Origin of the sequence: Rhizobium laguerreae (assembly GCF_002008165.1) — a bacterium.
GTDB classification, from domain to species: domain Bacteria; phylum Pseudomonadota; class Alphaproteobacteria; order Rhizobiales; family Rhizobiaceae; genus Rhizobium; species Rhizobium laguerreae.
The window spans coordinates 170,895-226,775 of sequence record NZ_MRDM01000031.1; the positions used below are offsets into that span (position 1 = coordinate 170,895).

Below are 55,881 nucleotides of genomic sequence, written 5' to 3' on the forward strand. Positions count from 1 at the left end.
AATTCACGACGAGATCATGAAAATGCCGATGCAATATGAAACGCTCGTCGGCGACATGGGATCGAGCCTCTCCGGCGGCCAGAAGCAGCGCGTGCTGCTGGCGCGCGCCCTTTATCGAAAGCCGAAAATGCTTTTCCTGGATGAAGGCACGTCTCACATGGACGCCGCCAACGAAGCGCGTGTCAATCATTCCATCCGCTCACTCGGCATTACCCGCATCGTCGTCGCTCACCGGCAGGAAACCATCGCCGCCGCCGACAGGGTTCTTTACATGGACGGCGAAGGCCTGCGACCTCTCGCTCCACCAAAGGAAGTCATCAGCCTGCAACTGGGCGAAAGCCTGAGCACGCGTTGAGAGCGTGACGTCGCGCCTGGTTTCAAATTGCATCAAGCGGCGCTGCCAGCCACGTCGTCCAACTGCTTGAGAGCCTCATCCGGCAGCGCGAGCCCGGCGGCGGCGAGGTTCTCCCTGAGATGGCCGACGGACGAAGTGCCCGGGATCAGCAGGATGTTTTCCGCGCGACGCAGCAGCCAGGCGAGCGCCACCTGCATAGGCGTGGCATTGAAGCGTGCGGCTACATCGGACAGGGTGGAAGACTGCAGCGGGTTGAACCCGCCGAGCGGAAAGAATGGTACATAGGCAATGCCGTCGCGCGCGAGGTCGTCGATCAGGGCATCGTCGGCCCGATGCGCCAGATTGTACTGGTTCTGCACGCAGACGATCTCGGTGATACCACGCCCTTCGGCGATCTGCTTGGATGTGACGTTGCTCAGCCCGACGTGACGCACTAGGCCCTGCCGCTGGAGATCGGCCAGCACCGTCAGGGGCGCTTCGATCGACCCTTCGGCCGGGCCGTGCACGTCGAACATGATCCTGAGATTGACGACATCAAGCACATCGAGACCGAGATTGCGGAGGTTGTCGTGCACTGCCTCCGTCAGCTCTTCGCGCGAGAAGGCCGGAATCCATGATCCATCCGCGCCGCGCCGGGCGCCGATCTTGGTGACGATGACGAGATCGTCGCGATAGGGATGCAGCGCTTGGCGGATGATCTGGTTGGTGACGTGCGGGCCATAGAAGTCGCTGGTGTCGATGTGGTTTACGCCGCTCGCAACCGCCTCTCGCAGCACGGCCAAGGCCGCGCCATGATCCTTGGGCGGGCCAAATACGCCGGGCCCGGCAAGCCGCATGGCGCCATAGCCGAGCCGCTTTACGCTGCGGCCGCCGAGGTTGAACGTGCCGGACTGATCGATAGTGGACATGATCTAACTCCTTTCAAGAGATGACGCCAAGATAGGCTCAAGATAAGCATTGTCGGCGCGTGTGAAAATTGGCTATAATCCGCACAGGCTGTGCGGAGGGGCGAACAGTGAAAGCAGATCTGAGTGATCTCAATGCCTTCGTTGCCGTGGCGCGTGCCGGCGGTTTTCGCGAAGGCGCGCGCGTCAGTGGCAGCAGCGCCTCCTTCCTCAGCGAAGCGGTGCGTCGCCTGGAGGCGCAGCTCGGCGTCAGGCTGCTCAACCGGACGACACGCAGCGTCGTCCCGACCGAAGCGGGCAAAGGCTTGCTGGAGCGGCTCGGCCCTGCTTTGAGCGAGGTGGAGTCTGCCCTCGACGTCGTCAACGGTTTTCGCGACAGGCCGGCCGGTGCGCTACGCCTCAATGTGCCGGTCAGCGCGGCGCGGCTGGTGCTGCCCGCCATCGTTCCGCCGTTCCTTGCCGCCTATCCCGATATTCGGCTGGAAGTGGTCACCGACGAGAGCTTTGTCGACGTGATCGCGGCCGGCTGCGACGCCGGCATCCGCTATGACGAGCGGTTGGAGCAGGATATGATCGCGATACCGATCGGGCCACGCGTCCAGCGCTTTGCCATCGCAGCCTCCCCGGACTACCTCGATCGCCGTGGCCGGCCGCAACATCCGAGCGAGCTGCTCGGCCATGCCTGTCTATTGGGTCGCTTTGCCAGCGGCGCGATGACGGCGCCGTGGGAGTTCGAGCGCGATGGCGAGATAGTGCGAGTGGACCCGACGGGGCCGCTGATCGTGCGGGTCGGCGGGGCGACCGATTTGGCCGTCGATGCAGCGATATCAGGAACAGGGATAGTCTGCCTCTTCGAGGACTGGCTGCGCCCGCATATCGACAGTGGCGCGCTCGAGCCCATCCTCGAACCGTGGTGGCAGCGTTTCTCCGGGCCATTCCTCTACTATCCCGGGCGTCGGCTGGTACCGGCGCCGCTCCGGGCATTCATCGACTTTGTCAAGGCATCGGCTCCGGCATAATTCTTTAACCGGAATCGATCAAGGGATAAAATGGTGTCGTAATTCAAGGTGTTACAGCATCCTTTGCGCGTCTAAAAGATGCGGCGCTGTAAGCGGCCTTAATGGCCGACGATGCGCTAAAGCATGTCTCGCAAAAGTGTGCAGCGGTTTTGCGGCAAAGACATGCGGAAAACAAAGACCTAAAGCGCGGCACGCGAATCTGAAAGATCGCGACGCGCTTTAGAGCTTGACCTCGGCATTGTCGCCCATATCAGGTTTGCTGTTCGAGACTGCTGCGGCCGCCATCTTGATATAGCTGATGATCGTGCCCGGGCTGTCCCAATATTCCGCCGAAGCCGGCGTCATCTTGAGGATACGGATGGAAGGATCGTCGGGATTGTCCCACCAGGCCTTTGCCGGCGTCGCCCATAATTCCCTGATTCTCTCCCGGTCGTTTTGCACCTCGGCCGTCCCCGATACGGAAACATATTTCTGTCCCTTGGTGTCGGCAAAGGCGAGGCACACGTTTGGCCAGCGAGTGATTTCATCGTCCTTGTGACTGCCGACATCCGTCAGAAAATAGATCGCATTCTCGAGCTGCGCGGTATAGGCGGACATCGGGCGGGCTCGCAGATCGTCGCCGCTGCGGGTCGTCAGCATGCAAAACCCGATCTTGTCGATCAATTCCCATACCCGTATCGCATCGTCTTGATTGGCCATCGTCATCTCCGTCTGTGCAAGAGACGAAGTAACCATCAGCCGCGGCCGATGTTCCCAGTCGGCGGGCCTCATGAGCCGATTCCCAAGGCGATCGAGGCACGCAGTCGATCAATGGACGCTTGGGGTTTTCATGACAATTGCGAAATCTTCGGCGACCAGTTCGCTGACGGCGATGAGAACTTCCTCCCGGGAAAAGCCCGATATCAGAGCGCGTTGAATCAGATCCTGCAGATCCGGCTCCACGACATCGCGGCAATCCTCGAGGCGTTCTTCCGAAACGGTGAGGCTATTGAGTTCGTCCATTGTCTGTCCTTTCAGGGGGATGTAACCGCCAAGGCCCGGGAAGGCTGGCGAGGATAAAGCCGTTAACGGGCGGCCACCGCCCGCTTCGGACCGGGCAGCAGGCCTTCACGCTGCATCTGCTTGCGTGCAGCCTTGCGATGTCGGCTGATCGCCTGTGCCTTTTCCCTGACGCGCCGTTCGGACGGCTTCTCATAGGCGCGCCGTTCCTTCATTTCGCGGAACAGCCCTTCGCGCTGCATTTTCTTTTTCAAGACTCTGAGCGCTTGATCGACATTATTGTCTCTGACGAGTACCTGCATTTCGAGTTCTCCTTGTTTGGGATGGTGCGCCGGTCGCCGCTCAGCCGAGCTGCTCGGCGATCAGAGCCTGCAATTCGCGGCGGGTGAGAAGGCAGGGAAACGGCTTCCAGCTCCTGGGAGCATTGCGGACAGCCTCGTCATCCTCACGCGGATTCGCCGCCGCAACCGCGGTGGCTGTATGTGTGTTGTTCAAAAAGAAATCCTTTGCCGGCCTTGGCCGGCGTTATCGATTGTTTGTGGGATTGCCCATCACGCAGCCTTAAGGCGCGCGCCGATGCATAAGCGTCTCAATCAGCAGCCGGCAACGGCTTGGATTTCCGCCTGGATCGGGTACATCAGCAACATAGGGCTCAGCGAGCAGAATTGCAACGGATAGCCCGGATGGTTGGCTCGGGGCATCGCCGATCGCCTTCAGATATACTCGGTGCCATTTTATTCAAGTTAGCCGGGTATAGTTTTTCCCGAATTTTCTTCAATTTTGCGCGAGAGTGACATTATTCCGCCGGAATGGAAGCAACGCGAAGACCGCCATCGAAATTAACCTTCTGTTAAATAGACCATTGACTTGTAGTATTAATAGGTTGTTAAAGGAGCCGCTCGCTGAGGTCGAAATTGACCCGCCAATAAACATTTTAGGAGAGAGCCATGGCTTCGCTGATACATGCAACTGATGATAGTGCAACATTTCAAGAAACTGATGTTATTTCCGGAAACCTGCTTTCCAACGATTCTTCCGACAATGGCCACCTGTTCCTGCGCGCATTCGATGGCGCAAGTGTTGGCGCCAAGAGCGGCAACAGCCAGGTTACTGAAATCCAGGGCGATTACGGCACCTTCTTCGTCAAGCCGGACGGCAGCTACACCTATGTCCTGAGCGACGCTGCCAAGATCGGTTTCGCCAACGGCGAATCGTTCCAAGAGAAGGTTTCCTACAAGATCTCCGACGGCAGCGGTCACACCGACGTCGGCCTGTTCACTTTGAACATCCAGGGCGTAACCAAGCCGATCGCAGTCGACGATACCTTCAGCTTCACCGAAGGCAACGCCATCGGCGGCAACGTTCTGGATAACGACATTGCCGGCGACAACGGCAAGATGTTCCTGCGTCAGTTCCTGACCGAGCAGGTAGACGGCAAGGATGGCGCCGTTACCGACGTTGCCGGCACCTACGGCATGTTCCACGTCAAGGCGGACGGCACATTCACCTATGAACTGACCTCCGATCTGGATGCAGGTCAGACGTACACGGAAGTTCTCCGTTACTACAAGATCTCCGATGGCGAAGGCCACACGGACACTGCCAAGGTGACGCTCAACATCACCGGCACGGATGCTCATCCCGACGGCGTCGGTGTTTGATCCGCAGCGATAGATCAGTGAGACACGACGCCCGCCGCGCAATCGGCGGGCGTCCGCATTTCGCCACTTGATACAAGGCCCGGCGGGAGCCGGTATATAATCCTTTTTAGCTAGTTCTTATAGACGCAGGGGAGGCGTAGTCTCGAAGTTCGGAGGACAGGCCCTTGACCGAACACATCGAACCCAAGCAAATCGAGACAGACGATCTGACGAAAGTCTGGTCCGTAACAGAGTTCTGCGCTCGCCATCGGATAGATGACGAGGAGCAGGCGCTGTTGCTCAAACTTTTCGGCCCGTTCGCGACCGCCTCCGAATTGCTTCACAATGCCAAGCGCGCGCCAAGGTTCAGATGAACCCCTCTTCAACCTCACAAATCCCGGCAAGTCACTTGGTGAACGAGACGGCGCGAGATATCGCCTGATCGGGTGACGCTCGCTATCTTGCCTCTCCTTAGACTTTTAGGCAGTAATCGAAATGGTGCGATCGTTGCATTTGGCGGAACCATCATCGTGAAAACGAGCGGCGCTGATATGGATCATGTCGATATCGTTGATGCTGTCTATCAGGCGGCGGTCCGTTCAGAACTATGGCCGGATACGCTGTGCGCGATCATTGATTACGTCGGTGCTGTCGCCGGAAATATTGTCTATCAGGCGCCTGATGGCCGCGGCAGCTTTCTGATCCCCGGCCGCATGCGTGAAGATTTGAATGCGCTCTATCTTCAGCATTACACGGGCAATCCCTATGCCCGTGCGTTCGAGAAGGTAAAGCCGGGCGAGATTGCAGTCGGCAATAGGTTGATCGATGCAGAGGCCGTAAGGCATTCCGCGTTTTACGCCGATATCTGCGAGCCTCAAAACATCTTCAATCAGCTCTTCCTGCCGCATGCCAGCCTGCACGAGCGGGGAGGTATCGGCGGTGTCGCTCTGTTCCTGTCTCGTCAGCAAGACGAGCACGCCGCGGAGGCGGCAGCACGGTTAGAGCGGCTGAGCCCGCACATGGCGCGGGCGATCGATCTTTCCTTTCAGGTAAACCGGATCGCCCGCGCACCCGAATTGCCGCAACGGCTGATCGATGCAATCGCGGATGCGGCCGTGCTGATCGATAATCGGGGTGCCGTCCTTCTCCTCAATGCGGCAGCCGAAGCACTGCTCAAGCAGGCGGACGGCATTTTCCTCAGCCGATCCGAGAAGCCCTCGCTTGCAGCCCAGATCCCCGAGACATCCACCCGCCTGGCGAATGCCATTCGTCAGGCTTTGCTGATTGCCGATGGCGAAGACACGCCTTTCGAAGGGGCATTATCGATCTCTCGGCCATCTGGTTTGCCGCCTTATCTGGTGATGATCACGCCGCTTGCACCGACAGCGGTTTCCATATGGGATGCGATTGACAGCGGAGCGCGCGTCCTCATTCATATCGTCGATCCGGAAGCGAAGACGCGTCGGCAAGCGCAACAGCTGCAACACATCTTTGGCCTGACGGAAGCCGAAACCCGGATCGCCGCACTGATCGGCAGCGGAATGAATCTGCCCGAGATTGCCCGGGTTCTTGGAATTTCGTCCAACACGGTAAAAACCCACACCGGCCGATGCTTTGGCAAAACGGGGGTACGATCCCAGGCGGCTCTCGCCAGGCTGATTGCCTCGATCCCGATCGCCGGAAACAGGCCGGCGACGCCGTCCCGCACGAATGGAAAGAGCCGTCCGCGGCAATCGTAAATTCTACGTCTTTTGCGAGAGCCGCAAAGAACGCTGTAGCACTCTGAATTATGCAGTAGCCATCTTCACGCGGGAGATATGGTCTGGAGAGACCGCTGCGTGACCTCATAGGTCCGGGCAATTTTCCTGAATTGCTGCTCACTCTCTGCACAAAATCTGCAATCCGGCGCGGCATTCTTCCGCCATGAGCAAGAACGACATCCCCCTCGCACCACACCGTCCGGCTTTGCCGGATCGCCTCCGCAATGACGGATGGTGGCTGACGGAGGCGAGCTGGCCTCGAGGGACCGCCTCCGAGGAGACCCCAGCAACCATGCTCATCGTGATCGAAAAACGGCATCTACGAGAGGAGCACCAATGGACACAACCGACACGCTGACAGAAGCAAAGCCCATCAGGCGTGGCAGTAGCCGGATTGCCACGCTGTCTGCGCTGGTGGCGCTGGCTGATTTTATGATCTTTGGTCAGATGTCCGGGATAAACCTTTTCCTGTTTGCGCTCGCCGTCTGCGTCGGCATTCTACTTTCGGCCGGGAAGATCCGAGCGCCGTCAATGGCTGCTCTCCTGTTTGGTTTCTCGGTTCTGGCGTCGGCACCTCTGCTGGAAGCGCCCTCATTAACCGGCATCGCCCTTTGCTTCAGCGCGCTGATAGCGGTTGCTCTCATCGTCGCCAGGCTTATGCCTCGCAGTCTGACCGGTCTGCCGATGGTGTTTCTCCGTTTCACTCTTGTCATTCCCTTGCGGCTTGCCGACGATATTAGGAAATATCTTAAGACGCCGGCCAGACGTTTCTCCTTCACCGTCGTTTGGCAGGGCGTCGGCCTCTGGATCATGCCGCTCGCTCTCGCCGCAGTCTTCGTGTTCCTCTTCGCGGCTGCAAACCCGCTGATCGAGATCGCGCTGCGCAGCATCCGCTTTGCCGTTCTGTTGCAGTTTCTCGACCTTTGGCGGATCGGCTTCTGGATGATGATCGCTACTGTGGTCTGGGCGATGTTGCGGCCGCGCCTGAAGCGGCGCGCTGCGAGGTCGCAAGCCAGCAGGGCGTTCGTCATCGTGCCGACCAGAAATGCACCGTTCGGCCAGGCCTCCCTGCTGCGGTCGCTGTTCCTCTTCAACGCGCTCTTTGCCGTGCAGACACTTCTCGATCTCGTCTATCTCTGGGGCGGCGCAGACCTGCCCGATCACATGAGTCACGCAGAATATGCTCATCGCGGCGCCTATCCGCTGATTGCGACGGCGCTTCTGGCCGCCGGTTTCGTTCTCCTCGCCATGCGTCGCGGCGGGCCTGGCGATCAAAGTTCGCTGATCCGCGGCCTCGTCCATGCCTGGATAGGCCAGAACGTCCTTCTCTGCCTGTCCTCGATTCTGCGGCTTGGACTTTACGTCGAGGCCTATTCGCTGACGGAGCTGCGCGTCGCCGCCGGCCTCTGGATGGGCATCGTCGCTGTCGGCCTCGTCTTGATCCTGCTGCGCATTCTGCTCGACCGATCCAACGAGTGGCTGATCGCCACGAACCTCGCTTCGCTGATTGCGGTGCTCTATATCAGCGCCTTCATCGACTTCCCTGATGTCATCGCCCGCTTCAATGTCGTCCACAGTCAGGAAATCAGCCAGGAAGGCCCGCCGCTCGACCTTGATTATCTCTCCTCGCTCGGTCCTTCCGTCATTCCGGCGCTCGATCTCTACCTCCTCAAGCTGCCGGATCACCTGATCGAGCAGAGGAGCCAAGCTGCGACAGTTCGGCACTACCTCGCCAGGAATTTTGAGATGCGCCGGCGGGACTGGCGGAACTGGACCTTCCGGGCGGCGCGGTTGGAGAGTTATCTTCTGGCTCCCATTGCAAGACAGAACGAGAACGATAACAACAGGCACGACAAACCAATGCAGGACTAGTGATGGCGCCCCGCATTCTCGTCGTCGATGACGAACCTCATATCCGCGACGTGATTTGCTTCGCCCTTGAGCGCGCCGGCCTGGCATCAACGGCCGCCCGCAACGGCACCGAGGCGATGACGGCCTTCCGCCGCGGCAACATCGATCTCATCATCCTCGATATCGGCATGGCCGACATGGACGGCCTGGAGGTCTGTCGCCATATCCGCAAGACGTCGGCATTGCCGATCCTGTTTCTTTCGGCGCGCGACGAGGAGATCGACAGGGTGCTCGGGCTCGAAATCGGCGGGGACGATTATGTCACCAAGCCGTTCAGTCCGCGCGAACTCGTGGCTAGGGTCAAGGCGATTTTGAAGCGCAGCAGCAATGAAGTGGGGGCTGACAGACGCCACGCCACCCTTGTCGCCGGTGAACTCAGCCTGGATCGGCGTGGCAGGACGGTCATGTTTGGAGAGAGCACCATCGCAATGACAGCGCTCGAATTCGCAATCCTGGATGCATTATTGTCACGCCCCGATATGGTCTTCAGCCGCGAACAGTTGATGGAGGCGGCCTATGGCGCCGGAACCTATGTCGCTGACCGGACGATCGACAGCCATATCCGCAACATCAGGGCCAAGTTCCTGGCGGTCGGCGGTTCCGCGATCATTGCAACCGTTCACGGCATCGGTTTCAAGCTCGCCGCCGACATCGGGAGGAAGGCCTGATGTCGGCACCGAAAGTCAGGACGAAGTGGCGGCCGACGCTGGCGCTGATCGTCTATGTCGTGCTTCTCGCGGTCATGGCGCTGCCGATCCTGATCGTCATCTGGTTTCGTGCCGTGGAGGCGAGTTCGAACCGGATGGCACCAGCGGAGATCGGCGCCCTCGTCGTTGCATTCATCCTGACGCTCGGTGTTGCCTATGTGCTGACGCGCACCATCACCGGGCCTATCGACGCTTTGATCGCCCGGACGGAAGAGATCGCCCGCGGCGGCAAGGGAGCAATCCAGCCGCTGGAAAGCTATGGAACGCGCGAGATCGCCGTCCTGTCGCAAAGCTTCCTCGATCTCGCCGGAAAACTGGTCGATCGCACCGAATATGTTCACTCCTTTGCTGCCCATGTCTCCCACGAACTGAAATCGCCGCTGACGGCCATCCGCGGTGCGGCAGAGCTTTTGCGCGATGACGATGCCGAAAGGCCGATGACGAAGGCGCAGCGGTTGCACTTTCTCGACAACATCGTCGCCGATGCCGTCCGGCTCGATGCATTGTTGCAGCGGCTGAGGGAACTTGCGCAGGCGGAAACGCCCGTGGCCGAGGGCAGAAGCAGCGTCACGGACATCATATCCTCACTGCGCGGGCGATTTCCCGCTCTCAATATTTCCGGCACAGGCGATACGGAAATATCGGTTGCTCTTCCCCAGGAAGCAGCCGGCATCGTCTTTGCCAACCTCGCCGAAAACGCTCTTCAGCACGGCGCCACGCTGTTGGAACTCAGAGTATCGGCCGACGGCCGAACAGCCGTCATTCTTATCCGCGACGACGGCAGCGGTATCTGCGAGGCCAATCGCCAACGCATCTTTCAGCCGTTCTTCTCAACCCGCCGCGAACAGGGCGGTACCGGCATGGGCCTCGGTATCGTCCACGCCATGCTGAGCTCCCATGGCGGCACGATCCGCCTGCTGCAGACAACCGGCGGCACCGAGTTCGAAATCACCATCCCCCTGTAAATCTGATCCGATTGACATCGCGTCGATGCGATGTGCGGCCCGCAATTTGTCTTTGATGCCCCACTCCACGATTATCAGGCCCACAGGATGGCGGGGAGAAACTCGCTACCGACAACCGGCCGAGCCACCCTCCCCCAATCTCGTATTCGCGTCTCACCGTGTCGTATAACCGCCGTCGATAACCAGCACTTCGCCGGTGACATAACTTGCCGCCGCCGAGCAGAGGAACAATGCGGCACCCGCCACCTCTTCCGGCTGCCCGACGCGTCCCATCGGGGTCATGCTGCGCCAGGTCGGGAACCAGTCGGGATTGTCGATGCCGCCGCGCGACAGATCGGTCTCGATGTAGCCGGGGGCGATGGCGTTGACGCGGATATTCTCGGCGGCAACTTCGCTGGCGAGGCTTTTCGTCATCATGTGGACCGCCGCCTTGGAGGTATTATAGGCGACCTGGTTTTGGGGAATGTTGGACACGATGCCCGATATCGAGCCGATATTGAGGATGGCGCCGCCGCCTTGGCGCCGCATCGGTGCTAATGCGGCGCGGCAGGCGCGAAAGACGGCGTCGACATTGACCGTCATGATCTCGCGCCAGATGGTATCGGGAAATTCGCCGCTGTCGCCGTGAATGGCGATGCCGGCATTGTTGACGAGGATGTCGAGCCGCCCCGCCCGCGAAAGAGTCTCAGCGACGAGTTCGTCGGCAGCGCTTTCCTTCGTCAGGTTGACGGCGATGAAATCGCAATCGACGCCGGCCTTGGAGAGCTGGTCTTCCGCGGCCGGATTGCGGGTTCTGCCGGTGATGATGACTTTGGCACCCGCCTCGCCGAGCGCCTCGGCGATGGCAAGCCCGATGCCGCGCGTGCCGCCGGTCACCAGCGCCACCTGTCCGTTCAGGCGAAATCTGTCGAAGATCATGGCCGTTTCCTCTTGAGTGGGTTCGCGAGTGTAGAAGGCGGATGCACTTTCGTCAGATGTCGGCGCTCTGCGGCAGGATGACGAGATCGCGGATGGTGATGTTGCGTGGGCGTGTCAGCATGAAGAGCACGGCTTCGGCCACTTCGTTCGCCTCCATCAGGCCCCCTGCTGCGAGCGCCTCGTCCAGCTTTTCCTGCGGCCAATCGCTGAGAAGGGCCGTGACCACGGGGCCTGGAGCGACGGCGCCGACCCGCAAGCCATGCTTGGCCACCTGCCGCCGCAGCGTATGGACGAATGCCTGGACCGCGTGTTTCGAGGCCGTGTAAATCGGCTCCCAGACGACGGGGATCATGCCGGCGACGGAACTCGTCAGGATGATATCCCCGGTCTTGCGCTCGACCATATGCGGCAAAACGGCATGCACCGAGCGGAAGGCGGCATTGATGTTCAGGTTGAGCATCCGGTCCCAGGCATCCGGGTCGCCGCCCAGCACCTCGCCGCCGATATAGGAGCCGGCATTGGCATGGAAGATGTCCAACTGACCGGCTTTCTCCAGAATCTCAGGCACCATTCGTTCGACGCTTTTCGGATCGGTGAGATCGATGACCAAGGGAATGGCGTTGGCGTCGAGTTTCGAGCAGATTTCCTTCAAGGCGTCTTCATTCCGGTCGACCAGCACGACCCGAGCGCCCGCGGCAAGCATGGTCTTGGCGCATTCAAGGCCGATACCCGACGCCGCTCCGGTGACAGCCGCGACTTTTCCAGACAGATCCTGTCCCATTTTCTTCCTCTGCTTTCTGGTTGCTTTAGGCTCGGCCGTGCGAAATTCGCGATCGGCGTGCCAGCGAGTCGACGATGACGGCGACGGCAAGGACAGCGCCGGTGATCATGTATCGAAGCGACGACGACAGATCGAGAAGCGTCAGCCCGCTGGCGATCGACTGGATGACGATGATGCCGAGAAGGGCTGAATAGGCACTGCCGCGCCCGCCGAACAGGCTCGTGCCGCCGATGACTGCCGCAGCGATGGCATTGAGATTGACATCGCCCGTGCCGGCCTGCTGACTTGCCGTCGCCAGTCGTGCAGCGGAGAGAACGCCGCCGGTGGCAGCAAGCAGAGCACACATGACGAAGGCGCTCATATAGATGCGCGAGACGTTGATGCCCGAGCGGCGCGCTGCTTCGCTGTTGCCGCCGACGGCATGCATGGAGCGTCCCCATTTGGTGCGCGTCAGCGCATAATTCATGGCGGCGGTGAGCCCGACGAAAAGGCCGAACATCCACGGAATGCCGCGCGACTGGTTGAGATAGAATGCGACTGCTTCCAGGGCGAGTGTGATGATGACGGCGCGCAGAAGCAGCCCACGGGCCGATTTTGCAGACAGGCCAGCCGCCCGCCGGCGCGCCGAGGTGCGGTAGCTGGAGAAGAAGAAGGCAATGCCGGCAAGCGCCACCAGCAGATAGGCGACCGGGTCCGGCATGACCATGATCTGGCCGAAACTCACGAGCCAGGAACCATAGGGAAGATTGATCGAACCGGTCGCTCCGAGGATATAGAGCTGCAGGCCGAGAACCGCGAGCAGCCCCGACAGCGTCGACACGAAGCTCGGCATCCCGAAGCGGTTGAAGAGAAACGCGTAGAGTGAGCCGATCAGGGCGCCGATAATCATGGCGGCGAGGATCGCCAGGACCACCGGCCAGCCCTGGTTGACCCAGAAGACGCCGACCAGTGCCGAGGCGAAGCCGCTGACGGAGCCGACGGACAGATCGATCTCACCCACCATCAGGATGCAGACGATACCCAGCGAGATGACGCCGACGGTCGAGCAGTCGAACAGCATGTTGACGAGGTTGCTGCTCGAGAGAAACACCGGATTGAGCGCCTGGAACACCGTCCAGATGATCGCCAGGCCGACAATGACCGGCAGCGAACCGAGATCGCCGGAGCGGATGCGATCCCCAAAGGCGCGGATCGAGCCGGCAAGGCTATCGTCGTGATGCACTCTTTCGTCACGTCGGTCGAGGAGCGCAGGTGCTGCGGGTTCATTCTGGATGGTCTTCATCATGGCCTGCCCTCCTCTGTCTGCTGGCTTTGCGCCTGGCGGCGCATCGCGCGGCGGGAGACGGAATTGTTGGATGCGCCGGTGATGGCACTGACGAGCTGTTCGTTGGATGCGTCGGGCAGCATGGTGCCGTTATTGCGGCCGAGCCGAAGAACGACGATACGGTCGGCAACGGCGCGCACATCCTCCATATTGTGGCTGATCATGATGACGGCGAGGCCGCGTTCCCGCACGCGCTCGATGAGGTCAAGCACTTCGGCCGTCTGGGCAACGCCGAGCGCTGCGGTCGGCTCGTCGAGCATGATCAGTTTCGGCTCGAGCAGCAGCGATCGGGCGATCGCTACCGTCTGGCGCTGTCCGCCGGAGAGCGAGGCGACGGGTTCGCGCACGCTCGGAAGGCGGGCCGAAAGCTCGTTCAAGAGCTTCCAGGCGGCGATCTCCATCGTGACTTCATCGAGCTGATAGGGGCTGAGCTCCTTGCCGAGAAAGATATTGGCGACGACGTCCAGATTTTCGCAAAGCGCCAAATCCTGGAAGACGGTTGCGATGCCGAGGTCGAGAGCGGCGCTTGGGCTCGACAGGTTGACCGGTTTGTCTTCGAAGAAGATCGTGCCCGAGCTTGGCTGGTGCACGCCGGCCAGGATCTTGACCAGCGTCGACTTGCCGGCGCCGTTGTCGCCCACCAGCGCCACGACCTCACCGGCATACACATCGAGTTCGATATCGGTGAGCGCCGACACTGCTCCGAAGTTCTTCGATATTCCACGCAGACTGAGGACAGGCTGACGGGAAGGGTCAGGAGTATGAGAGGTTTCAGACATCGCCTGGCCTTTCGAAAAGCGAAAATCAGAAGCGCGACCGGTGGCCGGCCGCGCTTTCCCTTGGCTGGATTACTTGGTGATGCCGAGTTTCTTGCAGCCGTCGGCATAGCGGCCGGTGCACAGCTCCTCGGCGGTGTTGATCTTCTTGTCGATGATCTCGGCCTTGAGGTTTTCGGCGGTAACGACAGCCGGTACGAAGAGCTGTGCGGGCGTGTCGTAGAGCGTCATTTCGGCCTTGATCGTTTCTCCGGCCAAGAGCTTCACGGCGACGTTGGCAGCGGCAGCGGCGACGATTTCACTCGGCTTGGAAATCGTATTGTACTGATCCCCTGCTATGATCAGCTGCAGCGCAGCGATCGTCGCATCATTGCCGGTGACCGGCGGCACCGGATCGACACCCGCCGCCTTGAAAGCTGCGATGGCGCCGCCGCCGGTGCCGTCATTGGCAGCGACCACGCCGACGATCTGCTTGCCGAAGCGGGTGATCTGCCCGCCTGCCCATTGCTGGGCGTTCGCGGGCTGCCAGTTGGGCGTGTCGAATTCGGCAAGCGTCTTGTATCCGCCGCTCGCCAGACCCTCATGAATGCCGTCCTTGATCAGTCCGGCAGCCGCATCGGTCGGTGAACCGTTGATCTGCAGAATGCCGCCGCCTTCGGTCGGCACCTTCTGTGCCTTCAGATGCTGGACGAGCGATTCCGCGATCGCCTTGCCGATCGCCTTGTTGTCGAAGGAGACGTAGAAATCGGCCTTCCCCTTCGGGATCGGACGGTCATAGGCAATGACCTTGACGCCCTGGCTCTGTGCGAGCTGGACGAGCGATGCGGCGGCCGCCGAATCCACCGGGTCCAGCACGATGACCTTGGCGCCTTGCGTGATCGCCGAATTGAACTGTTGCTGCTGTTTTGCGATATCGGCATCGGCGTTCTGATAGAGAACCTTGCACGACGCGCAAAGCTTCTTCATTTCCGCGACGAAGCCCGGGTGGTCGTGCTCCTCGTAGCGGGTCGAGCCCTGGTCGGGCATGAGGAATGCCACTGTCGCATCCGAAACGGCCGTTTGCGCAAAGGCGGAAGTGCCGCCCAGCAAGGACAGGACAAATACCGCGGCGCCTGCCGCCTGTGTTGAGAATTTCATCATTTCCATCTCCTCCCATTGAAAAAATTGTGTCGTGATCGCAGTGTTTCTGCTGTGGCCGTTCGGCTGAAGGAACGGTCGCGCCTGTCCCGGCGGTTTGACGTTTTTGAGGACAAGCATCTCCGATCACGAGCCGCTCATCGCGTGCCCGCGTTCAAGTCAGTGTCAGTTTTCGTTCCTTCTCCTCCTCGACCTCCCTCGTCCCTTGAACGTGCTCGTTCGGCTCCTCTAGGCCGCCTTTGCCACGTTGATATTGTCACCCAACAACCGTCGGAAACGGGAAGGCGTCATGCCTTTTTCCGCGAGAAACTGCCGGTTGAAGTTAGACAGATTGTTGAAGCCAACCTCGAAGCAGATATCAGTGATCGATGCGTGGTCATCGCTCATCAGGATCTGGCAGGCGAGATTGATGCGCAGGCGTTTCACATATTGCACCAGCGACATGCCCGTATGGCGGCGGAAGCCGCGCGAAAAGGCGCCTGTCGATTGTCCAGCAATCGCCGCGAGATCGGCTTCGTCGAAGGATTTGGTCAGGTGTTCCCTGATATAGGCGAGCGCTTTGTTGATGCCGGCCGACATGTAACCGGAGGGATCAGGCAGATAGCTCGGGCTGGCGAGAAGCTGCGCATCCTGTGCGCGGCTGAGCAGGCCGACGATCATGATGAATAGCTCGATACGGCGCACACCCTGCGCCTGCTGCACCTCGTTCATCAAAGGTGCGACCTGCCGGCTGGTCTCGGCTCCGAAAAGCACGCCGCGGCGGGAGGCTTCGAGAACAGGTTCGAAGGGGCCGAGTTCGGCCAGCACCTTCATCGTGTCGATGATGAAATTCTCGCTGAACTGGATGAGCTGGCATCGAAGCGGGATGCTCGATCCCGTCGGGACATCGCTGATCCAGTTATGTGGAAGATTAGGCCCGGCGAGCACGAGATTACCAGGCTCGAACTCGCCGATGAAGTCGCCGACGAAATACCGTCCTGTTGTCGCCACGACGAGATGAAGTTCGTATTCCGGGTGAAAATGCCAACGAACCGTATGGTAGGGATAGCCATGCGCCTTCGTTGCGAAAGATTCGCCCGGGCGGATCTGAATGACTTCCAAGTCAGGTTCCATTGTTTCCTCCTCCGAGGACGGTTCCAAGCCGCCCGCCAAATTCCCTTTTTGGCTTTATTGTTAAAGGGGAGTGTAGTGGGCTCGTGTCACGCCCGCCACCACGATTCCTGGCTAAAACCGATACTTTTTTGACAATCGGCGCCGCGCAACCGGTGTAAGGACGGCAGTAATCCACTTGCACATCGTCCAAGGGCCGGCCTCAGGCGGCCAAGGCTGCAATGACGTTTCTGACCAGCGCAGAAGAAGACAGCCGGCTCGTGGCGCAGCTCGGGGCGCCGATCGCACCAACACGCACGGACACGCCGCCGCGGGCATTGGCGACCGCAAACATCGACTCGTCGGTCAGATCATCGCCGATGGTAATCGGGGAGCGGTTCTTGAACGGGTCGGACTGGAAAAACCGCTCAAGCGCATCGCCCTTGCTCGATCGTGCCGGACGCAGCTCGAACACCATCTTGCCAAGCTGCAATGCCCAGTTCGGCCCGGCGACCTCCGCATAGTGGTGCATGCGGTCTTCGAGTACCTTTTCATATTCGGGCGCCAGCCGGTAGTGGGCGGCAACAGCCGCGCCCTTGTCCTCGATCAAGACGCCGGGGTAGTGCTCGGCTTCTGCGGTCAGCGCATGCTTCAGCGCCTGAAATTCAGGTGTCGCCTCGATCGTCTGCATTCCAGCGGCATTCCTGATTTCTGCGCCGTGCAGGCCTGCTGTCGGAAATGCAAAGGGCTTGAACAGCGCGTCTGCATAAGCAAGCGACCGTCCGGTGACCAGCGCCAAGGCGCCGCCGAGCTTATTCGACAGGCGATGCAGTTGTCCGGGAAGCGCCTCCGGGACGTCGATCGCATCCGGTGTGGGCGCAAGATTGAGCAGCGTCCCGTCAATATCGAGAAACATTGCCCAGCGGTCCGGCTCCTCCAAGACCATTGAAAGCATTTCCTGGGTAGCGGCATCGTCCTGCACGGCATTCTCCAAACTCTGCAATCATTGAAGCTAGGTCGCCAGTCGGCGAGGGCAAGGTGATTTTTCAGACTCCGGAACATCCAGAGACGCGTCCGCGTTGTATCTCGCCGCCTGTTCGAGCACTCGCGCCGTAGAAGGTACATTAATGGTCAAAAGCAGTCCCGATCCCCGTGATGAGATCAATGCGCCGTTGGCACATGGCGCCATGGTTCTGCCGTTGGTGACCATCGATGATTATAACAATGAACTGCGTGACAAGAATGGTTTCGTTGGCGACAACGCCAATAAGAAGACGTTCCAGCAGAAGCTCGACGATTGGCGAAAACGCATCCGCAAGTTTGGGGACGATCCGATCGGCAAGACCGCGACGACAAAGCTTTCCAAGAAAAAGATCGAGGCCCTCTTGACGGGCGACGACATGGAGGCTGCCGCTCTGGTCATGGGAGCGGTGGAGGACTTTGCCCAGGACTTTGCCGAGGTGATCGGAAAGTTCCTCAAGGACGAGCGCTGGTCCAAGACCGAGCGCATTGTCGTTGGCGGAGGCTTCAGGCGAAGTCGCTTCGGAGAACTGGCGATCGCCAGGACCATGGTTCTTCTCAAGGCGGCCGGCCTCAATATCGAGGTTGTGCCGATCGTCCATCATCCCGACGAGGCGGGGCTGATCGGCTCAGTCCATCTCATGCCGGGGTGGATGTTCAAGGGTTATGAGGCCATCCTTGCCGTCGATATTGGCGGCACGAACGTGCGCGCCGGCGTCGTCGAGTTCGGAAAGGAAAAGACACCGCACTTTGCGGATGCGAGTGTCTGGGAATCGGCGATCTGGCGCCATGCCGATGACGAGCCAAGCCGCAGCGGAACGGTAGAGAGGCTGGCGGCGATGTTGCAGGACCTGATCGACAAGGCCGAAAAGGCCAATCTGAAACTTGCTCCCATTATCGGGATCGCCTGTCCGGGCATCATCAAGGCCGATGGCTCGATCGAACGCGGTGGACAAAACCTGCCGGGCGGAAATTGGGAAAGTGACAGCTTCAACCTTCCCGCCGCACTGATCAAGGCCATTCCCGAGATCGGCGACCACAGCACATTCGTAATGATGCACAACGATGCCGTCGTGCAGGGATTGTCGCAGATCCCTTTTATGAACGACGTGTCGAGATGGGCGGTGCTGACCATCGGCACCGGGTTGGGCAATGCGCATTTTACGAATCGCGAGGGAACGAAGGCGCGATAGTGGAATGCCTGCCTCGCGCAACTCTGCACGCAATGAACGCCGGATCGACCGGGCCGTGGGAGCACTATGGTAAATAGCAGGTAAACAAGAAGGAATTCCGCAGACGGAAGCGAACTTGCCGATAAGTTCCGCTAGGGAAGATAGCCGCTTTGCCGAACAGGAGTGAGATAAGGCTATCGGCAAACGTCTGCGATACCAACGCATGATCCCGATTAGCAGTATCGATCATACCCGCCGCGACCTGATTCGCCTAGCATGCGCTGTTGTGATCTTCGCGGAGGATGACGCCCGCGGGATGTCGGAAACCTATTCGCGCACAACTGCCAGCACCTGATCGGAATGGTGTCATCGGCCTGGCCTGGCGATCGATCGGATCTGCGGACAAACGATCCCCACCTTTCAACGCCCCCTGCTCTCGGTATTCTGCCGATCTAGACCCCGGCCACACCTCCCCTTCCCCGATATCACTCAGCGACAGCGCTCCCTGAAGTGAGGCCCACACCGGAATCTCGGAATTCCGGCGATGCCTCGTGATCGGAGAAAGCGCCGGTTCGCCGGTGCGCCGGCGAAGATTCAGTCTCGCATGACAGATCTCTGCGCGCCGAAGCGATCCGAGACGGCGAGCCTCGCTGCCGAAGGCCGCATTTCCGAGCGGCGCTTGAAGATGGAAGTCTCCCCTCCCCTTTCCAGCGCGGCATCGGAAAAGATGGTGATAACGCCGGTGGGCGGTTCTCGGCAGGTTCAAATTGCGCTTATCTCCACAACTTCACGCAATTGATGCGCAGACGAAAGATGGATCATGAATTTCAAGGGAATAAGCGCTCCGCTCAATGCCGGCCGTCTCGAACAAATGCTGAGCCTTGCTCAGCCACGCCGCGTCGCCGAAACCCAAGACGCAAATGACAAGGCCTCCGGCAGCGAATCCGTCCGCGGACTGGAGGTCGAAAGCCTGTGCCGCTCGCCTGCCTATAAATGAGAAACGGATTGCCTGATCAGGCATGCCCAAGCGGTGGATGTTGTCTTCCAGTGCGTCGGTAATGGCGTTCTGCCGTGTTGAAATATGCTGAGATGCGCTAAGGGTGGCCGTCGATGGAGGCGGACACGGTCGCCATTGTCAGCTGACAATGGCGCTAAGATTCCGGAATTCCACATGATTTTTTCGTCGAATCCGGTTTGTTATCCATTGGCTAACCAAGAAATCGCTTGACGGAATCGGCAGACTCACGATCATTTGCGCAAAATGACCCGATTTATCAGGATTTGCGTGAATGCCGACCAAGGCCGCGATTGTTGAGAAAGCCAAGAGAGCGAGTCGAGTCTCGATCGACGAGACGATCGCGCAGGACTCGACGATGCTCAGCAGCCAATTGCAGGTGCTGTTCGAGCGGTTGTTTTCGCCCGACGCCCGCAAATCGCTAAGGCGGTTCAGCAGCACCGAGACTGCCAAGCTGCTCGGTGTCACCGACAGCTATGTTCGCCACCTCGCCGCGCAGGTGGAAAGCATCAATCCCGAAAAGACGGCGGCGGGTCGACGGGTGTTCTCGCTTGAGGAAATTCATGCGATGCGCCACCATCTCGGGCGCACCAAACCCTCCTATCTGCCGATGCGCCGGCCGGGCGACCATCTCCAGGTGATCGCGGTCACCAATTTTAAAGGTGGCTCCGGCAAGACGACGACATCCATCCACCTGGCGCAGTTCCTGGCTCTTCGCGGCTACCGCGTGCTCGCCGTCGATCTCGATCCGCAGGCGTCGATGTCGGCGATGCTCGGATATCAGCCCGAATTCGACGTCGGCGAAAACGAGACGCTTTACGGTGCCATCAAATATGACGAAACGCGCCGCGACGTAGCCGACATCGTCCGCCAGACCTATTTTCCGGGGCTCGATCTCATTCCCGGCAATCTCGAACTGCACGAGTTCGAGCACGATACTCCAAAGGCGCTCGCCGACACCAACCGCGACGACAAGGACATGTTCTTCATGCGGGTCGGCAATGCGCTGCATTCGCTGGAGCAGAGCTACGACGTCGTCATCATCGATTGCCCGCCGACCCTCGGCTTCCTGACACTGTCTGCTCTTTGTGCCGCGACTTCCGTCCTCATTACCGTCCATCCGCAGATGCTCGACGTCGCGTCGATGAACCAGTTCCTGACGATGACCTCCGATCTTCTGGCCGTGGTCAAGCAGGCAGGCGGCAATCTCGATTATGATTGGATGCGCTATCTGATCACCCGCTATGAGGCCAATGATGGACCGCAGGCGCAGATCGTCGCCTTCCTTCGCAGTTTGTTCGGCGAGCGCGTGCTGACCTCGATGATGGTCAAGTCGACAGCGGTCTCGGATGCGGGTCTGTCCAAGCAGACAATCTACGAGGCGGGACGCGAGACGATGCATCGCCAGACCTATGACCGCGGGGTGGAATCCGTCGACAGCGTCAATGCCGAGGTCGAGCAACTCATTCGCAGTGCATGGAGCAGGACATGAGCCCAAAAGGACGCGACATCCTGAAGAGCATGGTCGGTGCCGTCGAGCCGACACGGCCGGAGGTGCCGAGCGTGCAACAGCCGCATCGGCCATCGGGAGCGGTCAAGGCGATGAACCTGTCGCTTGGACGGTTGGGAGAGGAAGCAGCCGCAGCCAAGGCGCTGCGCGAATCGCTGGCCTCCGGCGACAAGGTGCTGGAGATCGATCCGGCAGCTGTCGAAATGTCCTTCATCCGCGACCGTATCCCGGTCGATAAGGATGCCGAGTTCGAGCGATTGAAGCAGTCCATCCAGGAAAGCGGACAGCAGGTTCCGATTCTGGTGCGGCCGGACCCGGTAAGGGCCGGGCACTACCAGGCCGCCTATGGCCACAGGCGCCTGCGAGCGGCGGCAGAGATCGGGGTTCCCGTTAAGGCCGTCGTGCGAAAGCTCACGGATGAAGAGTTGATCCTCGCACAGGGTCAGGAAAATGGCCCCCGTGTCGACTTGAGTTTTATCGAGCGGGCACTGTTTGCACGCCGCATGGATGAACATGGCTTCAGCCGCGACATGATTGCCAAGGCGCTGGCGACAGACAAGCCGGAAACGTCAAGGCTCCTGCAGGTGGCTCAGACGATCGACCCCGAGCTCATTCTCGCCATCGGGCCGGCCCCCAAGGTCGGCCGTCCACGCTGGTTGGCGTTTGCCGAGAAGTTCAGAGAGACGGGCGGACAGAGGAAGGCGCGGGCCGCAATCAGTGCCGCCGGTTTTGACGCGTTGGAGACCAACAGCCGCTTCGATGTCATCTGGAAGGCACTGGAGGAGAAGAGCGCACCGCAGCGGGCCGAGCAGACGCTCCGGACCCAAGGGGGCGCGCCGCTTGCTTTGGTGGCCCGCTCCGGCAAAAGCTTTCGCATCACCGTCAAATCGGCGGCGTTTTCGGAATTCCTGGCTCAGCGGTTGATAGGCCTCGCCGCCGAGTTCGAAGAGGAAAACGAGGGAAAATGAGGCAGTTAGACCGGTTGTCAGCTGACAATCCGGATAGGAGATAACGCGCAAAAGAAAAAAGCCCCCGAACGTCACCGTCACGGAAGCTTTCCTCGTAGTCTTGAACACCTCCGAGAATCGCACTTCCGAGAATCGCTGTCAAGAGTTTTTGGCGCCGTTTTGGTGAGCGGATTTCTTTTGCCTCGTTGAGGTGAAAGATATGGAAACCGGGAATGTGACGACGCCCTTCGGGCGACGGTCGATGACGCTTGGCATGCTTGCAAACCAAGTCATGGCCGGGGAGATCAGGCCGGATCAGTCGGTCGACAAGTGGAAATTGTTTCGCGCACTATGCGAAGCAAAGCCGCTGCTCGGCATCGGCGATCGGGCGCTTGCCGTGCTCAACGCGCTTTTGAGCTTTTATCCGAAGAACGAACTGGCCCAGGAAAACGGCTTGATCGTCTTCCCGTCGAACATCCAGCTTTCTCTCAGAACGCATGGCATGGCCGAACAGACCGTCCGGCGCCATCTTGCCGCGCTCGTCGAGGCAGGCCTTCTGCTGCGCAAGGATAGTCCCAATGGCAAGCGGTATGTCCGCAGAGACAGGGCAGGGGAGATCGATGAGGCTTTCGGCTTCTCGCTGGCGCCGCTGCTTGCCCGTGCCGAGGAGATCGAACAGCTTGCCGCCGAAGTGATGGCTGAGCGGCTGCATGTCCAGCACCTGCGCGAGCGTATCACTCTGTGCCGCCGCGACGTCGCAAAACTGATCGAAGCGGCCGTTGAAGAACAGATCCCCGGGGATTGGCAAGGCCTCTACGGCGAATTCCGGGACCTGATCGAAGGCTTGCCGCGATCGCCGACCACATCGCAGCTTGAACTGTTGCTGGATGAATTGACGGCCCTGCGCACAGATATTCTTAACCGGCTGGAAATTCGGGTTAAATCGACAAAACAGCGCGGCAATGCCGATTATATCGAGCGTCACATACAGAATTCAAACCCCGAATCTACCATTGAACTTGAACCAAGCTTCGAAACGAAGCCGGGGGCGATGGCGGAGCAAGACAAAGGGCGAGAGGCGGAGACGCTGGAAGAGGGGAGGGGGGAGACAACCCGTCCGGGCCGGCAGGAGGAAAGTCGGCAGTCGGGCGGCCGCAATGATGGTGGCGAACTGAAATCCTTCCCGCTCGGCCTCGTTCTGCAAGCCTGCCCGGAAGTCCTTGCCTATGGACCGGGTGGTGCGATCCGCAACTGGCGCGATCTGATGACCGCAGCGGTTGCGGTTCGATCGATGCTGGGCGTCAGTCCGTCGGCCTACGAGGAGGCCGCCAATGTGATGGGGCCGGAAAATGCCGCGACCGTGATGGCATGCATCCTGGAGCGCGGCGGCCACATCAATTCGGCCGGTGGCTATCTTCGTGGCCTGACGCGGCGAAGCGAAAAGGGAGAATTCGCGATCGGCCCGATGCTGATGGCGCTTCTGCGGGCAAACGCACCGGCCGGCCGGAAGGTTGGATAGTGTTCAACCTCCGTGTGGGCAGCGTATGGCTAAGCGCGGATAAGCCTTCGCTCCAGAAAACTCTGCATGTCGCGCCGTCCGTCTACGACGCAGTAGACGACGACGTCCGTGCCCAGGATCCGATAGATCATGCGCCACGGCTTATGGTGGAGTTCCCGATATTCGGAAATTCCGATCCCCGCCAACTCCTTCGGAATATTTCCTCGGGCGGGGAATTCTTCAAGCTCGGCGCACGCGCTCTCGATGTCCGTCAGGATGCGCTCTGCCGTCTCGGCGCCTTCGCGGCCGGCGATGAAGTGATAGAGATCCTCGATGTCGCGTTCCGCATCCTCAGAGAAAAGAACGCGATATGGCATCAGGATTGGCTGTCTTTCAGACGTTTGCGGATGCGTGCGAAAGATTCCGCAGCTGGGCGCAGTTTGCCCTCCTCGACCTGCCGGTTGGTGAGCGCCAGCACCTTCAGGAGCGCCAGCGTCTCCTGCGTTTCTTCGTATTGGCCGACGTCCTGAAGGATGGCCTTCGCCTCGCCGTGAAGCGTAATGACGACCGGCTGCGGGTTATCCTTCAACGTCCGGATGATCTCCGGCGCATGCGCCTTGAGATAGCTGATCGGCTTCACCTGTTCTGACAGCTTCATGCACTTACTCCCTTTCGACCAGAATATAGACCATCAAATGGTCGATTGAAAGAAGCCTTTCGATGGTGGCGGCGCACATTCCCGGCTTCCGATTTCAAAAGCGTAATCGTTGGGGCTAGCGGGAGAATAACAAACTATATTTATAGACTATAGAGATAATTGTTTTCGCGATTCTGCGCTCCTGCGATCAGCAGGGACCGGTGAGCGACACGAGGCTTGAATGGCGAAATGTCTCGATGACGTTCTGAGCTTCAGGGAGAATGCGTTTGACATATGATGTTATCGTGGTCGGTTCCGGTTTTTCGGCGATAGCGGTTACCTGCAATCTCATCGAGCAGCTTCCCGCTTCGGCGACGGTCGCCGTCGTCGGCGACGATCCTGGCTTCGGCCGCGGGACGGCGTACCGGACGGAGCTCTATCTCCATCGCCTTAATGTTCCTGCCGGCCGCATGAGCCTGCTGCCGCATCAACCCGATGACTTTGTCGACTGGTTGAAAAGCCATGGACGCCAGCTGCAGGCCAGCGATTTCGCCTCGCGCAGCGATTACGGCCTTTATGTCCGCGATACGCTTGCACGGCTCCTTCGAAAGCGCGACGGCCGTTGCCGGGTCGATTTCATCAAAGCCAAGGCGGCGGGATGCGTGGAACGTTACAGCAGCACGCTGGCCTTCCATCTCGGCAACGGCGACGAGATTGCCGGAAGGAACGTGGTGCTCTGCCTCGGCGTCGGGAACGCGACCCTTCCGGTCGATCCGGATGGCGTCCCGGCATCGCTGCGATCGCGGATCATCGAGAACCCGTGGCGGCTTTCCTGGCTGAGGCGCGTGGCGCCGTCCGATGCGGTCTGTATCCTCGGATCCGGCCTGACGATGATCGATCAGGTTCTCGCGCTTCGCGCCCATGGCCACAGCGGCAGGATCGATGTGCTTTCGCGGCGCGGGCTTGCGCCCCTGGGACACGCACCGAAGCCGCCAGTGCCTCTGCCGATCGACGTTCGGGCGCTTCCCGAGACGCTCAGCGGCATATTGAAGACCCTGCGGGCGAAAAGCAGGACGGTTGCCGACTGGCGAGCCGTGATGGACGGCCTGAGGCCTGCAACGCAGGCTCTCTGGCAACGGCTTTCGAGCAGGGAGCGGGCACGGTTCCTCAGGCATGCGCTTCCCTGGTGGAACATCCATCGTCACCGGGTCGCGCCTGACGTGTTCGACAGGTTTGAGGAACTGGTCTTGGACGGAACCGTTCGTTTCCACGCGGGCTTCCTGAAATCGCTCGGGGCCGAAGAGGGCGGGCTCGTTGCCGCCTACAGGGTCAGAGCGGCGCGCGAGATCGCCGAGATCAGGGCGGACTGGCTCGTCAACTGCACGGGAATGGAGCGGGCCGGCATCAGTCATTCACCGCTTTTGAAGGAGATGAGCCGCTTTGAGTTGATCATCCCCGATCCTCTTGGCCTCGGGATCCAGGTGAATGCCGCGTCCGAGGTGATAGCCCCGTCCCGGATCTCGCCTGCCCGACTGTTTGCGGTTGGTGCCCTGACGGCGGGGCAATTCTGGGAGATCACCGCCGTTCCGGATATCCGGGTGCAGGCCAAGGCCGTGGCCGAGGAGATTGTTTCAAGAGGTTAGCTCTCGACGTGCAGGCAGCAGAGCGTCCGTTGCGCGTTTGCAAAGACGCGCGGTGCTGCAGATCCGCACTGTGCTTGTTGAATTGCCGGCCGCCGAGGGCTACAGTATCTGGTACGCCATAATACGATTCTTGCATTCGGCTGCCGCGGCGGAAGTTGAGCGTGCAAAGTCCAACACTGAGGTAGACAATGAGCGGTGCTCTGAAGGACGCAATTCGAGTCGAGCGTCCGGCAAAGACCTTGCGGGAACTGGCGCTCGACAAGGTCCGCGAAGCCATCGTCAACGGATATTTCCGTCCCGGAGATCGCCTTGTCGAGCGTGACCTCTGCGCCCAGCTCGGCGTCAGCCGAACAGTCGTGCGCGAGGTACTGAGGCATCTGGAATCGGAAGGGCTTGTCGCCAATCTGCCGAATAAGGGGCCGATCGTCGCGCAGCTCGACATCGACGAAGCCAAACAGATCTATGAGATCCGCGGCGCGCTGGAAGGCATGGCGGCGCGGCTGTGCGCGGAGCGCCGCAGCCCGGAGATCGTCGCCGCGCTGGAGGAATCGCTGGCCGGGATCCGCAACAGTTACCGTGACAACGATATGGCGGCTGTGCTGACGAACACCTCTTCCTTCTATCACACGCTGTTCACCATGGTTGACAGGAACGTTGCCTGGGGTGTCGTCAATCTCCTGACCGTGCGCATAAACCACCTGCGCTCGATGACGATCAAGACGGAGAGACGCGGCATAGAAGGGCCGCTGCAGATGTCGAAGATCGTCGACGCCATCCGCCGCGGCGACGGCGAGGGGGCTTACCAAGCCGCGATGGATCACGTCGCCGCCGCAAGCGCGATTGCCGAAGCGGTGCTGTCGGCCAAGAAGACTGCCGACTAGGCACGAGCGAAGCCTGCCGCTTCCCCCGCAGGCCCTGGCAATGCGCTCACTTCGGCTGTCGATGTCGCTCCATTCACGATGATGTTCCGCGCAATTCAGCGGGAATCCATACTCCGCGCTTGACACCTAACTTTTTCCGATGTGATGGTATGCCATATTAAGTAATATATAAGGCGGCACCATGAACTGGGACGACCGTGACTTGCGGACTCGGCCTGTCTCCGCGGGGCGCCGTCATGTCGTTTGTCGGCTGTCAACGCGCTGAAGGGAAGAAAGCGCCGCCCGGAGAGTCGAAGGTGCGCGCGCGCCAAATTCAAAATCTCCGCCTCGGCCTGAACTGCGCCTCACAGCAACCAACTTGACATTCATATATTATGGTATACCATAATACGAAATTGAGAAATGAGGTGCTCGATGGCTATTCAAATTCGCAAGACGGGACTGCAGATCGAAACGACGCTGATCGAAGGCGGCAAGGCCGCGGCGGTTCCGCTGAAGCTGTTCACCGCCTTTGCGGTCGTGAAGAATCCTTGGGCAGGTCGCGGCTTTGTCGACGACCTCAAGCCCGAAATTCACGCAGGCGCTCCGGTGCTCGGCGAGTTGCTGACCAGGATGATCATCGATGCGGTCGGGTCCGGCGAGGCTGTCGAAGGATATGGAAAATCCGCTGTCGTCGGCCTGGATGGCGAGATCGAACACGGATCCGCGCTCATCCACACGCTGCGCTTCGGCAATTTTTATCGCCAGGCCGTCGGCGCCAAATCCTATCTCGCCTTCTGCAACACACGCGGTCCGGCCAATGCGCCGATCATGATCCCGCTGATGGACAAGAACGATGAAGGCCGCCGTTCGCACTACTTGACCATCCAGACGTCGATCCCCGACGCGCCTGCCGCCGACGAGATCGTCGTGGCTCTCGGTGCTTCGATAGGCGGGCGCCCGCATCACCGCATCGGCGACCGCTACCAGGATCTGAAAGACCTGGGGCAGGACGTTGCCAATCCAGCGGGCGTTTGAAGGAGCGCTCTGAGATGCTGACAGCCGGATCGACCACACGCACCGCCGCAGCAACGAACGCCACCGGTGCCTTGCCCCGAAAGGCGACGGCAAGCGGAACGGCCTATCATGAGGCCGGCAGCGGTGAGCCGTTGGTTCTCATTCACGGCGTCGGCATGCGGCTCGAGGCCTGGGCTCCGCAGATCGCATTCCTGTCCGCGGGCCATCGCGTTATCGCTGTCGATATGCCGGGACATGGGGAAAGCGCAAAGCTGCCGGCGGGCAGTCGGCTTGAGGAGTTCGTCGCCTGGTTCGGACGCTTTCTCGATGAGATGGCAATCGACACGGCAAATGTTGCCGGGCACTCGATGGGCGCACTGGTTTCAGGAGGGGCGGCCGCGACCTTTGGCGAGCGTATCAGCCGTGTCGCTTACCTCAACGGTGTCTACAGGCGTGACCCTGGAGCAAAGGCCGCCGTGCTTTCGCGCGCCGCGGCCATTCCGGTATCGGGCGTCGACAAGGAAGGTCCTTTGGCTCGCTGGTTCGGCGAGGACGCCGAAAGCGTCACGGCGCGTGAATTGACGCGAAAATGGCTGAACCTCGTTGATCCCCAGGGATATGCCGTCGCTTACGCGGCCTTTGCGGGCGGAGACGAGACCTATGCTGACGGCTGGAAAGACGTGGCTGGCCCGGCCCTTTTTCTGACGGGGTCCGATGATCCGAACTCGACGCCCTTGATGGCGGCGCAAATGGCAGAGCTTGCGCCGCGGGGCTACGTCCGCATCGTCGAAGGTCATCGTCATATGGTGAACCTGACCGCGCCTGATATCGTCAATTCGCTGCTCGCTGAGTGGCTGTCGTTCGGGGAGGATGAACGATGACAATCCAGACTGTCGACCCAAGAGCACTGCGAGATGCATTCGGGGCCTTTCCGACCGGCGTGACTGTCGTCACCGCCTGCGACGGGGAAGGACATCCGATCGGCTTCACAGCGAACTCCTTCACCTCGGTCTCGCTCAATCCGCCTTTGCTCCTCGTCTGCCTTGCCAAGACGTCGCGCAATTTCGCTGTTATGAGCGGAGCGCAGCATTTTGCGATCAACGTGCTTTCGGAAACACAGAAAGACGTGTCGAACACCTTTGCGCGCCCGGTCGAGGATAGATTTGCGGCGGTCGAATGGGCGAGGGGATCGGCAGGCTGCCCGATATTCTCAAGCGTGGCGGCCTGGTTCGAATGTGCCATGGAGCAGGTCATCGAGGCTGGCGACCACGTCATCTTGATGGGGCGCATCGAAGCTTTCGACAATAGCGGCCGCAACGGTCTCGGTTATGCGCGTGGCGGTTATTTCACGCCGACGCTCGCAAGCAAGGCCGTGTCCGCGGCAAGCGAAGGCAATATGGAACTTGCAGCCGTTGTCGAGCGCCGCGGGGAAGTTCTGCTGCTCGGTGAGGATGTGCTCTCCCTGCCAAGTGTCGATGCCCATGACGGCAGTCCGACCGAGACGCTGCAAAAATACCTGGAAACATCAACCGGGCTGAAGGTCAGCATCGGCTTTCTCTATTCGGTTTATGAGGGCAAGAGCGACGGCAAGCAGCACATCGTCTATCACGCCGTTGCCGGAGAGGGCGATCCTGCCGGCGGCAGGTTCCTGAAGCCTGACGCATTGGTTGCGGCAAAGTTCAAGACCAGTTCGACAGCCGATATCGTCAACCGTTTTGCGATGGAAAGCTCGATCGGCAATTTCGGCGTCTATTTCGGCGACGAGACCGGCGGCACTGTTCACCCCATTCCAGCCAAGGACGCAAAAGCATGAAGTTTTCCCTCTTCGTCCATATGGAACGGCTCGACGCCAGCCAAAGCCACAAGAGCCTCTACGAGGAATTCGTCGCGCTCTGCGAGATCGCCGACAAGGGCGGTATGCACGCGATCTGGACGGGCGAGCATCATGGCATGGATTTCACCATTGCGCCCAACCCGTTCGTGACCATTGCCGATCTGGCGCGCCGCACATCGCGGGCGCGGCTCGGGACGGGGACGGTGATCGCCCCCTTCTGGCATCCGATCAAACTAGCCGGAGAGGCCGCCATGGCCGACATCATCTGCGATGGAAGGCTGGATATCGGCATCGCGCGCGGAGCCTATTCCTTTGAATACGAACGTCTGCTGCCCGGTCTCGATGCCTGGGGCGCCGGCCAGCGCATGCGCGAACTCATCCCGGCAGTCAAAGGCATATGGGCCGGCGATTACGCCCATGACGGGGAATTCTTCAAATTCCCTTCCACCACCTCGGCGCCGAAACCGCTGCAGCAGCCGAACCCGCCCATATGGGTGGCGGCGCGCGATCCGAACTCGCATGAATTTGCCGTGGCCAACGGCTGCAACGTTCAGGTCACGCCGCTCTGGCAGGGCGACGACGAGGTTCAGTCGTTGATGGAGCGCTTCAACGACGCCTGCGCCAAGAATCCCGAGATCGAGCGGCCCAAGATCATGTTGCTGCGCCATACCTATGTCGGCTCGTCGGAGGACGATGTCGCCCAGGCCGCCCATGAACTGAGCACCTACTACAATTATTTCTTCGCCTGGTTCAAGAATGAGAAGCCGGTTACCCAGGGTCTGATCGAACGGATCCCGGACGAACAGATCAGAGCGAACGCGATGCTGTCGGACCAGGTCATGCGCACCAACAATGTCGTTGGCGACGCTGAGACCGTCATCGCCCGGCTCAAGGCGTATGAAGCGCTCGGTTATGACGAATATTCCTTCTGGATCGACACCGGCATGAGCTTCGAGCGCAAGAAGGCGTCGCTCGAGCGCTTCATCACCGAGGTCATGCCAGCATTTCAGGAGTAAGACCATGCGGCGTTTCCAGCACTATATCGACGGCGAATTTTCAGATGGCGAGGCCAGCTCTCCGAGCATCGATCCCGCCTCCGGCGCGATCTGGGCTGAGATGCCCGAAGCGCGCGAGGGCGATGTCGATCGGGCTGTCAACGCGGCCGACAGGGCGCTTTACGACGGCCCATGGCCGAAACTGACGGCCACCCAACGCGGCAAGCTGCTTTACAAGCTGGCCGATCTGGTTGCCGCCAACGCGCAGGTGCTCGCTGAACTGGAGACGCGCGACACCGGCAAGATCATCCGCGAAACATCGGCGCAGATCGCTTATGTCGCCGAATACTATCGCTACTATGCCGGCATCGCCGACAAGATTGAAGGCGCCTACCTGCCGATCGACAAGCCCGACATGGATGTCTGGCTTCGCCGCGAGCCGATCGGCGTCGTTGCGATGGTCGTGCCATGGAACAGCCAGCTCTTCCTGTCGGCAGTGAAGATCGGCCCGGCGCTCGCGGCCGGCTGCACGATGGTGGTCAAGGCCTCGGAAGACGGGCCGGCGCCGCTTCTCGAATTTGCACGGCTCGTGCACGAGGCAGGTTTTCCTGCCGGCGTCGTCAACATCATCACCGGTTTCGGCGCCTCCTGCGGCGCCGCCCTCGGCCGGCACCCGAAGGTCGCCCACGTCGCCTTTACCGGCGGCCCTGAAACCGCCCGGCACGTCGTTCGCAACTCGGCCGAAAACCTCGCCTCCACCTCGCTTGAACTTGGCGGCAAGTCGCCGTTCATCGTCTTTGCCGATGCAGATCTCGAGAGCGCTGCCAATGCCCAGGTCGCGGGCATCTTCGCCGCGACAGGGCAGAGCTGCGTTGCCGGATCGCGCCTCATCGTCGAACGCAGCATCAAGGACCAATTCGTCGCCCTGCTACGGGATAAGGCCGAGGCGATCCGGATCGGTGCTCCGCTCGATATGGCGACCGAAGTCGGCCCGCTTGCCACCAAGCGCCAGCAGGACAATATCGGCGCCCTCGTCGCCAAGTCGATCGAAAGCGGCGCCCGCCTTGTCACGGGAGGGCGCAAGATCGACGGCGACGGCTATTATTTCCCGCCGACGATTCTCGACTGCGACGATGTCGCCTCGCCCTCGCTGATCGAGGAGTTCTTCGGGCCGGTCCTGTCCGTCGTGTCGTTCGAGACGGAGGCCGAGGCGCTGCGGCTCGCCAACGATACCCGTTATGGCCTGGCTTCCGGCGTCTTCACCCAGAACCTGACCCGGGCGCACCGGCTGATGAAGGGGCTGCGTGCCGGGATCGTCTGGATCAACACCTACCGCGTGGTATCGCCGATCGCGCCGTTCGGCGGTTTCGGCCGGTCGGGCCATGGCAGGGAAGGCGGCATGGCCGCGGCGCTCGACTATACCCGTACCAAGACGATCTGGCTCAGGACATCGGACGATCCGATCCCCGATCCCTTCGTGATGAGGTAGCGCCGATGTTTTACGAAATCCGGACCTACCGGCTGAAGAACGGCACCATCCCGCAATATCTCAAGGTCGTCGAGGAAGAGGGGATCGAGATCCAGACGAGCCATCTCGGCACGCTCGTCGGTTACTTCTTTTCGGAGATCGGGACGATCAACGAGATCGTCCACATCTGGGCCTTTGCGAGCCTGGACGACCGGGAGGCGAGGCGCCAGAGGCTTCTGGCCGATCCCCGGTGGCAGGCCTTTCTGCCCAAGATCCGCGATCTGATCGAAGTAGCGGAAAACAAGATTATGAAGCCAGCTAACTTTTCTCCCGGGAGCGAGGCGCACTGACGGCATAAGGCATACCTAGGACAAACCAGAACAAGGATAAGGGAACATGAAAACAACATTTGCTTTCGCGGCGGTTGCCGCATTCGTGGCTGTGTCCGCACCGGCGCACGCCGACAACATGGTCTTCTCGAGCTGGGGAGGAACGACCCAGGACGCGCAGAAGGCCGCATGGGCCAGCCCGTTCACGGAGAAGACCGGCATCACCGTCGTACAGGACGGGCCGACGGATTACGGCAAGCTCAAGGCGATGGTCGAAGCTGGCCAGGTCACTTGGGACGTTGTCGACGTCGAAGGCGACTATGCCGCCCAGGCTGGCAAGAATGGCCAGCTCGAGAAACTCGATTTCTCCGTCATCGACAAGTCCAAGCTCGATCCGCGCTTCGTGACCGACTATTCGGTCGGCAGTTTCTATTATTCCTTCGTGATCGGCTGCAATGCCGATGCCGTCAGCGCCTGCCCGAAGACTTGGGCGGATCTGTTCGACACGGCAAAGTTTCCGGGAAAGCGTACATTCTACAAGTGGTCGGCTCCCGGCGTGATCGAAGCGGCGCTGCTTGCCGACGGCGTGGCCGCCGACAAGCTCTATCCGCTTGATCTCGACCGCGCCTTCAAGAAGCTCGATACGATCAAATCGGATATCGTCTGGTGGTCGGGCGGCGCACAGTCGCAGCAGCTTCTGGCATCCGCCGAGGCTCCCTTCGGCAGTGTCTGGAATGGCCGCATGACCGCGCTTGCGGCGAGCGGTATCAAGACCGAGACCTCATGGGAACAGAACATCACCGCTGCGGACTCGCTCGTCGTGCCGAAGGGTTCGCCGAACGTGGAAGCGGCGATGAAGTTCATTGCAATGGCGACCTCGGCCGAACCGCAGGCCGCCCTTGCAAAAGCCACCGGATATGCGCCAATCAATTTTGACTCGGCCAAGCTGATGGATCCGGAGACGGCCAAGACCCTGCCGGATCAGCAGACGGCCAGGCAGGTGAATGCCGACATGAACTACTGGGCGGACAATCGCGATGCCATCGGCGAGAAGTGGTACGCCTGGCAGGCGAAATAACCTGAAACGGCAGATGAACGGGCACGGCGAATGTTCGCCGTGCCTTCCGCAGCGTCGTGTCCATTGTTGGGCCTCGGCCTGGGGAAATTGACGGGTGGGAAGGACTGTCATGTCGACATATAGCGATGCTTCCGGCGCAATTGCGCCCCTGCCAAAGGCGCGTAGGGCAACAGGGTTTGGCGGGGTCCTTCCGGCTCTCGCCTTCGTGGCGATCTTTTTCATCGCGCCGGTGGCGGTACTCTTGTTGCGAAGCGTGCTGGAACCCGTGCCGGGCCTTGGAAACTATGCGCAGCTGATCGGGTCCACGACCTATCTCAAGATTTTCGCCAACACCTTCATCGTTTCCGGTCTGGTCACCGCGATTTCGCTGCTGATCGGATTTCCCGTTGCCTGGGCACTGGCAATCATGCCCGGGCGCCTGACCTCGGTGATCTTTGCAATCCTGCTCTTGTCGATGTGGACCAACCTGCTGGCCCGCACCTATGCCTGGATGGTGCTGCTGCAGCGGACAGGGCTCATCAACAAGATGCTGATCGGAATGGGGCTGATCGACAAGCCCTTAGCGCTCGTCAACAATCTGACCGGGGTCACGATCGGCATGACCTATATCATGCTGCCCTTCATCATCCTGCCGCTCTACGGCGTGATCAGGAAGATCGACCCGTCGACCCTGCAGGCGGCAGCACTTTGCGGCGCCAACCGGTGGCAGTGCCTGACCCGCGTTCTGCTGCCTTTGGCCATGCCCGGCATGGCAGCCGGTGCCCTCATGGTCTTCGTCATGTCCCTTGGTTATTTCGTCACGCCGTCGCTGCTCGGCGGCACCGCGAATATGATGCTCGCAGAGCTCATCGCGCAATTCGTGCAGTCGCTTGTCAACTGGGGAATGGGGGGTGCCGCGGCGCTGGTTCTCCTCGTGGTGACCCTGGCGCTTTATGCCGTGCAGCTACGTTTCGTCGTCAGCCAGAACCCGGGAGGGCGTTGACATGTTGCTCAATTTCGACCGGCTCGGCTGGTGGAAATACATCCTGCTGGCGGTCACGCTTCTGACCGCCGCCTTTCTGCTGCTGCCGATCGTCTTTATCGCGGCGCTCTCCTTCGGCTCCTCGCAATGGCTGATCTTTCCGCCGCCCGGCTGGACGTTTCAGTGGTACAGCGAGCTCTTTGCCGATCCGCGCTGGCTGGAATCGGCCTGGACGAGCTTCAAGATCGCGGTCATCGTGACGATCCTGTCGGTGCTGCTCGGGCTCGTGACCTCCTTTGGACTGGTGCGCGGTTCGTTCCTGTTCCGCGATGCGCTGAAAGCGCTGTTCCTGACGCCAATGATCCTGCCCGTCGTGGTCCTTGCGGTTGCCCTTTATGCCTTCTTCCTGAGGATCGGCCTGGGCGGCACGTTGGCGGGTTTCGTCATTTCGCACCTCGTTCTCGCACTGCCCTTCTCGATCCTGTCCATCTCAAGTGCGCTGGAGGGCTTCGACAAGTCGATCGAGGATGCGGCGGTTCTTTGTGGCGCTTCGCCTCTGGAAGCAAAGATCAGGGTCACCCTGCCGGCGATCAGCCACGGGCTGTTTTCGGCTGCCGTCTTCTCGTTCCTGACATCCTGGGACGAGGTGGTGGTGGCGATCTTCATGTCCAGCCCGACCCTGCAGACGCTGCCCGTCAAGGTATGGGCGACGCTCCGGCAAGACCTGACGCCCGTTGTCGCCGCGGCGTCGACCCTTCTCATCCTTTTGACGATCATCTTGATGGCGCTGGTTGCCGTCGTGCGTAAGGTACTGAAACAATGAAAGAACCATTCCTTCAGATCCGCGGAATACGCAAGGAATACGGCCCTGTCGTCGCCGTCCACGACGTCAATCTCGACGTTCGGCGAGGGGAATTCCTGACCTTTCTCGGACCGTCCGGATCCGGGAAAAGCACGACCCTCTACATCCTGGCCGGTTTTGAAACTCCGACGAAAGGCGATATCACGCTGGAGGGCAAGACCCTGCTCGCCACGCCGTCGCACAAGCGCAACATCGGCATGGTGTTCCAGCGCTACACCCTGTTTCCGCACCTGACGGTGGGCGAAAACATCGCCTTCCCGCTGAAGGTCAGGCGCAAGTCCAAGGCCGAGGTCGACAGCAAGGTGAAGGAGATGCTGCGCCTCGTGAGGCTCGAAGGCTTCGAGGATCGCAAGCCCGCACAAATGTCCGGCGGCCAGCAGCAACGTGTCGCCCTTGCCAGAGCCCTTGCCTATGATCCTCCGGTGCTTCTGATGGACGAGCCGCTGTCGGCGCTCGACAAGAAGCTACGCGAGGAAATCCAGCATGAGATACGCCGGATCCATCAGCAGACCGAAGTGACGATTCTCTATGTCACGCATGACCAGGAGGAGGCGCTGCGGCTCTCCGACCGCATCGCCGTCTTTTCCAAGGGTGTCATCGATCAGATCGGGACAGGCCCGGAACTCTACGCCAATCCGCGGACCCGCTTCGTTGCCGAATTCATCGGCGACAGCGACTTCATTTCATGCGACCTGCTGTCATCCTCCGATGGGCAGGCCACCATTTCGCTTGGCGGCGGGAGCGTCTTCAATCATATTCCGGTGCATGGAAAAGGAACCTCCGGGACGAGGGCAGCCCTGATGTTGAGGCCGGAGCGCATTCGGTTGTCGCGAAACCAGGCGGCGGGAGCGGGTCTTGCCGCAACGGTCAGCGACATTACCTTCCTCGGCAACAATATTCACGTCTCGACCGAGACGGCGACAGGCGAGGCGCTGGCGGTTCGCCTGCCATTCGGTCACGAGGCTATCGCGGGGCTCAGCCGTGGCGATATAGTCCATCTGAATTTCGATCCCGGTGCCGCTCACGTATTCTGTTGAAAGTTGTCATATGAAGCTCAATGATCCCTCGCTGTTCCGTCAGGCATGCCCCATCGCCGCTCGTTGGATCGAAGCGGAAGGCCGCAAGGCGGCGACGGTCCGCAATCCGGCGACAGGGGAGCAGCTGGGGCTGGTCCCCGACCTCGGCGCCGCGGAAACGGAAGATGCCATCCGCGCCGCGGTCATTGCCCAGAAGCTTTGGGCGAAGAAGACCGCCGGGGAGCGCGCCGCCGTTCTGAAGGCGTGGCATCGGCTGATGATCGAAAACCGCGACGATCTGGCAATGATCCTGACGTTGGAGCAGGGAAAGCCCCTGGCCGAGGCCAAGGGGGAGATCACCTATGGTGCAAGCTTTATCGAATGGTTCGCCGAAGAGGCGAGACGCATCAACGGCGAGGTCGTACCGGGACATCAGCCGGACAAGCGGATCCTCGTCCTGCGCCAGCCTGCGGGCGTGGTGGCGGCGATCACGCCCTGGAACTTTCCGAACGCGATGATTACCCGCAAGATCGGCCCCGCGCTTGCCGCCGGCTGTGCCGTCGTTCTCAAGCCGGCGCTGCAGACGCCATTCTCCGCCATAGCGATCGCCGTTCTCGCTGAGCGTGCCGGCCTGCCGCCGGGGCTTTTCAACATCGTCACGGGTGACGCAGCGGCAATTGGCGGGGCGCTGACGGCAAGCCGTGACGTTCGGGTCCTGACATTCACCGGCTCCACGCGGACGGGCGAGCTGCTTTACCGGCAATGCGCGCCGACGATCAAAAAGCTCGGCCTCGAGCTTGGCGGCAATGCACCCTTTATCGTCTTCGACGATGCCGATCTCGATGCTGCGGTCGAAGGCGCAATCATCGCCAAGTTCCGCAACAACGGCCAGACCTGCGTCTGCGCCAATCGGCTTTATGTCCAGGACGGAGTCTACGAAGCGTTTGCCGCCAAGCTCGCCGCGGCGGTTTCGGGCTTGAAGGTCGGCAACGGTCTCGACCGTGACGTCGTGCTTGGCCCGCTGATCGACGATAATGCCGTCGCCAAGGTCGAAAGCCATATCAGCGATGCCGTTTCAAAGGGTGCCGGGATCGTCTTAGGCGGCAAACGCCACGCGCTCGGCGGCCATTTCTTCGAGCCGACGATCCTGCGCGATGTTGCTGCCGGCATGCAGGTGGCGCGTGAGGAAACTTTCGGGCCGCTCGCACCGCTGTTTCGCTTCCGCGACGAAGAGGACGTGATCGAACAGGCAAACGACACCGAGTTCGGGCTTGCTTCGTATTTTTACGCCCGCGATCTGTCGCGGGTATTTCGCGTGGCCGAAGCGCTCGAATATGGGATGGTCGGCGTCAATACCGGTCTCGTCTCGACGGCCGAGGCCCCATTCGGCGGCGTGAAGATGTCGGGTCTCGGTCGCGAAGGGTCGCGGCACGGATTGGACGAATATACCGAACTTAAATATGTGTGCCTGGGCGGCATTGCCTAACCTTGGTCGATGCTTGCGGTTTATCCGCACCGGCGAAATGACGTCCGGCGCGGACCGTCAGTTCCCGACCGCTGCTATGATGCCGATCTCGACAGCGAATTCCGGTCCGGCGAGCCTTGCTTCGACCGTGGCGCGCGCCGGCGCATGACCTGAAGGCAGCCAGGCGTCCCAGACGGCATTCATGTCTTCGAAGCTGGAGATGTCGGTAAGCCAGATCGTCGCGCTGAGGATCCGTGTCGGATCGCTGCCTGCGCCTTCCAGAAGCCGGGTGATCCGCGCCAGGATGTTGGTCGTCTGTTCGCGCACGGACGCGCCCGGCGCGTCGATTGCGACCTGGCCTGCGAGGAACACCAAGCCGCCATAGGTCACGGCCTGGCTCATCCGCTTTCCGGTTTCGTAGCGTTCGATCTGCATGCTCAACCCCCTGAATTAATCCCTATGCGCAATCTTTTGGCGTTCGGCACGTCGCTGCAGCCATTGGATCGTGGCGAGGAACAGCGTCGAAAACAGGATGAGGAGCGTGGCGACGGCGGCGATCGTCGGGCTCAGCGTTTCGCGCACGCCGCTCCACATCTGGCGCGGCAGCGTGCGTTCTTCGGAACCGGCGATGAAAAGCGCAATCACCACTTCGTCGAACGAGGTCACGAAGGCAAAGAGCGCGCCGGACGCCACCCCCGGCGCGATGATCGGCAGCATGATGCGCACGGTCGCTTCGACCGGGGCTGCGCCGAGACTGGATGCCGCCCGCATCAGATTGTGATCGAAGCTTGCCAGCGTGGCGGTCACGGTGATCACCACGAAGGGGGCGCCGATCGCCGTATGCGCCAGCACTAGCCCGGTCAGGCTGTTGAGCAGCCCGACGGCCGCGAAGGCATAATAGATGCCGACCGCCGAAACGATGACCGGCACGATCATCGGCGAAATCAGAATGGCGGTCAGCGTTGCACGTGCCGGGCAGGAGGGCCGGCTGAGGCCAATCGCGGCAAGCGTGCCGAGAAAGGTCGACAGAAGCGTGGCGAAGACGGCGACGATGATGCTGTTCTTGAGCGCCAGCTGCCAGACGTTGGAATCGAAGAATTCGCGATACCACCGCAGCGACAGGCCGGGCATGGGATAAGTGAAGAACGGCTCGGCATTGAAGGAGAGTGGCACGATCGCCACGATCGGTGCGATCAGGAACAGGATCACCAGGCCGCCAGCCAACCACAAGAGGATCGCAAACAACCGCGGGAAAGAAAGGAAGTTCGTCATCAACCTATCCTCAGCCGGTCGATGCCGACAATGCGATTGTAGACGGCATAGAGGATCAACACCGCCACCAGCAGGATCGTGCTCAAAGCCGCCGCCATGCCCCAGTTCGTGACCTGATTTGAGTAATAAGCGATGAAATAGCTCACCATCTGGTCTCCCGGCCCGCCGACCAGGGCCGGGGTGATGTAGTAGCCAAGCGCCAGAATGAAGACGAGCAGCCCGCCGGCGCTGACACCAGGCATGCTCATCGGCAGGTATATGCGGAAGAAGGCCGACATCGGCGGCGCGCCAAGCGACGAGGCGGCACGCAGATAGACCGGAGGTATGCTCTTCATGACGCTGTAGATCGGCAGCACCATAAAGGGCAGGAGAATATGAGTCATGGCGATCAGCACGCCGACGCGATTGTAGATCAGGTCGAGGGGATGCGCTGGGTCGATCAGGCCCAACCAAATGAGCGCCGAGTTGATCACGCCGCGCCCCTGCAGCAAGACGACCCAGGCGCTGGTGCGGACCAGAAGCGAGGTCCAGAACGGCAGGAGCACCAGGATCATCAGCGTATTGGCGACCGCTCCTTTCGATCGGGCGATCAGGGCGGCAAGGGGATAGCCGAGAAACAGGCAGATCACGGTCACCGAAGCGCTGACGACGAAAGTGCGGATCAGGACATCGACATGCACCGCATTCTCCGCCGAGACCCTGCCGATGGCGCCCGAAGCACCGCGCTCCAGGTCGAGCGAGGCGAGCAGGTAATAATCGGTGAAGGGCGGCGACGCATTCTTGATGAGCGTCCAGTAGTGCGGCGTCTCCCATTTGGGATCGATGGCGACGAAGGCAGTCTTATAGGGCGGCTCCGCGTTGCGGATCGTACGAGCGGTTTTCAACAGCATCGAGCGCATGCCGGTCTCGTAATAGTTGAGACGCTTGGCCACTTCGGCAATCTGGTCGCGCGGCGATTGTTTCAGATCGGTGGCAAAGGCAGCAAACAGCGTTTCGTCGGGCGCAGACTGCTCATCCCAGGCTGATAGAGCCGACATCGTGTAGGGCAGGGCGGCGGAAGCCGCCCTGTTGTCGACCGCGCGTGTCAACAACAGGGCAATGGGCAGGACGAAGACGAGCAGCAGGAAGATCAACAGAGGTGCGATCAGCAGCAGCGCTCTCAGCTGCGCCTTGCTTTTCGCACCGCCGAACCTTTTCGCCCGCGTGCGAGCGGCAATCCTTGCCTCATCGCCATCATTCATTGTCGCGATCGCCATCGCTCTGCCTTCCTGAGGGAGAAAAAGGGGCGGACGAGGTCAGGGGGACACCCGCCCGCCCGACGAGGTTACTGTGCGAGCCACTTGTTGAAGCGTTCAGTCAACTCCTCATCATGATCGGCCCAGAACTCGGAGGAGACGACAAAGGCGTTCTTGGTATTTTCAGGCGCTGTCGGCAGATCGACGAGAATATCCGGCGGAACCTTTGCGATGGCCGCTTTCAGGGTCGGGCCATAGGAGATATATTTGGACTGCTGCGCCATCACGTCGGGATTGACGGTGAAGGCGACGAATTTGTCCGCCAGTTCCTTGTTCTTCGAGCCTTTCGGCTCGGCCCAGAGATTGAAGTCCATTCCCTGGCCGTCCCAGACGATCTTGAAGTTCTTGCCGCTGTTCTTGACGGCATCGTAGATGCGGCCGTTCCATGCCGTAGTCATCACCACTTCGCCGTCGGCGAGAAGCTGCGGCGGCTGCGCGCCCGCCGTCCACCAGACCTTCACATCCTTCTTGATCGTGTCGAGCTTCTTGAAGGCGCGGTCGACGCCCTCCGACGTGCCGAGCACATCGTAAACCTCGGCGGGTTTGACGCCGTCGGCAATCAAGGCGAATTCCAACGTGGTCTTCGGAGACTTGCGCAAGGCGCGCGGTCCGGGGAACTTGGCCGTGTCGAACAGATCGGCCATGGTCGTTGGCCCGCCATTCGGGAACTTGGCGGCATCAAAAGCATAGATGGTGCCGAAGACGATCGTCGCGACGGCGCAATCCATCGCAGCGCCGTCGATGAAGGCGTCCTTGCCGCCGAGCTTCGAGTAGTCGATCGTTTCGAGCCAGCCCTCGTCGCAGCCTTGCAACGCATGGCTGGGTTCGACATCGACGACATCCCAGGTCACTTGGCCTGTTTCGACCATGCCCTTCAGCTTGGCCGTGGAGCCGTCCCATTCGTCCTGGAGGATCTTGGCGCCGGCTTCCTTGGCGAACGGCTTGAAAAAGGCCTCCTCCTGGCTCTTCGTATAGGCGCCACCCCAGGATGTGACGGTCAGCGTATCCTCGGCAAATGCGGCTCCTGCGATGGCAAGAGTGATGACGGAACTGAGAAGCATGTAGTTTAAACGCATCATGGTGGTTCCCCTTTTTGTAGCTGCGTTTGCGAAAGAATGAATGTCCGGTCAGGAGAGCGCGAGCACGCGGCAATCCTCCGGCGTCCAGCCGATGACGGTATTCGCGCCTGGCGCATGAACCGGAATGTCCTGGGCGGCTGCCACTTTGATGAAGACGTCGTCGCAGCCACAGGCTGAGACGCGCAACCTGACATGGTCGCCGTGATAGATGATTTCCTTGAGCGTCGCGGTGAACCGGTTGGGAACCTCGGCTGCGGGCGCCAGCTGAATCCGCTCCGGCCGCAACACCAGCGTTGCCCGCGCGCCTTGCTTCAATCCTTCTCCGGCATAGCCGGCAATGATCGAACCATCGGGCGCGCGAATTCGGCAGACCGCATCTTCGATCGCGACGACTTCGCCCGATATCGCATTGTTCTCGCCGATAAAGGTTGCGACGAAGGGGTTTGCCGGCGTCTCGTAGAGCGCATGCGGCGGTGCGATCTGCTGCAGGATGCCGTCATTGAACACGCCGACCCGATCCGACATAGTCAGCGCCTCGCTCTGGTCGTGGGTGACGTAGACGACGTTGATGCCGAGGCGGGCATGCAGGTGCTTGATCTCGAGCTGCATATGTTCGCGAAGCTGCTTGTCGAGCGCACCGAGCGGTTCGTCCATCAGCACGAGCTGCGGCTCGAAGACCAGAGCCCGGGCGAGCGCGATGCGCTGCTGTTGTCCGCCGGAAAGCTGGTTGGGCCGCCGCGTTTCGAAGCTCGCCATGCGCACCATGTCGAGCGCTCGGCGCACCCGCTCGGTGATCTCCGCGTTGCCGAGCCGGCGCATTTTCAGCGGGAAGGCGACGTTCTCGCCGACGGTCATATGCGGGAAGAGTGCGTAGTTCTGGAAGACCACACCGATATTGCGGCGATGCGGCGGAACGCTGTCGATCCTGTTGTCGGCAAGGGTGATCGTCCCGTCGGTCGGCGCCTCGAAGCCGGCCAGCATCATCAGCGTCGTGGTCTTGCCGGATCCGGACGGACCGAGAAGGGTCAGAAATTCCCCTTTGGCGATGTCGAGGTCCAGGCCGCGCACGACATAGCTGACGCCGTCATAGGATTTACGCACGCCTTCGAAAGCAATGAAGCGCTCGCTCATGAAGTCCTCCTGTTTGCATCGGCGGGTCCCTGCCTCTTTGTCTCGATGCTGGGTCATATTGTCTCGGTCCAGTTCGGCTTGTCAAGCCACACAAATAATTTTGTGTGGCGGCGGCGACAGGGTCTCGAAAACGCGGGAAAAGCGTGCTATGTCGCACGAAAGCAAGCTGAATCGCAGCGCCACGGTGATTGATGCGCGCGTTCGGCTTATGGGATTTATGCCGCTGTTACAGGAATTGTATGTCTGAAAGATCGGAAGTGACCCGGACAAATCAGGAGAGGGAAACGCGGATACCGGCCTATCTGGAGCTCGCAAACGAGCTCGAGGCGAGGATCCGCTCGGGGGCCTTGCCCCCCGGCAGCCAGCTTCCGCCGCAGCGTGACCTCGCGCGGGAGCGGTCGCTCAACGTCTCCACAGTCACGCGCGCCTACCGCGAATTGCAGAACCTCAACCTTGTGATGGGCAGCACCCGGCGCGGCACGATCGTGATGGGCGACGGCGCCATGCCGCGGGTCGACCGGGCGGCGAGCCCGGCCGGTGTCATAGACCTGACGGTCAACCGGCCGGCCGTCGACGATTTCCAGCAGCGCTTGGCGCAATCTTTGCCTGACCTGTCGTCCGACCGGCGCTTTCGCCAGATGCAGGAATACCAGCCGCCGGAAGGGCCGGCCTGGGCACGCCACGCGGCGAGGAAATGGATATCGCTCAACGGCTTCGATCCGTCCGAAGAGGATATCGTGGTCACCAGCGGCGCCCAGCACGCTTTGCTGGCGGTGATCAGCAGCCTGATAGAGCCCGGCGACACCATCGTCTGCGATCGGCTGACCTATTACGGCCTGATCGCGCTTGCCCAAATGTTCCGCTTCCGCATTATCGGCATTGGAAGTGACGATCAGGGCATGTCGGCGGCGGAAGTCGACGATATCTGCCGCCGTGAGACGGTCCGCGCCGTCTTCACAGTTCCCTCGATGCACAATCCGACCGTCGTCACCATGAGCGAGGCTCGCCGGCGCGAACTGGTCGATGTCGCGGAAAAGCACGATCTCGTCATCATCGAGGACGATGTCTATGGACCGATGCTCGGGACCCGGGCAAGCGCCTTGATCACGCTTGCGCCGAGCAGAACCTACCATATATCAGCGCTCTCCAAGGCGCTGGCGCCGGGTCTGCGCGTCGGCTATCTCTCCTGCCCGCCCGGCCGGGCGCTGCTGTCTGCCGAGGCGGTTCGCACGACCGCCTGGATGCCCTCTCCGCTGCCGCTGCTGCTTGCGACCCGCTGGCTGGAGGACGGCACGGCCGAAGCGATCCTGAAGGCTCAGCTTGCGGAGCTGCGCGCACGCCACGCGATCGTCACGACGATCCTTGCCGGCCATTCCTTCTCCGCCGATCCGCGCTGCATGTTTTTATGGCTGAGGTTGCCGGCGCCATGGCGATGCGAGGATTTTGCCGCCAATCTGCGCGCCCATGGCGTTGCCGTCATGGCTGCCACCGCCTTTGCCTGTGACCGTCAGCCGGTCGAGCATGCCGTTCGCGTCAATGTCGGCTGCGCATCGTCGCGTGATGAACTTGCAACGGCGCTGCGCATCATTGCCGCCACGCTGAACGATCGTCCCCGCGCTCTGGCCGGCCTGGTCTAGGCGATGAACAAGTCGCTGCCGGAGCTTCAGCCCTTGCCCGACGCCGAGCGCCAGCATGTGGCTGTGGTCGGTGCCGGATTGGTCGGTCTCTGCACGGCCCTTTGGCTGCAAAGAATGGGGCACCGGGTCACGATTATCGATCCGGCGCCGCCCTTGGGCGATGCATCCTACCGGCAGTCCTGCTCCTATGGGAATGCCTGCACCTTTGCGCCGCACGGCGTCGTTCCCGTCGCGACGCCGGGCGTCATCTGGCTTGTGCCGGGCATGCTGCTCAATCCGCTCGGTCCGCTGGCGATCGTCTGGAGATACCTGCCGCAACTGGTACCGTGGCTGCGCGCCTTCCTGGCATCGAGCGGGAAATCCGAGGTCGAGCGGATCGCCGGCGCACTGGCGGTGCTGCTTTCCCACGCCGATGCCGCTTGGCGACCGCTTGTCACGCAGGCAGGCGCCGAGCGGCTGAAACGGCATGACGGCTGCCTGTATCTCTATAAGAGCGAAGCGCAATTCCGGGCGGCTGACGCCGAGAACGCGCTGCGTGAGCGTCATGGCGTCGCGATGGACCGGCTGAACCGCGCCGATATCCAGAACATGGAGCCTAATCTTGCGCCGCTCTACCACAAGGGCGTGCTGTTCCGTGACGCTTATGTCTTTTCCAGCCCCAGGCAACTCGCCTTCGCGCTTGCGGAGGCTGTTATAAACGGCGGAGGGGAAATCGTCCGCGGCGAAGTCTCGGCGATCGAGCCGCGCGACAACGGCATCGGCCTGCGGATCGCGGACAAGCAAATCCTTGCGGACCATGCGGTCGTGGCCGCCGGCGCCCATTCGCGCAAACTGACGGCATCGATCGGCGATCTCGTCCTGCTCGACACCGAGCGCGGTTATCACGTCCTGTTCCCGCAAGCGGGCCATCTGCTGTCGCGCCCGGTCTGCTATCCCGAACACGGTTTCTACATGGTGCCGATGGCAGATGGATTGCGTGCGGCCGGAACTGTCGAACTCGGCGGACTTGCCGCTCCGTTGAACCCCAAGCGGACCGCGATGATCCGTGACGGCGTGAAAATGCTCCTGCCGGCGGCCGGACAGGGCAGCGACGAGTGGCTGGGTTTTCGCCCGTCCATGCCGGATTCACTTCCGGTGATCGGTAGCTCCCGGCACTTGCCTCGTGTCACCTATGCCTTCGGCCACGGCCATGTCGGTCTGACGCTGTCGGCTCTGACCGGCTATCTGGTTTCCCAACTGGTCGCAGGACAGCCCCCGGCTGTCGATCTGGCGCCCCTGCGTCCCGACCGGTTTTAGGTAGGCGGCTCTAATCGGCGCTCTTTTTTCGGTTGGAGCGAGCCGCCTACCAACAAGCCTTGAATGTAAGGAAAAATTCCATTACTTTTCTATTGGTTCACGAGGAGATTTGGCATGGCTTCCCTTGCCGTCACAATGAAAGGGCAAATCACGCTGAGACGGGATTTGCTGACGCACCTTGGGGTCAAACCGGGGGAGCGGATCGAATTCGACAAGCTGCCTGGGGGCGAGCTGCGGGTAAAGGCTGCTCGTCCGACGGGGACAATCGACGACTTTATCGGTCGGCATGCCGGCAAGATGAAGAAGCCCTTGACCATTGAAGAGATGAACGAAATCGCGGCTTCGGGCTGGGCCGGCGAGGAATGAAGGTTTCAGTCGATACCAACATTCTTGCTCGAGCCGTCCTGCAGGACGATGCCGAGCAGGGCAGGGCAGCGGCAAAGCTCCTCAAGGAAGCATCGCTGATCGCGGTTTCCCTGCCGAGTTTGTGTGAACTGGTCTGGATACTGCGTCGAGGCGCCAGGCTGTCAAAGGAAGATGTTTCACAGACGATCCACGACCTGCTCAACGCGGGCAATGTGGCGATGAACCGTCCTGCGGTCGAAGCAGGACTGGCCATGCTGGAGGCCGGCGGCGATTTCGCAGATGGCGTGATTGCCCATGAAGGAGCATGGCTTGGCGGCGAGAGCTTCGTATCTTTCGACAAGCAGGCGGTCGAACTGGTCATCCGCCAAGGCCAACCCGCGCGTCTTCTCGCCTGAAATTCCGCAGGCTCATAAGCGGGTAGGAAGGAAAGCGGCGCTTTTCGTCTGGTGCCGATCAGGTCGATGCTGAGCGGTTGCAAGCGTTTCAACGCTGAGACGACCGGCGAGCATTGACTTCAGAACCGATGTTCCGCTCCTTCGACCGGATTTGCCCAGACCGTCATACCAGGCGCAAACGGCGTCTCGCCTTCGGCGCGCACCACCATCTCGCCGAGTTCGGGGACGTCGAGGTAGAGGATTGCGTCGGCGCCAAGCCGCTCGAGATGCCGGATCCTGCCCTGCCATTGCCCGGCACCTTCCGAAAGCCTGATATGTTCGGGGCGAATACCATAAGTCGTGCAGTTCATTCGCCGCGCGGTCTCGCCGCCATAGAGGTTCATCTTCGGGCTGCCGATGAAACCGGCGACGAAGGGTGTCGCGGGCTTGCGGTAGAGTTCCATCGGGCTGCCGATCTGCTCGACCGCGCCTCCATTCAGGACGACGATCTTGTCCGCCATCGTCATCGCTTCGACCTGGTCGTGGGTGACATAGATCATCGTCGACTTCAGGCGGGCGTGCAGATCGGCGATCTCGAGGCGCATCTGGGCTCTGAGCGAAGCGTCGAGATTGGAGAGCGGCTCGTCGAACAGGAAAACTTTGGGGTCGCGAACGATCGCCCGGCCGATGGCGACGCGCTGCCTCTGGCCGCCGGAGAGTGCTTTCGGTTTTCTCTGCAAGAGATGGGTGAGCTGCAATGTTTCGGCGGCTGCCGCCACCTTGGCGGCGATCTCAGCCTTCGGGCGGCGGGCGAGCGAAAGCCCGAAGCCGATATTCTCCGCCACGGTCATGTGCGGGTAGAGCGCGTAGCTCTGGAATACCATGGCAATGCCGCGCTCCGAGGGTTCGGCATAGGTCACGTCCTTGCTGCCGATGGTCAGCGCGCCTGACGTCGCTTCCTCCAGGCCGGCGATGATCCGCAGCAGCGTCGACTTTCCGCATCCAGATGGGCCGACGAAAACGACGAACTCGCCGGAGGCAACCTCCAGATCGATCCCCTTGATGACTTCAAGGGCGCCAAAGCTCTTGCGAACCTGTTTGAGAGTGAGCTCAGCCATTCTGCTACCCTTTGACTGCGCCAGCCGTCATGCCCGCGACGATCTGCCGGTTGAAGAAGATGAAGACGATCAGCGGCGGGATCGTCACGAGGAGGATATTCATGAACAGGAGATTGTACTGGCTCGTGTACATGCTCTGGAAGTTATAGAGCGTCAGTTGCACGGTCACGTTCTCCTTGCCCGGAAGATAGTAGAGCGGGTTGGTGAAATCGTTGAAGATCGCAATGGACTGAACGACGATGTTGGTGACGGTCACCGGCTTCAGCAGCGGCAGGATCACTCTGAAGAAAATCTGCCGGGGCTTGGCGCCATCGATCAGCGCCGCCTCGTCGAGGTCGCGCGGTATGGTCGAGATGAACGACCGGTAGAGCAGGGTCGAGAAAGAGAGATTGTAGGCGACCTGGATCAGGATCATCCCGGTCATGGTCTTGAAGAGACCGATCTCCTGCAGGAGGCCGATGGTTGGCACGACGGCTGGGGGCATCATCAGACCCATGAAAAGGGCAATGGAGGCCACCCTGTTCCAGGCGGTCTTGCGGCGCTGCATTACATAACCGACCATCGCCGAAAGTAGGATCAGGATCGTGACAGAGACCACGGTGATCAGCGAGGAGTTGAAATAGGCGAGCACGAGCTGGTAGTCGCGCGCCTTGAAAACGGCCACCAGATTATCCCAGAACAGCCACTGCTCAGGCAAATCGAAATTGAGGCGGGACGCTTCGGATTTCGATTTGACCGCCTGCAGAGCGACGAAAACGAAAGGCATCACGAAGACGACGGCAGCCACCGCAAGGGCTATCGCGCCGGTCACGTAAGGGCGGGAGCTTCTCATTCTTCGACCCCACGTCGGTTGAACCAAAGGGTGAGTGGCAGGATGATCACTGCAATCAGCGCAAACAGGATGACGTTTCCAGCGGTCGACAGACCGTAGAAGCCTGCCTGGTACTGTTTGTAGATGACCGAAGCGATCACATCAGAGGAGAAACCGGGCCCTCCGCGGGTCATCGCCCATATCAGGTCAAAGGATCGAAGCCCGCCGATCAGCGACAATGTCACCACGGTAATGGTGGCGGGACGCACAAGCGGCAGAGTGATCCGGAAAAATTGCTGGGGGCGTGTGGCGCCGTCAATTCTGGCCGCCTCATAATAGTCAGGGCTGATCGCAGCGAGGCCGGCGATGAAGATCAGTGTGGCGAGGCCGACACCCTTCCAGAGATCGACGAGCGCCACGGAAAAAAGCGCGAGTGCCGGATTGGTGAGCCATCCCGGGCCGGGAATGCCGAGCGTTTCGAGCGTGACATTGATGATGCCCCTGGTGGGATGCATCATCACCGTGAAGGTGATGCCGATGCCGATCGTCGAGACCAGAACGGGAAAGAAGACCAGCGTGCGCAGGAAACCACGGGCGAAAATATTGCTGGTCAGCATCACGGCGAGCAGCAACCCGCAGACCGTCTTCAGGCCGGATGTCGTCACGGCATAGATCAGCGTGTTGACCAGTCCCTTGACCAGGAAGGGTTCGGAAAAGAACTGCTGAAAGTTTTCGAGCCCGATGAATTCGGCGGTCGAAAGATCCCAGCGTGTCAGGCTGAACCAGAGAGAGGATACCGTGGGAACCAGAAACAGCACGCCATAAATGATTGCGGCCGGAATGAAAAACCACAGCGGGTAGGGCGATTTGCGCGAGCGGGGGCGTGTCTCTGTCATGACGACCTCTTCGATCGGGTGGAACCTCGCTCCATCAGGAGCGAGGATGACTGGCCCGATAGACCGCTACCAGTTGGGCAGGCCGAGTTGCTTGGCCTGCTTGCGCACGTCGTCGTCATAGAGCTTTGCCGCGTCGGCCGGCTGGCGAATACCGGAGCCGACTTCGACGGTGATCTGCTCGAGAGCCGGTCCCTTGATCGGCGAAACGAATTCCAGCGCCGGGGTCGTCTTGTCCTTGTCCTCGAAATAGGGAAGCATGTCCTTCACCGCAGGCGGTACGTCGGCAGGCAGACCGCAGCCGTCGATCAAGGGAGGCCCTTGCACGGTGTTGGTTTCCACCATGATCTTGCAGCCTTCGACGCTTCCTGCGAAATCCACGAATTTCTTCGCTTCCTCTGCGTGCTGACTGGTAAGGGGAATGTAGAGGGCGGGCGGCATCCAGACCGTCAGGCCATTCGTCGCCGCGTCGTCGCTCGGCTGCGCGAAGAAACCGACATCTGCGAGGTTCTCGGGATAATTCTGCTTGAGCGCGCCGATTGCGAAGCTCAGCATTGGATAATGCGCTGCCTCGCCGGTTGCCACCATTCTCAAGCCATCGTCGTAGCTTGCCGCGCCGAAATCTTCGTTCATCAGGCCGGCGTCGTGAACGTCCTTCAGCCGTTCGAAGCCTTTCATGGCCGCCGGCGTCTGGGCATATTTCGCCTTGTTGGCGGTATAGTCCGCGGCAAAGTTCGGCACGGCGGCATGCAGGTTGTAATAGTCCGCCAGAACGAACAGCTGCGAGGTCCAGGTATCGCGATAGGTCTGCGCCACGGCGACCTTGCCTGATGCCTTGACCTTGGCGTTGTTCGCCATGAAGTCCGCCCATGTCTTCGGGACTGACAAGCCGAGGTCCTGGTAGATTTTCCTGTTGTAGAGGACCCCGCCCGCCATCGCCGTGCCGAAGGGAACACCGTAGAGCTTGCCGTCGGCGCGGACGACCGACTTGAAGCCTTCGTCCACCGTCGCCTGCGACGCAAGACCGCTCAGATCGACAAGCGTCTGCGCGGGTTTCAGCGCCTGGAGCAGCGAGCCGGAATTATAGAGAAACACGTCGGACATCTCGCCCGTCGCTAGGCGCGTCTTGATGATGTTGTCACCCTCGCCACCGCCTGCCCGCGGCTCGATTTCGATCGTCACGTCGGGCGCCTTTGTCTGATAGGCGGCAACCAGTGCCTCGGCCGCCGCGACGGTGTCCGGGTTATTGTCGATCAGGAATGACAGCGTGGTGTCTGCATGCGACGGCCCGGCCGCGACCAGTGCCAAAAGCGCGGACGCGCCCGCAAGAATGAGCTTTATCCGATGTGTCATGACGTTCCTCCTCTGAACGGTGCGACGTGTATGCTCCTCAAGAATTGGGTAGGGAAAAGACTAGTCGGTGTGTCCCCGGGGCAAGAACGGCTTCCTCGACGACGGGCTCTCCGTCGAGCGACGGGTTTTGATGCCGTTTTCCGGGTCGGAAGCGGCCGATGCAGCCTTCCGGAAGGGTCAGCACATAGGTGATCTTGTTGCCGTCGCACTGCCAGCCGGCCTCGATGCGTCCCTGGCTGATATCATGATGGGCCGAAACCGGCGAAAGGGACGGAATCGGCGCCGGGTCGACAATGACCTCGGCAAATCCGGGTGCGCTCGGGCTCGGCGAAATTCCCGCGACGCTTTCGAACAGCCATTGGCAGACCGCGCCATAGGCATAGTGGTTGTAGCTGTTCATGTCGGGTTCGTAGATGGTGCCGTCAGGCGCCATGGAATCCCAGCGCTCCCAGATCGTCGTCGCCCCCTTCGACACCTGGTAGAGCCAGCCCGGCACATCCTCCTGCAGGAAGACTTTTTCGGCAAGATCGTCCATTCCGAGCTTCGTCAGGGCCGGCAGCAGGGCCGGCGTGCCGATGAAGCCAGTGCCGATCTTGTAGTCGGCATCGATGATCACCTGCCGAAAATGCTGCTGTGCGGCTTTCCTGTGCTGCGCCGGTATCAGGTCGTGGAGGAAGGCCAACGCATAGGACGTCTGGTCATTGTGCGCGAGCCGTCCCGCAGGCGTGATGAACTCGTTGGCGAATGTCAGCCGGATCTCGTTTACGCGCTGTTTCATCTTCTCTTCAAGGGCATGCTCGCCGAGAGTGGCTGCGATCCTTGCCAGAAGGTCGGTCGAGATGAAGTGGTAGAGCGTCGCCGCGCAATCGTCGGCGATCGTCGGACGAGGCTTTCGATTGTCGCCGACCGGCTGCAGCCAGTCGCCGAAGGTGAAGCCGCGGGCGCCCCAATGTGACGGCGGACGCACGAGCGGACCATCCGAGATGGACCAGACGAAATCGACCCAGCGCACCATCGAATCCAGGCACTCCGTCAGAACGGCCCGATCGCCGTAATGGGTGTAGAGTACCCACGGGATGACGACGATCGCGTCGCCCCAGCCGGTCGAGCCGGCATAGCCCGGGAAATTGGCCGGATGTAAGCGCGTCGGATCCGGCGAGAAATGCGAGACGGCGCCGTCTTCGCGCTGATCGGCCATCACATCGCGCAGATATTTCCTGAGGAACGACTGGCTGTCGCTCAGCCAGCACGCGGTTGCGGCAAACACCTGGGCATCGCCCGTCCAGCCGAGGCGTTCGTCGCGCTGCGGGCAATCGGTCGGCACTTCGACGAAATTCGCGCGTTGCGACCAGATGGTATTCTCGACGAGGCGATTGACCAGCGCATTGCCCGAGGTGAAGCCGCCGGCAGGCTCGGGCACAGATGAGATCGGGATGGATGCGATTGCGAGGATCTTCGCATCGCCCTTGATCGTCACCCTGGCATAGCGGAAGCCGTGGAAGGTGAAATGCGGCGCGTAGGTCTCGTCGCCGTCTCCCCGCAGCGTGTAGACGGTGTGCGCGGCGGCCGTGCGATAGTTGCGATTGTCGAAATGACGGTCGGGACCGAGAACTTCCGAATGCTCCACCCGGACTTCGGCGCCGGCAGCGCCTCGGACGGTATATCTAACATAGCCGCCGGCATTCTGGCCGAAGTCATAGACCGTCCTGCCGCCATCGTCAGTCCAGCTTTCGACCGGAGCAAGCGGCTGCAACTCCCGCACCGCCGCAGTTTCATGCGCGACGAGCAGCGCCCTGTCGAACGGCAATCTTTCGGTGCCGTGGGTCTCGGCATAGTTTTCCTCGCGGGCATCATAGACTTCGCCAAAGTAGATCCCCGACTGCAGGATCGGCAAAACACCGCTTCGCCATGTCGTGTCGGTGGAAAGAACGGTGCCATCAGCTCCGATCAGATCCGCAATGGCGCCGATCCTGTCGCCCCAGCAGTTCGGGATCGCCTTGGCGCCCCACATCAAGGGCGATCGGTACCATCCGTCGGCAAGCCAGATTTCAATGCGGTTCGGCCCCGGCTTGAGCAGGGTCGAGACGTCGTATCGCTGATAGGCAATGCGATCGTCGTAGTTCGTCCAGCCTGGTGTCAAGAGGTCACTGCCGACGCGGACGCCGTTGATGAAGCAGCGGTAGAGGCCAAGTGCGGAGATAAAGAGCTCGACGGGAAGCTTGGCGCCATCATGTTCGAAAGTCTTGGAGACGAAGCTTGCGGCCGTACCCTGGCCGCCGTCCGATAGTGGCGCGATCATATCCCCGGACCAGGCGCGCGAAACGAGGTTGCCGCTGATGGCTGCCGGCTGAAAGTTCATCAAGTCCTCCCGACGAATGTAGAACGTTCTCCATATAACGTTCTACATTTTCTTCGGAAGCGCAATAGAATTTTCGTTGCCAGTCTGCCATGGTGATTCTGCGGGCGATGTTGAAGACCCGCAGCCGCAAGCCAGAGAGTTCATGTCAATCGAAGACAAACAAAAGCCGCAACGAAACGGTCGCGTGACGATCCGGACCGTGGCAGCTCACGCAGGCGTATCGGTCGCAGCGGTTTCCAAGGTGATGCGAAATGCCTATGGCGTCAGTGATGCGCTGCGCGCAAGAGTGACCGATGCCATCGAGACACTCGCCTATCGCCCTTCGCGGGCAGCTAGAGGGCTGCGTGGCCGGAGTTTCACCATCGGCGTGCTCTTGATCGATATTCGCAATCCCTTCCTTCCGGAGGTGATTGCCGGCGTGAACGAGGTGCTTGGGCCTTCGCACTACCAGGCGATGATCGGCGTCAGCGATGCGCGCGTGCAGCTGGAGACGTCGTTGATCGAGTCGATGATCGACTACAAGATGGACGGCCTTATCCTCGTTGCGCCGCGTTTGCCCTCGGAGATCCTCGCAAAATTCGCGGTCCAGATACCGATCGTCGCCGTCGGTTACCACAATGCCAGCGCCTCGGCCTTCGACACCGTCAATGCCGACGATCAGCGCGGGGCGGAGATTGCCGTAGAAGCGCTTCTGGCCTGCGGCTATCGCGATATCGAAATGCTCAGCCTTGGCGAGCGCCAGGGGCACGCGGTCTCCGTCGTCCGCCAGCGTGAGATCGGGTTTCGCCGGGCGATGCAGCGTGGCGGGCTCGGCTCCTCGCCAGCGATCGGCAAAATTCCCATTGCTTCGCCGAAGCGGGAAGAGGCGATGCGAAAGTTCCTATCGAGGAAGGACAGGCCGCGCGCCGTATTCTGCTGGAGCGATCTCGACGCGATTACCCTTCTGAGCCTGGCTATGGAGATGGGTGTGCGCGTGCCCGAAGACCTCGCCGTCATCGGATACGACAATTCGTCGACCGCGGCACTCGGCCTCGTCAATCTCGCAAGCATCGACCAGTCGGGCAGGGAGCTTGGCCAGATAGCAACTCGAGCCCTCATTTCCAGAATAGAAGGCCGCACCGCTTCCGAGCATATTTTCCAGATACCGTCGCTGGTCAGCCGCAACAGCCTGACCCGTTCCGGCAATTCCACGGATAGATAATAGCGCGCCGCCGCCGTGTCACTGTTCGTTGCCGTCGTTTTCAGTCGGATTGAAGGGGGCTGCCGCAAGACTGCCGCACGACCAGGCGACACGGCAATCGGGTGATGCCGGCAGGGACCGGTTCACCCTTGGAGAGGCTGAGGATTGCCAGGCCGGCGCGATGGCCCAGTTCCTTCAACTCCATGTCGATGGTGGTCAGCGGCGGGCGCGTTTGCCGTGCGACGACCTCCCAATTGTCGAACCCGACCACGGCGACATCCGTGGGAATCTCCACATTGAGGTCGCGCAGCGCGTCGATGACGCCGCGGGCGATCTCGTCACTGCCGCAGAAGATGGCGTCGGGCTTTGGGCCGGGCCGGGCAAAGACCGTCTGGACGGCTTCGTGACCCCATTCCTCCGACCACTCGCCGAACATCGCTTCGGCACCGTCGCCGCAGGCGTCGAGATAGGATTGGGCGCGGATGCGAGCGGCCAGGTAATCCCGCGGGCCGGTGATGTGCAGGATCCGCGACCGGCCTAGTTCCTTGAGATGGTCGACGGCGAGGCGCGCGCCCTGTTCGTCGTCGGGAAAGAAGGTGACGCTGTCGGCCGGTCCCTCGGCAAAGACGTAGACGACGGGTATCGGCAAGCGGGACAGCTGGACCGGCGGCGCGAGGTCGAGGCGCGTCGCGGTGAATATGATGCCGTCGACCTGCCTGTCGAGCAGCGCCTCCAGGTGCAGCTGGGCGAGCCTTGGATCATTGTTCGTGGCGCAGAGGAAGACGGAAACGCCGTGATCGACCAACACTTCCGACACCCCGGCCGCCATTGGCAGCGTCAGTCTGCCATAGGTGTCGTTGGTCAGCATGCCGATCGCATGGCTTCGCTTGCTTAGCAACCCACGGGCGAGTGCGTTCGGCCGAAACCCAATCTCTTCTGCCACACGCCGGACCCGTTCGCGCGTCTCCGCATTCGTCCGGCCGGTGCCGTTCAGCGCGTTCGACGCCGTCGAAATGCTGACGCCCGCAGCCTTCGCCACGTCGTAGATCGTCCGTCTCCGATCACCGGTATTCTTCAAACCACGCCTCGTCTTCAATTTATGCTAAAAGCTTTTAGCAGAAAAAATCGTGCTGTTAAAAGGTTTTATCAATCGCACACGTGATTTATGCACACAGACTGTCGACACCAAAAAAATTCTGATTTAACGTCCGTTTCGTCCGAAGGCCTGAGGCCTGAACGAGAAAAAGGGGAACAAGCATGCTTCGACTGAAAACAACGATCACTGCTCTTGCGCTGCTGGCAAGCTCTTCTCTCGCCAGCGCCGAAGAAATCACCCTATGGGTGCGCACGTCCTCCGGCGCCGTCCTTCAGGGGCTGGCCGACAAATACAACGCATCGCACGCCGACAAGGTCAACGTTACCCAGATCACGGCAGAGCAGATGGTGCCGAAGCTGGGTGCGGCGATTGCCGGCAGCGCGGCTCCTGACGGCGCCGTGCTCGACCTGATCTATCTCCCGACCTTTGCCGCGGCGGATGGTCTCGAGGATATCTCCGACTTCGTGAAGGGCCTACCCTATTCCTCGGCGATGAGCCCGTCCCACATCCGCCTTGCCACCTATGACGGCAAGATCTACGGCGTGCCGGCCCTGCCGGATGCCTCGATCATCGCCTATAACACCGATCTCTTCACCAAGGCCGGCCTCGATCCCAACAAGGCGCCGGCATCGATGGAGGAGATCGCCGCCGATGCCAAAAAGATCGCCGCGCTCGGCAACGAGACCTACGGCTTCTATTTCGTGGCGAATTCGGGAAGCTGGCTGATCTACGACTTCCTGCCGCATCTTTGGGCCGCCAATGCCGATGTGCTGAGCGATGATGGCCGTAGCGCCACGGTCGATACGCCGGCGCTGCGTGAGACCATCGCTGCCTATCGCGATATGTGGAAGGCCGGTGCGATCCATCCGACCTCGCGTTCCGGCAACGGCAACAATGCCGTCGAGGCCTTCGCCTCGGGCAAGGTCGGCATCCTGATGACCGGCTCCTACATCGTCAATCTGCTGACCAGCAAATTTCCCGATGTGAAATTCGCCGTTGCACCGATCC

Annotated in this window: 57 protein-coding genes (2 of these 57 running past the window's edge); 32 read left to right on the top strand and 25 right to left on the bottom strand. The window is 60.8% G+C overall.

Annotated elements, in window-relative coordinates:
* Positions 1-355: the final stretch of a peptidase domain-containing ABC transporter gene (locus BS630_RS33380; RefSeq protein WP_077980889.1), read on the top strand. Its footprint begins 1,805 nt before the window's first position; the window shows 355 of its 2,160 coding nt (coding positions 1,806-2,160); its start codon lies beyond the left edge, outside the window; it ends in the stop codon at positions 353-355.
* 32 nt (positions 356-387) lie between these two features.
* On the opposite strand, the gene BS630_RS33385 is transcribed toward BS630_RS33380, so the two are convergent.
* Positions 388-1,263 (bottom strand): aldo/keto reductase family oxidoreductase, encoded by an 876-nt coding sequence (locus BS630_RS33385; RefSeq protein WP_077980890.1) that lies wholly within the window; start codon positions 1,261-1,263, stop codon positions 388-390.
* A 107-nt stretch (positions 1,264-1,370) separates the two neighbouring features.
* Here BS630_RS33385 and BS630_RS33390 point away from each other — a divergent pair, with 107 nt between their 5' ends.
* Positions 1,371-2,279 (top strand): LysR family transcriptional regulator, encoded by a 909-nt coding sequence (locus tag BS630_RS33390; RefSeq protein WP_020047798.1) that lies wholly within the window; start codon positions 1,371-1,373, stop codon positions 2,277-2,279.
* Positions 2,280-2,498: 219 nt separating this feature from the next.
* Here BS630_RS33390 and BS630_RS33395 read toward each other — a convergent pair whose 3' ends face one another.
* The 4 genes from BS630_RS33395 to BS630_RS37565 form a co-directional block, all read right to left on the bottom strand.
* Positions 2,499-2,978, bottom strand: coding sequence for a pyridoxamine 5'-phosphate oxidase family protein (locus BS630_RS33395; RefSeq protein ID WP_077980891.1), 480 nt, complete (start codon positions 2,976-2,978; stop codon positions 2,499-2,501).
* Positions 2,979-3,086: 108 nt separating this feature from the next.
* On the bottom strand, positions 3,087-3,281 hold the full coding sequence (locus BS630_RS33400; protein ID WP_077980892.1) for a hypothetical protein: 195 nt from the start codon (positions 3,279-3,281) through the stop codon (positions 3,087-3,089).
* Between the two features lie 62 nt (positions 3,282-3,343).
* A complete protein-coding gene (rpsU, locus tag BS630_RS33405) occupies positions 3,344-3,580 on the bottom strand; it encodes a 30S ribosomal protein S21 (RefSeq protein WP_003538346.1) in 237 nt (78 codons plus the stop codon).
* 40 nt (positions 3,581-3,620) lie between these two features.
* Entirely contained in the window at positions 3,621-3,773 is a 153-nt protein-coding gene (locus tag BS630_RS37565; protein WP_165503840.1) for a hypothetical protein, read from the bottom strand.
* A 452-nt stretch (positions 3,774-4,225) separates the two neighbouring features.
* On the opposite strand from BS630_RS37565, the gene rapA2 reads away from it, so the two are divergent.
* The 6 genes from rapA2 to BS630_RS33440 all read left to right on the top strand — a co-directional run bounded on the left by rapA2 (position 4,226) and on the right by BS630_RS33440 (position 10,261).
* Positions 4,226-4,939, top strand: coding sequence for a calcium-binding lectin RapA2 (gene rapA2, locus BS630_RS33410; RefSeq protein ID WP_025398239.1), 714 nt, complete (start codon positions 4,226-4,228; stop codon positions 4,937-4,939).
* Positions 4,940-5,103: 164 nt separating this feature from the next.
* Positions 5,104-5,292: a hypothetical protein gene (locus BS630_RS33415; protein ID WP_025398238.1), complete on the top strand. Its 189-nt coding sequence runs from the start codon at positions 5,104-5,106 to the stop codon at positions 5,290-5,292.
* A 72-nt stretch (positions 5,293-5,364) separates the two neighbouring features.
* On the top strand, positions 5,365-6,657 hold the full coding sequence (locus BS630_RS33420; protein WP_077980893.1) for a helix-turn-helix transcriptional regulator: 1,293 nt from the start codon (positions 5,365-5,367) through the stop codon (positions 6,655-6,657).
* 357 nt (positions 6,658-7,014) lie between these two features.
* Entirely contained in the window at positions 7,015-8,550 is a 1,536-nt protein-coding gene (locus tag BS630_RS33430) for a DUF4153 domain-containing protein (RefSeq protein ID WP_077980895.1), read from the top strand.
* Between the two features lie 2 nt (positions 8,551-8,552).
* A complete protein-coding gene (locus BS630_RS33435; protein WP_077980896.1) occupies positions 8,553-9,257 on the top strand; it encodes a response regulator in 705 nt (234 codons plus the stop codon).
* The gene (locus BS630_RS33440; RefSeq protein ID WP_077980897.1) at positions 9,257-10,261 is read left to right on the top strand and encodes a HAMP domain-containing sensor histidine kinase; all 1,005 of its coding nucleotides are present in this window, start codon (positions 9,257-9,259) and stop codon (positions 10,259-10,261) included. The genes BS630_RS33435 and BS630_RS33440 overlap by 1 nt, the downstream gene beginning before the upstream one ends.
* A 153-nt stretch (positions 10,262-10,414) precedes the next feature.
* On the opposite strand, the gene BS630_RS33445 is transcribed toward BS630_RS33440, so the two are convergent.
* The 7 genes from BS630_RS33445 to otsB all read right to left on the bottom strand — a co-directional run bounded on the left by BS630_RS33445 (position 10,415) and on the right by otsB (position 17,289).
* Positions 10,415-11,179, bottom strand: a complete 765-nt coding sequence (locus tag BS630_RS33445) for an SDR family NAD(P)-dependent oxidoreductase (protein WP_077980898.1) — start codon at positions 11,177-11,179, stop codon at positions 10,415-10,417.
* Between the two features lie 52 nt (positions 11,180-11,231).
* The gene (locus BS630_RS33450; protein WP_077980899.1) at positions 11,232-11,960 is read right to left on the bottom strand and encodes an SDR family oxidoreductase; all 729 of its coding nucleotides are present in this window, start codon (positions 11,958-11,960) and stop codon (positions 11,232-11,234) included.
* A 25-nt stretch (positions 11,961-11,985) separates the two neighbouring features.
* Positions 11,986-13,245 carry a sugar ABC transporter permease gene (locus BS630_RS33455; RefSeq protein WP_077980900.1) on the bottom strand — a complete coding sequence of 420 codons (1,260 nt, stop codon included), beginning with the start codon at positions 13,243-13,245 and terminating at the stop codon, positions 11,986-11,988.
* Positions 13,242-14,063 (bottom strand): ATP-binding cassette domain-containing protein, encoded by an 822-nt coding sequence (locus BS630_RS33460; protein ID WP_077980901.1) that lies wholly within the window; start codon positions 14,061-14,063, stop codon positions 13,242-13,244. Before BS630_RS33460 ends, BS630_RS33455 begins: the two co-directional genes overlap by 4 nt.
* 69 nt (positions 14,064-14,132) lie before the next feature.
* Entirely contained in the window at positions 14,133-15,206 is a 1,074-nt protein-coding gene (locus tag BS630_RS33465) for an ABC transporter substrate-binding protein (protein ID WP_020047782.1), read from the bottom strand.
* A gap of 219 nt (positions 15,207-15,425) precedes the next feature.
* Entirely contained in the window at positions 15,426-16,310 is an 885-nt protein-coding gene (locus BS630_RS33470) for a helix-turn-helix domain-containing protein (protein ID WP_077980902.1), read from the bottom strand.
* 199 nt (positions 16,311-16,509) lie between these two features.
* Positions 16,510-17,289, bottom strand: a complete 780-nt coding sequence (gene otsB, locus BS630_RS33475; RefSeq protein WP_183594588.1) for a trehalose-phosphatase — start codon at positions 17,287-17,289, stop codon at positions 16,510-16,512.
* Positions 17,290-17,413: 124 nt separating this feature from the next.
* Between otsB and BS630_RS33480 the strand changes: the two genes are divergently transcribed.
* The 5 genes from BS630_RS33480 (at position 17,414) to repC (ending at position 23,469) form a co-directional block, all read left to right on the top strand.
* Positions 17,414-18,499 (top strand): ROK family protein, encoded by a 1,086-nt coding sequence (locus BS630_RS33480; protein ID WP_077980904.1) that lies wholly within the window; start codon positions 17,414-17,416, stop codon positions 18,497-18,499.
* Positions 18,500-19,298: 799 nt separating this feature from the next.
* Positions 19,299-19,475 carry a hypothetical protein gene (locus BS630_RS37570; protein ID WP_167383851.1) on the top strand — a complete coding sequence of 59 codons (177 nt, stop codon included), beginning with the start codon at positions 19,299-19,301 and terminating at the stop codon, positions 19,473-19,475.
* 292 nt (positions 19,476-19,767) lie between these two features.
* Entirely contained in the window at positions 19,768-20,985 is a 1,218-nt protein-coding gene (gene repA, locus BS630_RS33490) for a plasmid partitioning protein RepA (protein WP_017958286.1), read from the top strand.
* Positions 20,982-21,971, top strand: coding sequence for a plasmid partitioning protein RepB (gene repB / locus BS630_RS33495; RefSeq protein WP_077980906.1), 990 nt, complete (start codon positions 20,982-20,984; stop codon positions 21,969-21,971). Before repA ends, repB begins: the two co-directional genes overlap by 4 nt.
* A 199-nt stretch (positions 21,972-22,170) precedes the next feature.
* Entirely contained in the window at positions 22,171-23,469 is a 1,299-nt protein-coding gene (gene repC / locus BS630_RS33500; RefSeq protein WP_077980907.1) for a plasmid replication protein RepC, read from the top strand.
* 29 nt (positions 23,470-23,498) lie between these two features.
* Here repC and BS630_RS33505 read toward each other — a convergent pair whose 3' ends face one another.
* Positions 23,499-23,825, bottom strand: coding sequence for a type II toxin-antitoxin system RelE/ParE family toxin (locus BS630_RS33505; protein ID WP_077980908.1), 327 nt, complete (start codon positions 23,823-23,825; stop codon positions 23,499-23,501).
* Positions 23,825-24,106 (bottom strand): type II toxin-antitoxin system Phd/YefM family antitoxin, encoded by a 282-nt coding sequence (locus BS630_RS33510; RefSeq protein WP_077980909.1) that lies wholly within the window; start codon positions 24,104-24,106, stop codon positions 23,825-23,827. Before BS630_RS33510 ends, BS630_RS33505 begins: the two co-directional genes overlap by 1 nt.
* A gap of 260 nt (positions 24,107-24,366) precedes the next feature.
* On the opposite strand from BS630_RS33510, the gene BS630_RS33515 reads away from it, so the two are divergent.
* The 13 genes from BS630_RS33515 (at position 24,367) to BS630_RS33575 (ending at position 37,634) form a co-directional block, all read left to right on the top strand.
* Complete coding sequence (locus BS630_RS33515; protein WP_077980910.1) at positions 24,367-25,728, top strand: FAD/NAD(P)-binding protein; 1,362 nt, start codon at positions 24,367-24,369, stop codon at positions 25,726-25,728.
* Between the two features lie 188 nt (positions 25,729-25,916).
* Positions 25,917-26,609 (top strand): GntR family transcriptional regulator, encoded by a 693-nt coding sequence (locus BS630_RS33520; protein WP_077980911.1) that lies wholly within the window; start codon positions 25,917-25,919, stop codon positions 26,607-26,609.
* Positions 26,610-27,023: 414 nt separating this feature from the next.
* Positions 27,024-27,626 (top strand): amino acid synthesis family protein, encoded by a 603-nt coding sequence (locus BS630_RS33525; RefSeq protein WP_077980912.1) that lies wholly within the window; start codon positions 27,024-27,026, stop codon positions 27,624-27,626.
* A 14-nt stretch (positions 27,627-27,640) separates the two neighbouring features.
* Positions 27,641-28,486 (top strand): alpha/beta fold hydrolase, encoded by an 846-nt coding sequence (locus BS630_RS33530; protein ID WP_077980913.1) that lies wholly within the window; start codon positions 27,641-27,643, stop codon positions 28,484-28,486.
* Positions 28,483-29,418 (top strand): flavin reductase, encoded by a 936-nt coding sequence (locus BS630_RS33535; protein ID WP_077980914.1) that lies wholly within the window; start codon positions 28,483-28,485, stop codon positions 29,416-29,418. Before BS630_RS33530 ends, BS630_RS33535 begins: the two co-directional genes overlap by 4 nt.
* Complete coding sequence (locus BS630_RS33540) at positions 29,415-30,455, top strand: LLM class flavin-dependent oxidoreductase (RefSeq protein ID WP_077980915.1); 1,041 nt, start codon at positions 29,415-29,417, stop codon at positions 30,453-30,455. Before BS630_RS33535 ends, BS630_RS33540 begins: the two co-directional genes overlap by 4 nt.
* 4 nt (positions 30,456-30,459) lie before the next feature.
* Entirely contained in the window at positions 30,460-31,923 is a 1,464-nt protein-coding gene (locus BS630_RS33545; RefSeq protein WP_077980916.1) for an aldehyde dehydrogenase, read from the top strand.
* Between the two features lie 5 nt (positions 31,924-31,928).
* Entirely contained in the window at positions 31,929-32,252 is a 324-nt protein-coding gene (locus BS630_RS33550) for an NIPSNAP family protein (protein WP_077980917.1), read from the top strand.
* Positions 32,253-32,298: 46 nt separating this feature from the next.
* Positions 32,299-33,309, top strand: coding sequence for an ABC transporter substrate-binding protein (locus BS630_RS33555; RefSeq protein ID WP_077980918.1), 1,011 nt, complete (start codon positions 32,299-32,301; stop codon positions 33,307-33,309).
* 109 nt (positions 33,310-33,418) lie between these two features.
* Positions 33,419-34,291, top strand: a complete 873-nt coding sequence (locus tag BS630_RS33560; RefSeq protein ID WP_077980919.1) for an ABC transporter permease — start codon at positions 33,419-33,421, stop codon at positions 34,289-34,291.
* A 1-nt stretch (position 34,292) separates the two neighbouring features.
* A complete protein-coding gene (locus BS630_RS33565; RefSeq protein ID WP_077980920.1) occupies positions 34,293-35,093 on the top strand; it encodes an ABC transporter permease in 801 nt (266 codons plus the stop codon).
* Entirely contained in the window at positions 35,090-36,169 is a 1,080-nt protein-coding gene (locus BS630_RS33570; protein ID WP_011654284.1) for an ABC transporter ATP-binding protein, read from the top strand. The genes BS630_RS33565 and BS630_RS33570 overlap by 4 nt, the downstream gene beginning before the upstream one ends.
* A gap of 10 nt (positions 36,170-36,179) precedes the next feature.
* A complete protein-coding gene (locus BS630_RS33575) occupies positions 36,180-37,634 on the top strand; it encodes an NAD-dependent succinate-semialdehyde dehydrogenase (protein ID WP_077980921.1) in 1,455 nt (484 codons plus the stop codon).
* 57 nt (positions 37,635-37,691) lie between these two features.
* Here BS630_RS33575 and BS630_RS33580 read toward each other — a convergent pair whose 3' ends face one another.
* The 5 genes from BS630_RS33580 to BS630_RS33600 all read right to left on the bottom strand — a co-directional run bounded on the left by BS630_RS33580 (position 37,692) and on the right by BS630_RS33600 (position 42,390).
* Positions 37,692-38,048 (bottom strand): RidA family protein, encoded by a 357-nt coding sequence (locus BS630_RS33580; RefSeq protein ID WP_077980922.1) that lies wholly within the window; start codon positions 38,046-38,048, stop codon positions 37,692-37,694.
* A gap of 15 nt (positions 38,049-38,063) precedes the next feature.
* Positions 38,064-38,885, bottom strand: coding sequence for an ABC transporter permease (locus tag BS630_RS33585; RefSeq protein WP_077980923.1), 822 nt, complete (start codon positions 38,883-38,885; stop codon positions 38,064-38,066).
* Positions 38,885-40,141, bottom strand: coding sequence for an ABC transporter permease (locus BS630_RS33590; protein WP_077980924.1), 1,257 nt, complete (start codon positions 40,139-40,141; stop codon positions 38,885-38,887). Before BS630_RS33590 ends, BS630_RS33585 begins: the two co-directional genes overlap by 1 nt.
* Positions 40,142-40,209: 68 nt before the next feature.
* Entirely contained in the window at positions 40,210-41,259 is a 1,050-nt protein-coding gene (locus BS630_RS33595) for an ABC transporter substrate-binding protein (protein ID WP_077980925.1), read from the bottom strand.
* A 48-nt stretch (positions 41,260-41,307) separates the two neighbouring features.
* Complete coding sequence (locus tag BS630_RS33600; RefSeq protein WP_077980926.1) at positions 41,308-42,390, bottom strand: ABC transporter ATP-binding protein; 1,083 nt, start codon at positions 42,388-42,390, stop codon at positions 41,308-41,310.
* Positions 42,391-42,629: 239 nt separating this feature from the next.
* On the opposite strand from BS630_RS33600, the gene BS630_RS33605 reads away from it, so the two are divergent.
* The 4 genes from BS630_RS33605 to BS630_RS33620 all read left to right on the top strand — a co-directional run bounded on the left by BS630_RS33605 (position 42,630) and on the right by BS630_RS33620 (position 46,084).
* On the top strand, positions 42,630-44,027 hold the full coding sequence (locus tag BS630_RS33605) for an aminotransferase-like domain-containing protein (protein ID WP_077980927.1): 1,398 nt from the start codon (positions 42,630-42,632) through the stop codon (positions 44,025-44,027).
* Positions 44,028-44,030: 3 nt separating this feature from the next.
* Entirely contained in the window at positions 44,031-45,323 is a 1,293-nt protein-coding gene (locus BS630_RS33610; protein ID WP_077980928.1) for an NAD(P)/FAD-dependent oxidoreductase, read from the top strand.
* A gap of 114 nt (positions 45,324-45,437) precedes the next feature.
* Positions 45,438-45,689, top strand: coding sequence for an AbrB/MazE/SpoVT family DNA-binding domain-containing protein (locus BS630_RS33615; RefSeq protein ID WP_003538685.1), 252 nt, complete (start codon positions 45,438-45,440; stop codon positions 45,687-45,689).
* The gene (locus BS630_RS33620) at positions 45,686-46,084 is read left to right on the top strand and encodes a type II toxin-antitoxin system VapC family toxin (protein ID WP_029873484.1); all 399 of its coding nucleotides are present in this window, start codon (positions 45,686-45,688) and stop codon (positions 46,082-46,084) included. The genes BS630_RS33615 and BS630_RS33620 overlap by 4 nt, the downstream gene beginning before the upstream one ends.
* A 119-nt stretch (positions 46,085-46,203) precedes the next feature.
* Here BS630_RS33620 and BS630_RS33625 read toward each other — a convergent pair whose 3' ends face one another.
* The 5 genes from BS630_RS33625 to BS630_RS33645 all read right to left on the bottom strand — a co-directional run bounded on the left by BS630_RS33625 (position 46,204) and on the right by BS630_RS33645 (position 52,597).
* On the bottom strand, positions 46,204-47,181 hold the full coding sequence (locus tag BS630_RS33625) for an ABC transporter ATP-binding protein (protein WP_077980929.1): 978 nt from the start codon (positions 47,179-47,181) through the stop codon (positions 46,204-46,206).
* A gap of 4 nt (positions 47,182-47,185) precedes the next feature.
* Positions 47,186-48,013: a carbohydrate ABC transporter permease gene (locus BS630_RS33630; protein ID WP_077980930.1), complete on the bottom strand. Its 828-nt coding sequence runs from the start codon at positions 48,011-48,013 to the stop codon at positions 47,186-47,188.
* A complete protein-coding gene (locus BS630_RS33635; RefSeq protein WP_077980931.1) occupies positions 48,010-48,888 on the bottom strand; it encodes a carbohydrate ABC transporter permease in 879 nt (292 codons plus the stop codon). The genes BS630_RS33630 and BS630_RS33635 overlap by 4 nt, the downstream gene beginning before the upstream one ends.
* A 66-nt stretch (positions 48,889-48,954) precedes the next feature.
* Complete coding sequence (locus tag BS630_RS33640; protein WP_077980932.1) at positions 48,955-50,238, bottom strand: ABC transporter substrate-binding protein; 1,284 nt, start codon at positions 50,236-50,238, stop codon at positions 48,955-48,957.
* Between the two features lie 37 nt (positions 50,239-50,275).
* Complete coding sequence (locus tag BS630_RS33645; protein ID WP_077980933.1) at positions 50,276-52,597, bottom strand: alpha-L-rhamnosidase; 2,322 nt, start codon at positions 52,595-52,597, stop codon at positions 50,276-50,278.
* Positions 52,598-52,739: 142 nt separating this feature from the next.
* Between BS630_RS33645 and BS630_RS33650 the strand changes: the two genes are divergently transcribed.
* A complete protein-coding gene (locus tag BS630_RS33650) occupies positions 52,740-53,798 on the top strand; it encodes a LacI family DNA-binding transcriptional regulator (RefSeq protein ID WP_077980934.1) in 1,059 nt (352 codons plus the stop codon).
* Positions 53,799-53,838: 40 nt separating this feature from the next.
* Here the strand turns inward: BS630_RS33650 and BS630_RS33655 are convergent, their stop codons facing one another.
* Positions 53,839-54,855 (bottom strand): LacI family DNA-binding transcriptional regulator, encoded by a 1,017-nt coding sequence (locus BS630_RS33655; protein WP_077980935.1) that lies wholly within the window; start codon positions 54,853-54,855, stop codon positions 53,839-53,841.
* A gap of 179 nt (positions 54,856-55,034) precedes the next feature.
* Between BS630_RS33655 and BS630_RS33660 the strand changes: the two genes are divergently transcribed.
* On the top strand, positions 55,035-55,881 hold the 5' portion of the coding sequence (locus BS630_RS33660) for an ABC transporter substrate-binding protein (RefSeq protein WP_077980936.1). The gene runs 401 nt beyond the window's last position; 847 of the gene's 1,248 nt are visible here — the first part of the coding sequence; it begins with the start codon at positions 55,035-55,037; its stop codon lies beyond the right edge, outside the window.

What these genes read in the sequence shown, in the direction of transcription:
- BS630_RS33470 (WP_077980902.1), bottom strand. Translation starts at nt 16,310, where the DNA reads ATGGAACCTGACTTGGAAGTCATTCAGATCCGCCCGGGCGAATCTTTC.
- BS630_RS33465 (WP_020047782.1), bottom strand. Translation starts at nt 15,206, where the DNA reads ATGGAAATGATGAAATTCTCAACACAGGCGGCAGGCGCCGCGGTATTT.
- BS630_RS33590 (WP_077980924.1), bottom strand. Translation starts at nt 40,141, where the DNA reads ATGGCGATCGCGACAATGAATGATGGCGATGAGGCAAGGATTGCCGCT.
- BS630_RS33445 (WP_077980898.1), bottom strand. Translation starts at nt 11,179, where the DNA reads ATGATCTTCGACAGATTTCGCCTGAACGGACAGGTGGCGCTGGTGACC.
- BS630_RS33595 (WP_077980925.1), bottom strand. Translation starts at nt 41,259, where the DNA reads ATGATGCGTTTAAACTACATGCTTCTCAGTTCCGTCATCACTCTTGCC.
- BS630_RS33510 (WP_077980909.1), bottom strand. Translation starts at nt 24,106, where the DNA reads ATGAAGCTGTCAGAACAGGTGAAGCCGATCAGCTATCTCAAGGCGCAT.
- BS630_RS33385 (WP_077980890.1), bottom strand. Translation starts at nt 1,263, where the DNA reads ATGTCCACTATCGATCAGTCCGGCACGTTCAACCTCGGCGGCCGCAGC.
- BS630_RS33630 (WP_077980930.1), bottom strand. Translation starts at nt 48,013, where the DNA reads ATGAGAAGCTCCCGCCCTTACGTGACCGGCGCGATAGCCCTTGCGGTG.
- BS630_RS33480 (WP_077980904.1), top strand. Translation starts at nt 17,414, where the DNA reads ATGGTCAAAAGCAGTCCCGATCCCCGTGATGAGATCAATGCGCCGTTG.
- BS630_RS33635 (WP_077980931.1), bottom strand. Translation starts at nt 48,888, where the DNA reads ATGACAGAGACACGCCCCCGCTCGCGCAAATCGCCCTACCCGCTGTGG.
- BS630_RS33535 (WP_077980914.1), top strand. Translation starts at nt 28,483, where the DNA reads ATGACAATCCAGACTGTCGACCCAAGAGCACTGCGAGATGCATTCGGG.
- repC (WP_077980907.1), top strand. Translation starts at nt 22,171, where the DNA reads ATGGAAACCGGGAATGTGACGACGCCCTTCGGGCGACGGTCGATGACG.
- BS630_RS33450 (WP_077980899.1), bottom strand. Translation starts at nt 11,960, where the DNA reads ATGGGACAGGATCTGTCTGGAAAAGTCGCGGCTGTCACCGGAGCGGCG.
- BS630_RS33645 (WP_077980933.1), bottom strand. Translation starts at nt 52,597, where the DNA reads ATGAACTTTCAGCCGGCAGCCATCAGCGGCAACCTCGTTTCGCGCGCC.
- BS630_RS33395 (WP_077980891.1), bottom strand. Translation starts at nt 2,978, where the DNA reads ATGGCCAATCAAGACGATGCGATACGGGTATGGGAATTGATCGACAAG.
- BS630_RS33525 (WP_077980912.1), top strand. Translation starts at nt 27,024, where the DNA reads ATGGCTATTCAAATTCGCAAGACGGGACTGCAGATCGAAACGACGCTG.
- BS630_RS33520 (WP_077980911.1), top strand. Translation starts at nt 25,917, where the DNA reads ATGAGCGGTGCTCTGAAGGACGCAATTCGAGTCGAGCGTCCGGCAAAG.
- BS630_RS33555 (WP_077980918.1), top strand. Translation starts at nt 32,299, where the DNA reads ATGAAAACAACATTTGCTTTCGCGGCGGTTGCCGCATTCGTGGCTGTG.
- BS630_RS33625 (WP_077980929.1), bottom strand. Translation starts at nt 47,181, where the DNA reads ATGGCTGAGCTCACTCTCAAACAGGTTCGCAAGAGCTTTGGCGCCCTT.
- BS630_RS33455 (WP_077980900.1), bottom strand. Translation starts at nt 13,245, where the DNA reads ATGATGAAGACCATCCAGAATGAACCCGCAGCACCTGCGCTCCTCGAC.
- repA (WP_017958286.1), top strand. Translation starts at nt 19,768, where the DNA reads ATGCCGACCAAGGCCGCGATTGTTGAGAAAGCCAAGAGAGCGAGTCGA.
- BS630_RS33435 (WP_077980896.1), top strand. Translation starts at nt 8,553, where the DNA reads ATGGCGCCCCGCATTCTCGTCGTCGATGACGAACCTCATATCCGCGAC.
- BS630_RS33580 (WP_077980922.1), bottom strand. Translation starts at nt 38,048, where the DNA reads ATGCAGATCGAACGCTACGAAACCGGAAAGCGGATGAGCCAGGCCGTG.
- BS630_RS33575 (WP_077980921.1), top strand. Translation starts at nt 36,180, where the DNA reads ATGAAGCTCAATGATCCCTCGCTGTTCCGTCAGGCATGCCCCATCGCC.
- BS630_RS33615 (WP_003538685.1), top strand. Translation starts at nt 45,438, where the DNA reads ATGGCTTCCCTTGCCGTCACAATGAAAGGGCAAATCACGCTGAGACGG.
- BS630_RS33545 (WP_077980916.1), top strand. Translation starts at nt 30,460, where the DNA reads ATGCGGCGTTTCCAGCACTATATCGACGGCGAATTTTCAGATGGCGAG.
- BS630_RS33620 (WP_029873484.1), top strand. Translation starts at nt 45,686, where the DNA reads ATGAAGGTTTCAGTCGATACCAACATTCTTGCTCGAGCCGTCCTGCAG.
- BS630_RS33605 (WP_077980927.1), top strand. Translation starts at nt 42,630, where the DNA reads ATGTCTGAAAGATCGGAAGTGACCCGGACAAATCAGGAGAGGGAAACG.
- BS630_RS33650 (WP_077980934.1), top strand. Translation starts at nt 52,740, where the DNA reads ATGTCAATCGAAGACAAACAAAAGCCGCAACGAAACGGTCGCGTGACG.
- BS630_RS33540 (WP_077980915.1), top strand. Translation starts at nt 29,415, where the DNA reads ATGAAGTTTTCCCTCTTCGTCCATATGGAACGGCTCGACGCCAGCCAA.
- BS630_RS33530 (WP_077980913.1), top strand. Translation starts at nt 27,641, where the DNA reads ATGCTGACAGCCGGATCGACCACACGCACCGCCGCAGCAACGAACGCC.
- BS630_RS33430 (WP_077980895.1), top strand. Translation starts at nt 7,015, where the DNA reads ATGGACACAACCGACACGCTGACAGAAGCAAAGCCCATCAGGCGTGGC.
- rapA2 (WP_025398239.1), top strand. Translation starts at nt 4,226, where the DNA reads ATGGCTTCGCTGATACATGCAACTGATGATAGTGCAACATTTCAAGAA.
- BS630_RS33565 (WP_077980920.1), top strand. Translation starts at nt 34,293, where the DNA reads ATGTTGCTCAATTTCGACCGGCTCGGCTGGTGGAAATACATCCTGCTG.
- BS630_RS33550 (WP_077980917.1), top strand. Translation starts at nt 31,929, where the DNA reads ATGTTTTACGAAATCCGGACCTACCGGCTGAAGAACGGCACCATCCCG.
- BS630_RS33440 (WP_077980897.1), top strand. Translation starts at nt 9,257, where the DNA reads ATGTCGGCACCGAAAGTCAGGACGAAGTGGCGGCCGACGCTGGCGCTG.
- BS630_RS33400 (WP_077980892.1), bottom strand. Translation starts at nt 3,281, where the DNA reads ATGGACGAACTCAATAGCCTCACCGTTTCGGAAGAACGCCTCGAGGAT.
- BS630_RS33460 (WP_077980901.1), bottom strand. Translation starts at nt 14,063, where the DNA reads ATGTCTGAAACCTCTCATACTCCTGACCCTTCCCGTCAGCCTGTCCTC.
- BS630_RS33560 (WP_077980919.1), top strand. Translation starts at nt 33,419, where the DNA reads ATGTCGACATATAGCGATGCTTCCGGCGCAATTGCGCCCCTGCCAAAG.
- BS630_RS33505 (WP_077980908.1), bottom strand. Translation starts at nt 23,825, where the DNA reads ATGCCATATCGCGTTCTTTTCTCTGAGGATGCGGAACGCGACATCGAG.
- BS630_RS33570 (WP_011654284.1), top strand. Translation starts at nt 35,090, where the DNA reads ATGAAAGAACCATTCCTTCAGATCCGCGGAATACGCAAGGAATACGGC.
- BS630_RS33610 (WP_077980928.1), top strand. Translation starts at nt 44,031, where the DNA reads ATGAACAAGTCGCTGCCGGAGCTTCAGCCCTTGCCCGACGCCGAGCGC.
- BS630_RS33600 (WP_077980926.1), bottom strand. Translation starts at nt 42,390, where the DNA reads ATGAGCGAGCGCTTCATTGCTTTCGAAGGCGTGCGTAAATCCTATGAC.
- BS630_RS33515 (WP_077980910.1), top strand. Translation starts at nt 24,367, where the DNA reads ATGCGTTTGACATATGATGTTATCGTGGTCGGTTCCGGTTTTTCGGCG.
- rpsU (WP_003538346.1), bottom strand. Translation starts at nt 3,580, where the DNA reads ATGCAGGTACTCGTCAGAGACAATAATGTCGATCAAGCGCTCAGAGTC.
- BS630_RS33640 (WP_077980932.1), bottom strand. Translation starts at nt 50,238, where the DNA reads ATGACACATCGGATAAAGCTCATTCTTGCGGGCGCGTCCGCGCTTTTG.
- repB (WP_077980906.1), top strand. Translation starts at nt 20,982, where the DNA reads ATGAGCCCAAAAGGACGCGACATCCTGAAGAGCATGGTCGGTGCCGTC.
- BS630_RS33585 (WP_077980923.1), bottom strand. Translation starts at nt 38,885, where the DNA reads ATGACGAACTTCCTTTCTTTCCCGCGGTTGTTTGCGATCCTCTTGTGG.
- BS630_RS37570 (WP_167383851.1), top strand. Translation starts at nt 19,299, where the DNA reads ATGAATTTCAAGGGAATAAGCGCTCCGCTCAATGCCGGCCGTCTCGAA.